The organism is Lentimicrobiaceae bacterium, assembly GCA_028697555.1.
GTDB lineage: Bacteria > Bacteroidota > Bacteroidia > Bacteroidales > UBA4417 > UBA4417.
Genome location: JAQVEX010000006.1, coordinates 1 through 57,671, shown reverse-complemented (window position 1 = coordinate 57,671; position 57,671 = coordinate 1). Strand labels below are relative to the sequence as shown.

Below are 57,671 nucleotides of genomic sequence, written 5' to 3'. Positions count from 1 at the left end.
ATTAACGTATAATTGTCAACCACCGAATAAACAATTACATAAATGTTTTTTCCTTCCTTATTTCCTTTTGCAACAATAAACGAATGGTTGTTTTTCCAAATAGGAAAATTCAATCCAATTCCAAATTTTTCATTATTTAACCCATCGTTTCCATATAATCCTGAACGGTAGTACCTGTCTGTCCATGTATGCGGTCTGTCGGATACACCTAACTCTTCATTAGCTACAGCTATTAAGATTTTATAACCCGCTTTTGAAAGAGCTGATTTGTAATTGTGTAAAACAAATTCTGCATTATTCTCACTTGAAGTAGAATACTGAATGCGGGTAACCTTTCCTTCCAAATTCATGGGGTTTTCCCAATCAATAGCTCCTTTGTCGTTTACAGGCAATTTATAAGTTCCCCATTTTGTTTCTTTGTAAAACTCGATTATAGCACCATCAAAACGACTAACTAATGGATGGTCTTTACCATTTTCAATATCAGTTGTCCGTTGAGCAAATAAATTTATCGAAAACAATGTTGTGATAAGAATAAGTGCGATTAAAATTTTTGGTTTTGTTTTCATGACTTTTAAATTTTAAAGGTTTATACTCATTTAGTTTTTATAGTTTTTTTAAATTATTGCCAACTTGTTGTTTTCGAGACAAATATAAAACATTTTTTTAATATACAAGTCATTATATCCAAAAAATTTGCATATAAAATACATTATTTTATAAGTTTGCATAAAATTCTGCCTTCAGCAACTCAAAAAAATAAAAGCCATGATTTACGCCTACAATTCCGATATAATATGCGCCGTAGCAACGGCTCACGGCAAAGCAGCCCTTTCTGTGATACGGATTTCGGGCAAAGGTTCAATACTTCTTATTGATAAAATTTTTGCATCTACAAATGTCAACAAAAAACTTGTTGAACAAAAATCTCATACTCTGCATTTTGGAACTCTCCGCCATGGCGATGAGATTATAGATGAAGTTTTAGTTTCGATATTTAAAAGTCCGAATAGCTACACAGGCGAAGACCTTGCCGAGATTAGTTGCCATGGTTCTTCCTACATACAGCAACGAATTTTGGAAGCTTTATTGCAAGAAGGAGCTCGTTTGGCTATGCCTGGAGAGTTTACTTTCAGAGCTTTTCAGAATGGAAAAATGGATTTGTCGCAAGCCGAAGCTGTCGCAGATATAATTGATGCCGACAACAAGCATTCTCATCTGAATGCCATACGACAAATGAGAGGTGGGTTTTCTACAACCATAAATAATTTGAGATTAGAACTTATTAATCTTGTTTCGCTGATTGAATTAGAATTGGATTTTTCGGAAGAAGACGTAACTTTTGCCGACAGAAATCAAATTAAATCGCTTATAAATAAGATAATTGATGAAATTTCGGACTTGGCAAATTCTTTTCAAATGGGCAATGTGCTTAAAAACGGTGTGCCTGTTGCTATTGTGGGAAAACCTAATGTTGGCAAATCGACTTTGCTCAATGCTTTGCTAAAAGAAGAAAGAGCCATTGTTAGCGATATTCCAGGAACAACCCGCGATGTTATTCAAGATGTAATGCACATTAAAGGAATTGCTTTCCGATTTTTCGATACGGCAGGATTAAGAGACGAAACAGATGATGTTGTTGAAAATTTAGGCATTGAGAAAACCTTAGTTACGCTCAATGAAGCAAATATTATTCTTTATGTTTTTGATGCAACAACGATAACGCAAAATGAGTTGTCACAAATTTTGGAAGAGCTTAAGCCTTATTTAGATGAAAATAAACAGCTAATAATGATAGGCAATAAAATTGATGAAATGACAACAGTTCCGAATCCGTTTATCAACCTTAGCGATTTGGAAACAATTTATATTTCGGCAAAAAGAAACGAAAATATTGACCAAATAACCGAACGCTTGGTAAGTTACGTTGATAAGTACAATTTAAGCTCATCGTTTTTAGTTAGCAATGCACGACACTATAATTCTATAATAAAAGCAAACAAGTCTTTGTCCACTGCATTAAAAGAATTTGATGAAAACGTTACCACCGATTTGGTTTCGGTACACTTAAAAGCAGCTTTGCACTATTTAGCCGAAATAACAGGACAAATAAGCTCCGAAGATATTTTAAATTCTATTTTCAGCAATTTTTGTATTGGGAAGTAGGATTTTGCTTATTAAAATAACGTGTCGAAAAAATTGAGTTTTCTCGACATGAAAAAATAACGTGTCGAAAAAAACGACTTTTCTCGACATGAAAAAATAATATGTTAAAATAAAAAGATTTTTTTAACATGACAATTGTAACGTGTTAAGGAAATTGGTTTTTCTTAACGTAAAGAATTTGATATGTACACAAAATCGCTTTTTTTGGACATGATAAATCTGATATGTACACAAAATCGCTTTTTTTGGACATGACGAGTGTGGTATGTACACAAAATCTCTTTTTTTGGACATGATAAAAATTATATGAGTAAAAATTCGGCTTTTTTGCTCATATAATTTGTTGAAACAGCTGCTATATATATGCAAAAATATTTCTCTACCATTTAATCAGCATAGAAATCAGGCATATAAAATGTATTTTTTATAATTTTGCCGAAAAGTTTTAAGGTCATCAAACACAAAACATGAACAAAAACACTTACTTAGCAACACATTCGCCGTTTAGGAATTTTACTCGCAAGGAATGGAGTAGGTTAGAGGAGCATCCGAAATATCCAATTAGCGATATTAATCTTTCGCAGCTCAGAGGTTTAAATGAACTGCTTGACAAGAGAGTTTCGTACAGTGCTATAGGTCGCATACTTGGCGTACATAGGCTCACAGTTAGTAGTTTTGTTAAAGAAAGAATGAATTAAAAATTAATATTTCAAAACAGCGAAAGCTGTGTTTTATCTTCCTTTGGAGGATAAAAAACGCCAATTATAATGAAAGGGTTTCGTGCTCTAAAATGATTGGTTTTAGTAGTGCCAAGGAAGAAATATAAATCACATTTATTTACCATATAGTCAAAATATTTCTCTTTTACTTTTTGACATGCTAATTCTTCATTACCATTGGTTTGTTTTAAGCAATTCCAAAATAAAGCACCCAACTCCCAGTCTTCAATCATTAGACTGCGCTTTTTATTGTCTTCGGTAGTAAAAACGTAAGAAAACTTGTAAGGTAGTTTCTTAGCTACTTTGAATATTCTTTTGGTCTCCTCACTGTAGAATAAACTTCCTTGGGCTTGTTTAGCAACGACAGTGTCAAGTTTTTTCTTATCCCATTCCCTTTCACATGGTTTCCACACAAAGTCTGTTACCTGTTTCGGTTTGAGTACGGCTAAGGAAGTTCCAATTTTTTTGTCTTTTGCCTCTTCAATCAAAGCCGACATATCGGTGTAAACATTTTTAAGAACAATTTCCTTTCTATACATCCAGTTATTGGTGGTAGGAACAGTTCCACCAATAATAATATCTTTATCTAAATCGGCAGGACGATAACTTTCTTTTCTAAAATCTTTTGTGTTGCGAACAATATCCATTTCAATCCATTGCCACTTCTTGTATTGTTCTGTATAGTTTAATTGTCTGAATGGAATAGGGTAGATACGAACCCAAGAACCGTCTTCTTTAAAACCTGCTGTGCAAACCAACTCATCGTAATGAGTAGATAGGGTTGGATATGTTTTTACAGCTATAAGTATGCGAGTTTGAGCCATTAATCTACAAGTGTTTTAATTTGTAGTCAATTTTAGGTAATTGCATCAGTGCATTCGCTACACATATACGGTGGCACTGCTTTGGGTCTTTTTCAAAACAAGTAAGAGCCACTCGTTTACCTTTATCTAAAAAAATGCGAATAGCTAGAAGCGAAGCCTTATTTTCCACCAAAGTAGTCTTTTCATATTCTCGAAATAGAGCGTCATAATCTGCTTGTGTTCGTAATTCTTGCCTTTTGTCGGAAACAATGCCTAAATCAGGAATGTGAACATATTCAATATCAGTGCCTTTGCAAGCTAATTCAAGAGTTTTTTTAGAAAAGCCGTATTTTTGACTAAAAGCATTTTTCCTAACATCGCAAAGCACATTAACTCCATTAATTATCAACTTGTTTATGTACGTTTCAAGAGTAATTCCTTCGTAACCTATAGTAAAAAGTTGTTTTTCGGCAAAATGCCGCTTTTGTTGTTCAATCGTGTCCAATTCTTTACTGCTTAGTAATTCTTTTGCAATAATACTTTTTGTAGCGTAATATGGATATTTACGGTAGGTATAAACAATCAGGTCATTTTGCATGAGATTACCGAATTCTGCTTTTACATCAAAAAGACTTTTTCTATCTTCAGGTTTAATCGCGTCAATAAATCCTTCATCATTTGTTAGTTCATAAAACCTGCCATCTTCTGTTTCTGTTATTTTACAATAACCATATTTTGTGAGCGTTACTAAGTCTTGATTGGCTTGAAAAGAAAAACAGCCATAGCGATACGGTACAAAATCAAAAGATCTTGTTTCCTGTTTGCGAGTGAACAAAAATAAATATTTTTGAAACTGTTTGGCAGTTAGTTTTCCGCCAAACTCACTCAACATAGCTAATATAATTTTTCTTCTGTAATACATACTTTATCACAAAAATACAAAAATATTTATAATACATTAATTATAATTTTATTATCACATTTAACCATACTTTTTCCACTATTATAGCTATTGTTAGTTTTTCATAGTTATCTGTTTTTATATAAAACACATCTCTCTACCATTTAATCAGCATAGAAATCAGGCATATAAAATGTATTTTTTATAATTTTGCCGAAAAGTTTTAAGGTTATCAAACACAAAACATGAATAAAAACACTTACTTAGCTACACATTCGCCGTTTAGGAATTTCACTCGTAAGGAATGGAGTAGGTTAGAGGAGCATCCGAAATATCCGATAAGCGATATCAATCTTTCGCAGCTTAGAGGTTTAAACGAACCGCTTGACATAAAAGAGATTGAAGAAGTTTACATTCCTTTGGTCAGTTTTTTGGAAATTCAAATTACGCATTACCGACAACTTCACGAAGAGCAAGATGAGTTTTTTGGAAATAAGAGTAAAAAAGTGCCTTATATAATCGGTATTGCCGGTAGTGTTGCCGTTGGTAAAAGCACGATTGCACGTGTTTTGCAAAAATTACTTTCGCTAACACCATGTAAACCCAAGGTGGAACTTGTTACTACAGACGGATTTTTATATAGCAACCAGGAGCTTGAAACAAGAGGTATTCTTAATAGAAAAGGTTTTCCCGAAAGTTATGATACTAAAAAACTAATTTCTTTTCTTTCGGATGCCAAATCTTGCCATGATAAATTGGAGGTTCCCGCGTATTCTCATCTTTATTACGATATTATTCCCAACGAAAAAACGATAATTGACAATCCGGATATATTGATAGTTGAAGGAATAAACGTTTTGCAAGTCTCGCCAAATAGTAAAAAAAGAAGGATATTCGTTTCCGATTTTTTCGATTTCTCAATTTACGTGGATGCCAACGAAAAAGATATACGTCAGTGGTTTTTAGATCGCTTTTTTACACTTCAAAAGACAGCCTTTACCAATCCCGATTCGTATTTTCATCAGTATTGCGATTGGAATAAAGATGACCTGCTAGAATTTGCGACTCAGGTGTGGGAAGAAATTAACCTGCCCAACTTAGTCGATAATATTCTTCCAACAAGACTAAGAGCTGACCTGATAATTGAAAAAAGCTCGAAACACTTTACTAGGAGCATTAAGGTAAGGAAGAATTAGTTTCGAGTTCTGAGTTCTGAGTTCTGAGTTCTGAGTCTCTCCTAACTCCTAACTCCTAACTCCTAACTCTATACTTCTGCCTTTCTCTTAATATCCAACGCTACCAAAATAGATATCAACGACCAGAACGGTACGCTTAATTTGTCGGTATCTAAAAAGTTATTTAAAAATCCGTGTACAAAGTACGTAATTAGCCCTAATGATATTCCTAACGCAATAACCTTATCGGATTGGTTTTCAGATTTTTTATATACTCTAAAGCCTGTTATCAGCGAAAAAATGGCAAGTAGCGTAAAACTTACAAGACCCAATAATCCCTGTTCGGACAATGGACCAAGATATTCGCTATGGGCATTTCCCATGTTTCCAAAGTTGGTGCTGATTATGGTTTTGTCCATACTTCTTTGGTACGGTGCGTATTCAAACTGATAGGTTCCGGGTCCGAAACCAAACAAAGGCTTCTCTTTAAACATGCTTATTGCTGCCTGCCATCTGTTTATACGTTCTAGATTGGAGGCATCTGACGATATATTTGAAATAGAGCGAACGTGTTCGGTAAAATTATCAGAAGAATCATATTTGTTTTTCTGCATTTTATCGAGTATCTGAAACTGATAAACATAAAATAGTGCCGCCAATGAAACAAAGATAACAAGCACCCAACGGAATTTTATTCTGAAAATAACTATCGCAAATACGCCAATAGCGGCAATAAGACTTACCCATGCAGCTCGACTATACGATAAATAAAATGCTACAACCAAAATAGAACCTGCAACTAATGCAAAAAACTTTTCGAGTTTAGAGCTGTTTTTGTCGAAAAGGAAAGCAAAAACAACGGGTATGAACAGTGCCAAAATCGCCCCGTATGCCGTATGGTCGTTGTAAAATGGCGACATAGCCCAATGCCCGACTTCCTTGCTAAAACCATGCGAGCCGTGAACATACAGGGTATAAAACACTACAATTATCAATGCAATTGTATGAGCCCACAGGAAGTAGCGAATATTGTTTTTCTTCTGAAAGTAAAACAAGCCGCCAAAATACAAGGGAATAACAAACCACAAAGTTGATGCAAGAGCCTTAAACGAAACCAAAGGCAATTGCGAGGTACAAGCAGTAATAAAAATCCAACCCAAATAAAAATAAATCACCTTACTTACATTGTGGTTTGCAATTTGCGGTACGTTTTCTTCTTTGCTCAGAATAGCATGAAAAATAACAAAGGCTGTTGCACCAATAAGAAGTAGTTCGCTTGGTAGCGACAAATTATTACCGGTACTAGCACTCAGTAAATTTATGGAAAGAGGTGTAGCAAACGCAATAAGCAGATAAATAATATCGAATTTGAAGAAGAAGAAATACAAGACAACAAGTCCTACAGGCAACAAAATACCGTAGTACATGTTTTTATACACTAAATACAAGTTTAGTAAGATAAACAAAAATGTAACAGTGTAGAATATTGTATTTTTTAAATTGGGTTTCAATACTAATTATCGTTTTCTTTTACAGCGTTAATGAATTTTTGTCTATACTCCCAAGCCAAAATCACGCACATAGCAAGGGCAAATGAGGCAACAAAGAAGTAAAACATTATGAAAACCGTTTTAGGAAAATACCTTTTGTCGGCAATTTGAGGATCTGAAATTATATTGCTAAACGAGAAAGGACGTTTGAAGTCAACTCTGGCTTGGTCGTATTTTTGAATAAGTTCGCTAAGTTCCAAATCCAAGTTTTCAAAACGGTAGTACAAATAAGCAACATCGCTACTTTTTTCTTCAACACCTTTCTTCATTTTGTTAAAGTTTTCGGTGTTGTTTGAACCCCTAAGCAAGCCACGAGTAAATTCTCTGCCCTGACTTTCCAAATTGAAAAGGTAGTATTCTTTTGAAATCTCGCCAAATTCATCTTTAACTTTTTGAATTTCTTCTTTTTTTTCTGCAATGGCTTCTTCGTAGGCGTCGGATACTTCTTTAAACTTAATAGCCTGCGCATTAAGAATAACTCTGTTTGAGTGTTCAATTATCTTGTTAACGATATTGTACGCCATAACCGGGTCTTTGTCGGTAACCGAAATTTCAACACTTTCAAACATTGTTTTCCCAATTTTAACATTTTTGTTGTACAAATAATCAACTGTCGATTGGTAGTATTTGTAGTCTTTCGAAATTCCGTAATGATTGCCAAGGTCAAGGTCTTTAATTACGCCTTCCTGGACGAGTCCGGCTTTCATCCACTGAACTAACTGTTCGGTCTCGCTCTCATCGGAGTATGGCTGCACGTTTGAAGGATAAACCAAACAAGTAGATTTGAATTTAGGTTTGATAATAAAGTTTGCGGCTATAGCTCCAGCAAGCAAAGCAACAACGCTTACAATAATTAATTGCCACTTCCATTTTATAAGAATTTTCAAAAAACTTATATTGTCGAAGGTCTGATTTTTTTGAGTTGAGGTCATATTGGAATTATTTATGTGTCAATTTAAAGTGTTAGGGTTTGGTGTTTGGTTATGTTTTGTCGACGAATATTTTTCTATAAAAAGTATTACCACTACGGCAAAAAACATAACGAAAAAGGTAATCACACACAGATTTAGCCATGTGTTGGGATATGCTTTCTTTTCGGCTTTGTATGCTTTTTCAACTATAAAAGTTTGCGAAATTGCCTGATTTGCGTCAACTTTGGCATCTTCGTAGCGCTTTTTTAACAAGCTAAGTTGTTCTTGTTTGTATTCCAATGCATCGCGTAGCGAAACATAAGCACCGCCGTACTTTGCAATGGTGTCTAATTGCTTTTTCAAAGCTCTTACAGCATTTTGGTTATTGTTAGCAATGGCTTTTGCCATTTCCTGATTAACCATTTCCGACTGAGTTTCGTAGTCGTTAACGCCCTTTGAGCGTATAAACGACAAGGAATCGTTCATTTGGTTAACTTCGGCAACCAACGAATTATAAGATTGTTCGACAATATTCAAGCCCTGAACGGCACGCTTTTGTTGCATTTCAAAGTAAACGGTATCGACGAGTTCGGCAATATTGTTGGCAATATCGGCAGCCATTTGCGGGTCTCTGTCGGTAACTCTTATTTCAATAGCCGAGTACCTTGTTCGTCTTACCTTTACATTCGACTTAAATTTGTTATACAGCTTGGTGTAAAAATACTTTGAGTTTTCGCGGATTTTATAATGCTCAACAAGATTAAAATTGTTTATTACCTTTTCTCTAATTGTGTTCGATTGCAAAACCTGCATCATTTGTTCGGTTTGCTCATCTTGTCCGAAGGTCAAAACGTCTTGCTTAGTAAGATTTGCTTCGTTGAGCAACACTTTTGAAATGGAATTTGTTGCCGAAGGATAAAGCACAACCGACGATTCGTAGAGTGGAGTAGTGATAATAGGCGAACTAACAAACAATACCAACAAAACGGTAGAAATAAAAATAATTAAAAGCGGTTTCAACCATTTTTTAATAATCTTGAAAAAAGCTTTCTCGGTTTGTCTCATTTATAAAGCTATTTGTTAATTTGTTGCAAAAGTATATAAAATATACTTAATCATTAATTTTAATTTAATCTTACTTAATAACGAAAATATTATCTGATAATTGTACCAACTAAAAAATTATTCGAGCATGTCGGGTCTGTTGGCTTCGGTGTTTTTAATTGCCTGTTCCAATTTCCATTCGTTTATAAGTTTTTCGTTTCCCGAAACTAAAACTTCAGGCACTTTCCAGCCGTTATAATCGGCGGGGCGAGTATAAACCGGATGCGATAAAAGTCCGTTTTGAAACGAATCGCTGAGAGCCGAAGTCTCGTCGGATAAAACGCCCGGGATAAGTCTTATAACGGCATCGGTAACTACAGCAGCGGCAATTTCACCGCCTGTTAGCACGTAGTTTCCAACCGATATTTCTCTTGTAATCAGATGTTCTCTTACTCTGTTATCAACGCCTTTGTAATGACCGCAAAGCAGAATAAGATTTTGCTTACACGAGAGTTCATTTGCGGTTTTTTGTTCAAAAAGTTCGCCGTCGGGAGTTAAAAAAATAATTTCGTCGTAAACTCTATCTTTAGTTAAGGAATTTATGCAATCGGCTATGGGCTGAATCATCATAACCATACCGGCTTCGCCACCAAAAGCGTAATCGTCAACTTTGCGATGTTTATTTTTGGAGTAGTCGCGCAGATTATGAACGTAAATTTCGGCTATACCTTTGTCTATGCTTCTCTTTATAATAGATTGCTCCAAAAAACCGACAAACATTTCGGGAAATATGCTTATAATATCAATACGCATGTTTAAAACAATATTGTTGTAAATATTGTTAGCAAAATTAATAAAATATTACACTTGGGTTTATTTGAAAAATAATTGTTTGGGGAGGTGGTTGTATTTGGGTATTTTGTATATTTGTTGGACAAATTCTTTTTTATGAGATATAAAACTCATTAAAAGACTACAGAATAAACAAACCAATAAAAACACTACATTATGAAAAAATTAGCTTTAATCACTCTTTTTGTTTTTTCCCTTATTCTAGCAAATGCTCAGAATTATATTCCATTTCCAACAGAAAATACGACTTGGAGAACAGAAAGAGAGTACTGGAGTGGTGGGTTTGACCCCCAGATTACCTACTACGAATTTGCTAAAACAGACGGCGATACTATAATAAACGGAAAGCAGTACACCGTCATTACCAGACTCAATTACCCAACTTGCTTTATTCGTCAGGACAACGGACTTGTTTACTGCAAGTATTCAAGCAGTTCGCCGTACGATACAACCGAATTTTTGCTCTACAATTTTAATCTTCAAGTTGGCGATGATATGCAAATTGTTGTAGCATTCGATGGTCAGATGTACTACGAGACAATACGCGTTGAAAGTGTTGACTTAGTGCTTGTAGGGGATAAATATCATAAAAAAATCGTCTTTTCAGGCTGGAATGAAATCACTTTCGTTGAAGGTATTGGGTCTATGCAAGGTTTATTGTATCAGGAGCTACCTTCTACAGAATGGGCTTCATTTTTAACTTGCTTTTCTACAAACGATACAATATTTTCTTTAAGCGGAGATGGAGCAACTAGCTCAGGCAATTGTTGGAAATTTTTAGATACTAAGGAGCCTGAAAGCATCGCTATAACTGTATCTCCTAATCCAACCAACAATTTTATCAGAATAGATGCTCCGCAAATTTTAAAAGCCGAATTATTTACGTTAAACGGTCAGAAAGTGCTTGAAACTGAATCGCAAAATATTAATTTGATGGGATATGAAAGTGGAATTTATGTGCTGAAAGTGTATTCTACTGACAAGTCGGTTAAATTTTTTAAAATAGTAAAGCAATAATAACACAACGGTAACGCCAAAAAGAGCTTGATTAAGAAATAAACTTTTTAGAATACGTTTTGTATTTAGGGATTTTATATATTTGTTGGACAAATACTTTTTTATGAGATATAAAACTCACTAAAAGACAAGAGAATAAACAAACCAATTAAAAACACTACATTATGAAAAAATTAGCTTTAATTACGTTTTTTGTTTTTTCCCTTATTCTGACAAATGCTCAGAATCCTATTCCGTTTCCAACGGAGAATACGACTTGGGAAGTAGTATCAAAAAATATGGATTTTTCCACTCCGACTTATTTCTTCGAGTTTGCTAAAACCGATGGCGATACTACAATTAATGGACAACAATATACTATCATTACCAGATACGAAAAAGCCACATGCTTTATTCGCGAAGACAACGGACTTGTTTACTGCAAGTATTCAAGCGATTCGCCGTACGACACAACCGAATTTTTGCTTTACAATTACAATCTCGAACCCGGCGACACTATGCTAATGACAAATACTTATTTCAGTAATAATTTCCGATATATAACAGCCCAAGTTGTACAAGCTGAATACATACTTATTGGTGACACATATCGTAAGAAGATTAGACTCTTTGGCAATAACTATTTCGATTTCGTCGAAGGTGTTGGGTCATTGCAAGGATTGCTATATACGGAAATCCCTATAGGTGGTTTTAAGTATAAATTAACTTGCTTTTCTGTGAACGATACAATATTTTCGCTATACGGAGATGGTTACACTAACCCCGGCACTTGTTGGGAAATTACAGATATTAAAGAACCTGAAAGCAGCACTATAACCGTATCGCCTAATCCAACTAACAATTTTATCAGAATAAATGCTCCGCAAATTTCCAAAGCAGAACTGTTTACAATAAACGGACAGAAAATACTTGAAACGACATCGCAAAATATTAATCTGATGGATTATGAAAGAGGGATTTACGTACTTAAAGTATATTCTGCTAATAAGTCGGTTAAGATTTTTAAAGTGGTAAAGCAGTAGGTAGTGATAATGAGAGTTTAATTAATCAAGAAATAATTATTTCTTAATACGTTTTATATCCACGAATGTTTTACATTTGTTGTGAAAAATATATCATCGGAAATTATAAATCACACATAAAATGAAAAACTCAATTTACTTACTATTATTCTTGTTATTATCGTCTTGTTGTGGGTCGCTAATTGCAGTAATACCGCTTACTGAAGACGAATTAGCCGTTGACCCTTACAGTGGACACGAAACTTTAACTTTTATCGACAATAATGGATATCCAATCATTTATGATAATGGTAACAGAAAGATTAACACCCAAGTGATAGAAGAATGTGATGGTGGCTTTTGTTGCGATTATTACAAGATAGAACACAGCTACACATATTTTGAAAGTTGGTATAAGCAGTCTGATTTACAAGTCATTATTTCTAATCATTTTGATTTAAGTACCGAAAAAAAAGAAACTCCTGAGATTCATTTTACATGGAATTATTATGAAGATCGGTTCACCGCCACAAGTTTCATGCGTTTACCCGTTAATGCAATGGAAGAAAAGGCAATTGAAAATGGTGTTTTCTTAGATTCTTTAAAACTCAGACAAAAAACATTTTATAATGTGTTTACGCTCCCTGGTCATTGTTATAATCCCGAAAGATTGCATGCCGATACTTTGTATTATACAAAATCGCAAGGCATAATCGGACTAAAGTTATCAAACGGAAATCTGTGGGTTATAAAATAACGACTACTTTCAAAAATTACATTTTACGGTAGCTCAAAAGTTACGCCACATCTGTTTCCTATATCTATCAAAAAAATAATTTTTACCAAGTGTATCTTACATTAGTAAATAATGTACTTTTGTTAAGTAACAAAAAAGAATACCAGCCGCAGTTAAATAGATGATTATGAGAAAAATAGTATTAGGGATTTTACTTTTAATTTCGATTACAGGATTTAGTCAAAGAAATAAAATCCAAGTATTAACCAATGAGAAAATAATGGGAAAAAGCCTTGTCGATGGCTCTGCCATTAAAGGAATTGAATATGTGTTTCCTAATAGGATTCATGAAACATTTTTTGATACAACAACGGGATTTTTGACGGCTCAATTAAGAGGGTTAAGCAAAAATGGGAAATGGCTCGATAACAAAGGAAACATCGTCCAGTACGACATTAAAAATCAAAAGGTGTTATGGAGCAAAAGGATTGCTTACCAATTAAGCAGTTTACAGCAGTTCAGCAAAACAATGATTTATACTTCAGGCAATAAGAGTTTTTGTCTTGATATCAACACTGGAAAAGAAATTTGGGAAGTTAAAAACCAAATATACTTTGTTGACCCAATTGATAATATCGGCTTCGGATATAAATTCAAAAGCTCATTCAAAAACTCGACCGGATTTACAAATGAATTGGAAGGGATTGACTTAAAAAACGGTAACGTACTTTGGAATAGATATTTAAATAGAGATTATGGTTGGAACGATTTTTTTTATATAAACGATTCAACTTTTATTGTTGTCGCTGCCGGATTACATTCAATTAATATAAAAACGGGAAAGGGCTGGGATTACAATACGATTACCGGAAAAAAAGATTACACAGGAACGATTGCCAAAAATGTGGCTGGAGTTGGCTTAGGCTTGCTCACAGGCACATTTGTTACGTCCACCGGATACGATTTAGTCAGAGATTTGGTGTCTAATGCTGTAATTGACAGCTCAAGTATATATTTGGCTTCAAAAGAACAACTTGCAAAAATCGACAAACAATCAGGCGAAACTATTTGGATGACTCCATTTTCAGATGACTTAGCAAGTAAATCTACTATCTTCATGAATGATAGCGTAATATTTATGATTAATAGAGGAATGGCATTTATGGGTTACAGACAATTAAATTTTGGCAAACCTTTCTTAGCAGCATTTGATAGGCAGTCTGGAGAACAGAAATTCTTTTCATTGATAGATGTGAAAAACGACCCTATTCTAAGTTATAATATACGAAACGATGAAATCTTTTTAGTGTTTGAAAACAGAATTTCAAAGTATTCAATGGAAACAGGGGATTTGATTATTGAAAAAGATTTCCCGAAAGACAGTGTTGGAGAACTAAAATATTTTGTAGGCAATCAAGTGTTCATCACAAATCAAAATGGAGATTTAATTAGTCTTCCACAATCCGATTCCACCAAAATATTTGTTCACACCAGTTTGGGTAAAACACTAACCATCGACAGCGAATTAAATATTTCAAAAACAATAGAGTACACCGATTTAAGTATTTATTACCTGTGGATAAAGGATTTTAAGTTTATTGCAAAAGACAATAAAACATTGGTTATAAATAATACAGGACAAAGGATTGCTGAAATTGATGTAACTTCAAATGCTTTTATGATTGGAAACACATTGTACGACACTCAAGATAAGAGTTTTATAGCGGTAGATTTGAGTAATTTGATTAATAGCGAATAAATTATGTGCTAAAACAAGCGATATAAAAAATGAGTACTTTTTCAGAGTTTTGTACTCATAGGGTAAAACCTAAGGTAACACTAAAACCCTCACAATATCAACAAAATGCCATAATGGAAAACAAAAAAATACTCGGATTACAGAGGAATGTCTTTTTTACCGGATTAACCAGTTTTTTTACCGATACATCTACAAAAATGATATATAGCGTGATGCCGCTGTTCCTACTGTCTATTGGTGCATCAAAGACTTCAATTTCGTTAATCGAAGGGATTGCAGAAAGTACTGCAGCTTTAGTCAAAGCTTTTTCGGGATATTGGAGTGATAGGATTAAAAAAAACAAACCGTTTATGCTTATTGGCTACGGACTTACCGCTATAATAACTCCTATTTATGCTTTAGTCAGATTTCCAATTCAAGTCTTGTTTTTACGTTTTTTCGAAAGAATAGGTAAGGGCTTCAGAGCTGCACCACGCGACAGTCTTATCAGCGGCTCGGTTGCTAAAAACGAAGCAGGTAAAAACTTCGGGTTTCATAAAGCAATGGATAATAGCGGAGCAATTCTTGGACCTTTAACAGCTTTTTTGTTATTATACTTTTTCCCGCTCAACTATACCAATATATTCCTTATTGCTACTATTCCGGCAATATTGGGCGTTATTACCATTGCTGTTTTCATTAAAGATGTAAAAACGGATAAAAAAGAAACAAATAACAAATTCCGTTTAAATCAGTTGCCTAAAAAGTTTTATTTCTTCTTGCTAATTGTGTTCGTTTTTAGTCTTGGCAATTCCGCCGATGCGTTATTACTTGTAAAAACTGCCGAAACCGGAATAAATAAGTCGTACGTACCTTTTGTTTACATGATTTTTAATGTTGTTTCCGTATTATTGGCAATACCTATAGGTAAAATATCCGACAAAAAAGGTCGCGAAGTGATGATTATTCTCGGATTTCTTGTTTATTCAATTGTGTATTACTTTTTCGGCAGATTTAACAGTTTGAATGTTTTTATAATTCTATTCGTTTTTTACGGCTTGTACAGTGCCTTGGTCGATGGAAGCCAAAAAGCTCTAATTTCGGATATAGTAAGTAAAGACTTAAAAGGCACAGGTTACGGCTTATATCACGCTGTACTCGGAATTACGCTTCTTCCGGCAAGTTTAATAGCAGGCTTGTTATACGACAACGTCAATTCCAATGCACCGTTTTATTTTGGCTCTATCATGGCTTTTATAGCTACAATTCTGATGATAATTTTTGTGGTGGTAAATAAGAAAAAACAAAGAAAAAGCAACGCTGACCAACAAACTGTTTAACAACTTAAAGCAATAAAAAAGATAGTTATTTTAGAAAATATTTTACATTTGTTTCGTAAATCAAACGTAAGTCATAGTTGTAATAAGCTGATAAACAATGTTTTACATAATATTTAGTTTTATAATCGGAATATTAATGATAGGTTTAGGATTTCTAATTAAATCCATGCCTAATTTAATTGCCGGATATAACACCATGCCGAAAGAAAAGAAGGAAAATGTTGATATTGACGGCTTATCGACATTTATGCGCAATGGATTTATCGTTATAGGTCTATCAATCATAATCGGATATTTTATTTTTAAGCTGATTGGTTTAGAAATTATTGCCAATTCAATAGTATTGATAGCAATTTTAGTTGGAGTATCAATTATGATTATTAAAGCTCAGAAATTCGACCACAACAAGAGTAAGAATACCATGTCGGTATATTTTATTGTCGTTATTAATGTATTGGTGCTTTCATTCGCAATTGGACTATTAGTTTACGGATGTAGCACTTCAAAGCTGATATACAATAATGATACAATCAGATTTTCGGGAATGTACGGATTTGAAATAAATATTGGCGAGATTGAAAACATCGAACTTTCCGACCAATTACCGAAAATTAAAGTACGTAGTAATGGATTTAGTTATGGTAGTGCAAAAAAGGGAATATTCACCCTTGATAAATTCGGCAAAAGCAGACTGTTAGTCCATTCCGATTTACCGCCATATCTGATAATAACCAAAAATAACGATGATAAAATCATCATCAATTTCAAAGATAAAACCGAAACGGAAATTACCTACAACAAGATCAAAACAATGATTGATAAATAAAAGTGCACAATACGTGGTAAAATGGTTGTGGTAAAAAAATAATTGTCCGAGAAAATGTTTTGCATTTACGAATATTGTACATTTGTTGAGTAAAAATGCGTCTGTGTCAAGCGATGAAAAGCCAATAACAACTACAAAAAAATGTAACAAACAATAAGATGATTATGAATATAAAAACAAAATCAACATTTATTCTATTAGCATTGCTAATGGTAACAAAACTTGCATTTTCGCAGGATTTAAAAATTCCGGAACCAAATTTCCCTTCGGAATTTAATACATCAATCAGGCTCTTTTTAGAAGAAATTCCTAGTGAAATTTTAAGCAATTATGGAATTAACAACCAAGCTGAAATAAATAAAGCAACTATTGGTAAACCTATTGCTGTTTACACCATTAAAAACGGCAGTTTATCATTTACAAATACGTGGCGTGTTCCGTTAGTCATTGATAATGAGTATAGAGCTCTGTTTACCATACATAAAAATAGCGACGATGAATACAAGATTGTCGATTTTGGAGCTGTGTTATTGGCTGAAGAGTTTTTTAAGTTTAAAAAAGAAAACGATTTTTCGGCAATGCTTAGGGTATATGAGCTACGAACAGACTACTTTATGTGCGAAGATAGCGTCGGAGAATGGAAATTCCAGCCAATTTCAAATCAAGAAAAAAGCCAATATAGCTTAAACGAATTAATCAATATAATAAAATAAAAAATTATGAAAAAGGTAATATTATGTGTGTTGATTTTGATAGCTTCTATCAATTTAAAATCGCAGGTTTTGGATGTTACTCAGGTAATTCAAGAGCAAAGTCAGTGGTGTTGGACAGGTGTTACTGCATGTGTTCTAGACTATTATTGTGTGTCTGTGTCGCAGTGCGAGATTGCAGAGTACACGCGAACTGTCGCTACATGGCATAATTTTGGCAACACAAATTGCTGTGTCAATCCTTTGGCAGGGTGTAATTATTGGAACTACAATTGGGGAGAGCCCGGAAGCATTCAAGACATATTAGTTCACTTTGGAAATATTTCAAATTCAGGAACTTTAGTACTTACTCAAGACCAAGTAATTTCTAATATTCAAAACAACAGATTATTTATTATTCGTTGGGGATGGACTTCGGGAGGCGGACATTTTGTTGTCGGACACGGTTTGGTAGGAAATAATTTGTATTACATGGATCCATGGTTTGGTGAAGGTCTGAAAATTGCCGACTATAATTGGGTGGTCTCAGGTGCTGACCACACTTGGACACACACAAATTACTTACTCAATACTCCTGCCGGAAATCCGCCTTCAGCCGCCGGAATAATTACAGGTGAGTCAACAGTCTGCCAAGGGCAAGGTTCTGTAACTTACCAAGTGCCCGAAATAGCAAATGCAACTTCGTACGTATGGACACTTCCAAGCGGAGCAACTGGAACAAGCACGACAAACAGCATTGAAGTTGATTTTGGCACTAATGCAATTTCAGGCAATATAAAAGTAAGAGGAAAAAATAAATGCGGCGAGGGTGAAGCTGCAACAAAGGCAATTACCGTAAACAAAAAACCGAATACTCCAATCATTACATTAAACGGTTCGGTTTTGCATTCCAGCGCTCCGTCAGGTAATCAATGGTATTACCAAGACAGCTTAATAACCAGTGCTACAAGTCAGAATTATACTGCAACTGTAAATGGCAACTATTATGTAATTGTTACTTTGGCAGGTTGTAGCTCCGACCCGTCAAATACAATAAATGTATTTTTATCAGATAAAGAAATTGTTGAATCGGATAAAGGTGTTAAAATATATCCAAATCCTGTTTCAAATGAACTGATTATTGAAATAAAGGGTAATTCCGAAATCGTAAATTTTGAAATTTTAAATTCTGTAGGACAAGTCATTACCAAAGGTAATTTTGTTAAAAAAACTGCCGTTCACACAAGCAATTTCGCACCCGGTATATACTTCATTAAACTTGATAATGGCAAAACTTTTGAGTTTAGGAAGATAGTAAAGGAGTAGTGATTGCGTGCGGGAGGGCTTATTGTTTTAAAAGGATAAAGTAAATGCTAATAAGGTTAAGGTGAAAATTAATTGTTTCTGAAAATGTTTTATTTTTGTTGTGAAAATTATGCGTTACTAGAAATTTGAGAGCAAATACGATTATGAGATTTTCACAAAGAATAGGAAAAAAAGATATACGACAAACCTTACAAACGGGCAGTATCGATCAGGTCTTAGAAAATCGTTTGTGGAACAATATATTAAATGATTTCATTAATAAAACAGCCGACTATTCTTCATCATCTTATGGGGAATCAAGGCGAGTTAAAATTTTAAGATATATTTGGGAAAACTTTTTTGAACTTAAAGCAGATGAAATTCCAACTACTAGTCTTGGAGGTGTTTATTCGGATGGTGTTATTAAATTTATAAAAAACTGGTATTTGAAAGCAGAATGGTTTGAAAAGTATGATTTGATAGAGTTTTTATCAAGCATTAGTGATACATTAAATTTAGACTATACAGCTAAAGTAAATCATACTTTAAAAAGAGAACTTGCAGGTTATACTATAATTCAAAATAAAATTGTTCAAATAACTTCAGACCAAGAAGTTAAAGCTATTGAGGAAGCTCTCAGTAATACATCAAAATATAAGTCTGTTGAAACACATTTATGCCAAGCACTGGATTTACTATCAAACAGACAAAACCCAGACTATAGAAATTCTATTAAAGAAGCTATTTCTGCGGTAGAGGCTTATTGTTGTATTCTAACAGGAGACCCAAAAGCAACATTGGGTAAAGCACTTACCCAAATTGAAAAGACAAACCGAATCCATAAAGCAATGAAATCATCTTTTTCTGCATTATACGGTTATACAAGTGATTCAGGAGGCATTAGACATTCCTTGTTAGAGGACGATATTAATGTAACTATAGAGGATGCCAAATTCATGTTAATTTCTTGCTCAGCATTTATAAACTATTTAAAGGCAAAAGAATAAAACTGATAGTAACAAGCATTTGGTACAATGGTGGATAGCATAATCAATTTAATATTCTTCTAGTTATCAACTTTTGTTGTGTAATGACAGTTTTGTGCATCTAAATCAGTTCATATTCTGAGAAGTCAGCAGTAGCTCTAAAAAAGCATTTTTAATTAATTTAAAAGATATGATGCTATTAGTTTTCTACAAGCATCAAAAAATAATTATTTCTGAATACATTTTATATTTGTGAATTTTGTATTTTTGTTTAGTATATTTAATGTCAGGCAAACGTATTCATTAACAACATAATCTCTTAAATTATGAAAAAATATTTTACATTACTTTTATTTTTATCATTCGCGATGTTGTCATTCGGACAAAGTAATTATCAAGATGTAGTTTATCTAAAAAATGGAAGCATTATTCGTGGAATAATTATTGAACAAATTCCAAACAAATCTATTAAAATTGAGACTGCTGATAGAAATGTTTTCGTTTGTCAAATTGATGATATTGAGAGGTTTACTAAAGAGCAATTAAGGGACAAAAATGGTAATCCTTTAAATAATATTGGGTTACAACCCGGATTACAACCTGGATATAAAGGAATTGTAGAACTGGGTCATCAAATAGGGGTAGGCGACTATCGTCAGAATAGATTTAAGTTTAATTTTATTTTTGGGCACCAGATAAATCCCTACATCTCAATGGGTGTTGGAACAGGATTACATTATTACTCTGGTGCCGATGCAGTATTAATTCCCTTTTTTTTGGATTTTCGGACAAATTTTATCAATAGAAAAGTATCTCCATATCTGTCATTAGGAATAGGATATTCATTTTCATATAATGTAGCAAATAGATACATAGGGGAAGGGATTTTACTTACTCCCACTTTTGGGGTTAGTTTTAAAATCTCAGACAAATCTGCAATGTTTTTTGGATTTGGTTATGAAATGCAAAGGATGAATAATACTGTTTCGTACTGGGGCGGTTACCGTGAAGATACAGAAAACTTTGGTGCAATAAGTATAAAATTCGGTATATCATTCTAATCAACAAATAAAATCATTTAATGTTACATAAATATAGTTAATGGTGCAGTTAATGATAATTTGAAGATTACTTTTCAAGTGGGGTTAAGTAATGTTGTGTAATTACGAACATGCAACTCGCCACGCACGTGGTGTATAAGGGTGACATTAATAATCCAATTTTTTATAATACACACCAAACCTCAAAACCATAAAAAAATACTCTCTCTCCAATTAAACCAAATACATTATCTTTGCATACTGTAAAAAAGTGTAATCTTGAAGTTATCGGTTGTTATAGTCAGTTATAATGTTTCAACATTTTTGGAGCAGTGCCTGCATTCGGTTATGGCATCAAAAGTTGATTTCGATATGGAAGTGTTTGTTGTTGATAATGCTTCCGTAGATAACTCAGTGTCAATGGTTAGGAATAAATTTCCTAATGTTAATTGCATTGCCAATAAAGATAATGTTGGTTTTTCTAAGGCAAACAATCAGGCAATAAGAATAGCCAAAGGCGAATACGTTTTGTTGCTCAATCCCGACACGGTTATTGAAACCGACACTTTGGCTAAGGTGGTTAATTTTATGGACGAAACTCCTGATGCAGGCGGCTTGGGTGTTAAGATGGTTGACGGAAAAGGAAACTTTTTACCCGAATCAAAACGCGGACTACCAACACCAAAGGTTTCGTTTTTTAAGATGTCGGGACTGTCGAAAATTTTTCCTAAATCAAAGACATTCAACAAGTACCATTTGGGATATTTGGATAAAGAACAAATACATTCTGTCGAAATTTTGTCGGGTGCGTTTATGCTTTTGCGTAAGAGCGTTTTAGACAAAATCGGTCTTTTAGACGAAGATTTCTTTATGTATGGCGAAGATATCGACTTATCGTACCGAATTTTACAAGCAGGGTACAAAAATTATTATTATCCCAAAACTCGTATCATTCACTACAAAGGCGAAAGCACCAAGAAAGGCAGTTTGAATTACGTTTACGTGTTTTACAACGCAATGATAATTTTTACCAAAAAGCATTTCACCAAGCGGTATTACGGTGCTTTTACGTTGCTGATAAAGTTTGCAATATGGTTAAAAGCCGGTTTGGCTATGCTAAAACGCATTTTAAACTGGATTTTACTGCCATTATCCGATGCTTTGTTGCTTTCTGCAGGTTACTACGCTATAAGCAAACTTTGGGAAAACAAGTTGTATCCCGAAGGCGGCTCTTATCCTGTTGAGCTATACTACTACGTACTACCGGCAATGGTCTTGATTATGCTTTTATGCTTGTTTTTCAATTCGGGTTACAGCAAGCCGTACAAAATTAAAAAAGCCCTGAAAGGCAGTGTAGTAGGTGGGGTAGTTTTATTGGCAATATATTCCATGTTGCCCGAAATTCTAAGGTTTTCTCGTGGAATAGTCTTGTTTGGAGCATTGTTTTCGCCTATGGCAATATTATTTGTCCGACTTTTCTATATTTTGGTAGGATATATCAAAATACCTGCAAACAAGCGTATAGCAATTGTCGGCTCGGCACAAGAAGTCGAACGTGTTAGACAAATGATTACGAATTTTAATTTGAAAAATGAAGTCTGTTTTAATATCAGCACAAGCAATGATGCAGGTTCAAACGATATGTTTGTCGGAAATATCGACAAATTGGAAGATATTGTCAGAGTAAATAAAATAAACGAAATCGTGTTTTGTGCCGGCGATTTAAAATCGGAGCAAATTATCGACCAAATGTCAATGCTGCAGCATCTGAACATCGAATACAAGATAGCTCCGCCCAAAAGCTTATCAATTATCGGCAGCAGTTCCATAAATACCGTCGGCGAGCTCTTAGAACTTGAAAACAATTCAGTATCAAAAACCAATAATAAAATTCTAAAAAGAACCTTCGATTTTATTGTTTCTTTGTTTATGATATTGACTTTGCCCTTGCACCTTATCTTTATTCCCGAAAGAAAGAATTTTATAGGCAATATTTTTAAGGTTTTCGTTTCAAAATATACTTTGGTGGGCTACAATACTGAAATTAGTTGCAAAACCTTGCCTAATTTAAAAAAATCAATATTGTTTCCTACAGATAATTTCAACAAACAGATTGACAACTACGAACTTATATACAAGCTCAATGCTGTTTACGCCAAAGATTATAAACTTCTGAACGACGTTTTAATTTTGATAAAAGGTTACAAAAAATTGGGAAGAAAAGTAAAATAAATAAAGATGACGCACACGCTACAATTAAACAAACCTTTAGTGGTATTTGATATAGAAAGTACCGGATTAAGAATTGCTTCCGATAGAATTATTGAAATTGCAATGATTAAGGTTTTAACCGACGGAACCGAGCAATTTCGCAGATATTTAATAAATCCGCAGATGCCTATTCCTGCCGAATCTACTAAATTTCACGGCATTACCGACGATATGGTTGCAGATAAACCTACGTTTAAAGAGCTGTCAGGCGAAATAAATGCTTTTATAGGCAACAGCGATTTGGCGGGATTTAATTCAAACAAGTTTGATATTCCTTTGTTAGTCGAAGAGTTTTTGCGTGTAGGCGTTCAGTTTGATTTCAGAAACAGGCGTTTCGTCGATGTTCAAAATATTTTCCATAAAATGGAACCCAGAAATCTCCGTGCAGCTTACAAATTCTACTGCGATGAAGAATTAGAGAACGCTCACTCCGCCGAGTACGACACCAAAGCCACTTATCAAATTTTGCTCAAGCAAATTGAAAGGTACAAAGATGTTGAATACGTTGATGCCGACGGCAATGTTTTTTATCCAATTACCAATAAAATCGACGATTTAAGCGAATTTTCAAACGTACACGACACAGTCGATTTGGTTGGACATATTGTTTACAACAATAAGAATCAACCTGTTTTCAATTTTGGAAAATACAAAGGAAAAGTCGTTGAAGACGTTTTTAACACCGACACTTCTTACTACGATTGGATGATGAAAGGCGACTTTCCGCAAACGACTAAAAGTGTAATTACGGCGATTAAGTTAAAGGTGTGGAAGTAGGTTCGTGGTGCGGGTTACGAGTTGCGTGTTACGGGTTGCGGGTTGCGTGGCAATTATCAATGAACAATTAACAATGAGCAATTATTGACTGTTAGCTCCGAAGTTTCGGGAGAGTATCAGCGATTTTGTTAATGTGATATGCAATTAAATAGGCTTTACTCTTTTCGTATAGATAACTTGTTGCCAAAACAATAGCAATAGCCAATAATTTAGCTTTAAAAAGGACGGCATACATTTCTTCTGAATGGAGTTCGAAATAAATCCTTAGTGAGAACGGGAAGTTCCGAGCTTGCTCGGAAATCACCCGCACGAACTTAGGATTTATGAGAACGTAATTCAGAAAAGAAATGTCAGCCTTGACTTTTTGGTTCTTTTGTGTCAAGACAAAAGAACATATAAAAAGAATAGAACCTTTAAAGCGAAATTTTGCTACAATCTCGAAACTTAAGGGTGCAATGTGCCTCGAAGTTTCGGGGTTCATTACTAATTGCTAATTTGCTAATTGCCAACAGCCAACAGCCAAAAGCTATTCACTTCAAAAAGACGTAACACTAAAAACCGATATAATTATCAAAAACAGAGTGTATATCACTAGCACTGCGACAATTAGTAGTCCAAAGTATTTAAAAAACTGAGCTATTCGTTTAAATGCAGTGCCGAAACATGCAGTTGTGTTGTTTTTTATACCTTTATTTATTCTAATAGAAAATGAATTTAATATCCAAAACGCAGGAAAAAGGACGGCAAAACCGACTATCATTAATATTCCGCCAATTCTGTCTATTTGGTTTAATCTTACAAATCTATCCTGAAAATTATTGCAACTAAACGACGAAAACAGAATGATTATCCCTAATATCAGCATAAAAAATATTACTATAAAGCCGGTAATAGAAATAAATTTCGCCCACTTCGATGCAATTTCCAAATTCTGTATATCAGTTTCGCTCAAAGCGGTTTCGTCATTTGTTTTTATATCATTGTTGCTTTTAGTCTCATCAATTTGAGTCGGACTCTCAACAACTTCTTTATCAATTTCGTTATTTTCCATACAATTATCTTTGTAAAATTATATATCGCCTTGGTAGCAGGCATTTATAAGTTCTTCAACGGTAGCAGTCGCAAGACCAATGCTGGTATCGGCAGCACCGTAATAAACCTTGACTTCGCTATTGTTTTTCGCAAAACCGTTTTCGTCAAATTCTTCAACAATAATCCCCGAAGGGAAAACCACATTAGGCACTTGACCGACTAATTCGTACATTTCGCGTGGTTCCAAAATATTATCTCCACTACGAGCAATAACCACGCTTGGGTCGTTTAAATCGTGCAGAGTAACACCGGCTTGATAAATATTTGAAGAACCAAAATGTGTAGCAACGCCGTGATATATGTGCAACCAGCCTTTTTGAGTCTTGATAGGAGTAGGACCCGAGCCAATAAGCTCGTCCCAATAGTGAAAACGTCCGCTCATTACAGGCGAAACCAAATTCCATGTAATCAAATCATCAGATTCTGACAACCAAATTTTGTCGCCGGTCATAGTGCCGTTTTCGAGTTTAACTTGGTTTGGTCTCTCAAAACGTACAAATTTACCACCTATTTTTTCTGGAAATATAACACCATTTCTGGAGTCAATCTCGTCGGCTGCAATAAAGTAAAAAGACTTAAAATCATCGGTTTTTACCAAGCCTAAATGGCAACCATCTTCGGTATCCATAGCAAATTGAATGTAGTATCCATCGTTGATATGCGTAATGCGTGCATCGTATAAATGAAATATTTTTTTGCCGTAATTCTCAATACCTTTAAAATTAATAGGCTCGTTGTTGATACTGAAGTTAATACCGTTTGAGCTTTCAGCTAATAAAAAATAAGTTTTTCTGGCTCTGGTTTGCACGCGAAGTATTAAATAGTAGGTATTTCCAACTTTAATAGCACCCGGATTGAAAACACTGCTCGGGTCAATTATCAGGTTGCCCACATTTGGTATGTCTTTGCGTGTTATTATCGGATTTAAATCGTAACGTTTAAGCATAGTAGTTAATTATTAGAATTATTATTCATTTTTTGAGATAAAACCGTCGTCGGAATCGTCGCGTAAATTGCTTCGCAGTTTTGTTATCATTTCCTTCAGATTTTTAACACCTCCAATTGTAAACCATATTGTTACAAAAACCGATGCACTTAAGAAAACGTAAGTGTATATTTTCCAAAACATCATCCATTGGTCGTTTGTAAGCGGTTTTACAATAAAGTAAAATAAAGTTCCTACAATAAAAACTAACACCCACATGGCAGTCCAGCTTGTAGTCGCCCAATATACAACTTTATCCCAAAATGTAAACTCCTTTGTCGGCAGCATTGTTTTCCAACCTTTAATCGGTTCTTCCTGAGCATCAGTGCTATTTTCGTGTTTTTTTACATTTGCTACAATTCGGTTAAAACTATCTTTTTTATCTGGGAAAAGATATGAAAACATTATATACACAAAAATCGCAGAAACCATAGCAATAAACCATCCCCACTGACCATTTATAGGGAAATTCTCAAAAATATTATTTAAAACAATGTTTACGGTTGCTGCAATAGAACCGGTAATCATGGCAGCCCATGCAGCGATGGTAGAACCTCTTTTCCAATAAAGTCCGCCAATTATCACAGCACCCGAACCTCCAGCATAAATAGCTCCGCTTATATTTAAGAAAAGGAAAATCTTTTCGGTTTGTTGAAAAACAATGCTCAAAATAAAAATTGTAACAGCTACGCCGGCAACCGACATTTTTAGGTATTTGATATGGTCTTTTGGTCTGAAAGGCTTATTGCGTATAGGAAGCACAACATCTTGTATAAAAATACTTCCCCACGAGTGCATGTAAGTGTTGTGGCAAGTAATAGCAGCAGCCAGCATAATAGCAGCAAATGCTCCTTTAACACCAACAGGTAGGAGTTGGTTCAATATCATTGGAACTCTAAGCTGACTTTGGTCTGCGACTGTAAAAGACGACAAAAACACATTAACACTATCAGCAATAACCTTATAGTTCTCGTGATGTGCCACAGTAAACGCAATAATAGGAACTATCACCAAGAAAAGTCCCCACTGCGGGACTAATCGCCAATTGGTTAAAATATCAGCCATTTTAGCTTCGTGAGCACTTTTGGCTGCAACATTAAATGAAGCATTACCTTGCCACGAAAGTTTTGTGTATATGAGTCCGAACATGCTTATAAAAAAGAACCAAGGATTGAAGTCCTGCACCTCAAAAGCATCGAAAGGATTTATAAGCGAATGTCCGGGTGGTACTTTTGTAATAACTTGACTAATGTCCGTCCAGCCGACTTTTACAAGTAGCAGTATGACAATCAAAACAAACACAATATTTACAAACGTGCCTTGAACAAAGTCGGTAAACATAATAGCAATATGCCCTCCCGAGAAAATAAAAAACAGTGGCACTAAAACCATTATTGCGGTTACCAAAATGTAGGTTACGGAAAAGCCTGCCAAAGGTCCTATTTCTGGAATACCGCAGAAATAAATAAAAAACTTGGCACTAACGGCAGGGAAGATAATCATATTGACAATTCCGGAGAGAAACGCAAGCATACCGGCAAAAATTCTGAAAGCTTTGTTATATCGCATCTGAAAAAATTCTGCCATGGTCAAAGCTCTTGTTTGTCTGAAACGATAAACAACCCAGCCGGCAACGCTCATACCGACTAATATAACGGCAGTAGGCATTTCCCACCATCTTGAATTAAAGCCTGCATAATAGTTTTGTTCCAATGCTCCGACTATTGTTATGGCTCCCAAGGCTGCCGTACCCTGAAACATAGATATTATATATCTGCCGCCGGTTCTACCGGTTGCTATAAAATCGCTGACGCTCTTTAGTAGTGTTTTGCTCAGCAAAGCTAAGCCCAACATCAATGCAAAAAGCATGACAACAATACTCCAATCAATCCAATTTAAATTCATTAAAAATGGGTTTAATAATTAAACTCCACAAAGGTAATTTATTTTTATTACTGTCCGATAAAACCATGAAAAAGAAAGTTGTTCCTATGGCTTGTGTTAAATGCCCTTAGCTTATAGCCATTGGCTTTTAGCTTTTGGCTTTTGGCTCTTAGCTCTTAGCTTTTGGCTTTTGGCAATTATCAATTATCAATTGGTAATTATGCTAATTGCTCATTGCTACGCAACTCGAACCACGCAACACGCAACCCAATAGCTAAAGATGTTTATCGAACAACAATAATTTGTTTTACTGATTTTGAGTAAATAATATTAATTACAAACCTTAATTTTATTCGTCAATAGTGTATCTTTGCCCTTTTTACTAATACTATGCATATTTATTCTATTATAGGAGATGTTTGGGGAATGGACGGTGGCGTGGCTTACGGCGTTATTCCCAAAACGATATGGAACAAACTTACTGTTGCCAACGAACGTAATTTTATACGCATGATTACTCGCTGTATGCTTGTTGTTTACGACGACAAGAAAATTCTTATAGAAGTGGGTATGGGAAATAAGCAGCGTAGCAGATATTATGAAGTCAGAGAGCGAAACGACGATTACAATGTTGTAAAATCGTTGGGAGAAGTCGGTTACAAACCCGAAGATATCACCGATGTGATATTTACCCACCTTCACGACGATCATGTTGGTGCTGCAACTTATTACGATAATGAAGAAATAAAACACACTTATCCAAATGCAAATTATTGGGTAAGCAAAGATCAGTGGGACTGGGCTTTGGCAAGGAATAAAAGAGAATATGCAGCCTTTTTGCCCGAAAATCTCACTCCATTATTGCAAAGCGGAAGATTAAATTTAGTTGAAAAAGGTCAGCAACCATTCAAAAACATTGAATTACGACTGTTTTACGGACACACAATAGGTTTAATAGTTCCAATTATTCACTATAAAGACAAATTCATAGTTTACGGTTCCGATTTTCTTCCCTCGGCGTATCATTTGCCGTTTCCGTACATTGCTGCTGCCGATATTCAACCTCTTGTAACCCTCGAAGAAAAAGAAAAATTTTTACCCGAAGCCTTTAATAATAATTATTTCATGTTTTATTGCCACGATACCGACAACGAGGTATCTACCATACAACAGAATGAAAAAGGATATGTTATGGGCGGTAGTTATAAACTAGAGGAAATATTATAAAATTTCGCATTTTGTTTTTTATATAGATTTGATGATGTTGCGTGGTTCGTGGTTAGGGTTAGTTCTGAGTTCTGAGTTCTGAGTTCTGAGTTCTGAGTTCTGAGTCTCCAAACTCTAAACTCCAAACTCGGAACTAATTAATCACTCATCACTCATCACTAATCACTAATCACCACTCACCCGCCACCATTCACCAACATCCAATCTATGAGCTAATAACAAAAAAGGTGTCAGATTATCTAACACCTTTTTTATTTATAGCGATAAAATCGTTTAAACTATTTTTTGCGTTTATCAGCTTTAGCGGCTTTGGCGGTTCTTTTTCTTTCCATACGTTTATTGTTAAGAAGAATTGTATCGTATGAAATAGGAATAGCTGTAAATAGTGTAGAGTAGGTACCTACAATAACACCTATAAGCATTGCAAATACAAATCCTCTAATAACATCGCCGCCAAATAAGAATATAGCCAATAGCGTAACGGCAGTAGAACCGGCTGTGTTTACTGTTCTGCCTAAAGTTGAGTTAAGAGCTCCATTCATATTTTCGTACAAAGGCATTTTGGGGAATAATTTTCGCCACTCCCTTATTCGGTCGTACACAACCACAGCGTCGTTAAGCGAGTACCCTATAACAGTCAGAATGGCAGCTATAAACGATTGGTCGGCTTCTAAGTTGAATGGTAAAATGCCGTAGAATATTGAATATAATGCCAACATTAATATAGCATCGTGGAATAGTGATGCGACACTACCCAAAGCGAAGTGCCAGGTTTTAAATCGTGCGGCAATATACAAGAAAATTGCTATCATTGACAGAAGAACGGCATATATAGCATTTTGCCTTAAATCGTCGGAGATAGCAGGGTCAACTTTTTGCGAACTCAAAATACCTATTTGTTGGTTTTTGGTACTAAAGTCGTTTGCAGCTATGTTTTCATCAAACATATCTTTCAAACTCTCGTATAGTTTAGCTTCAACAATTGAGTCAGCTTGCTGCGATTTATCATCAACTAAATATTTTGTGGTAATTTTAACCTGGTTGGCTGAACCGAATGTTTTTACTTCGGGTGCATCTTCCAAAATATTATAAATTGATTCGCGAACCTCGTTTGGATTGACATCCTTGTCGAAACGAACTATATACGAACGTCCACCTGTAAAGTCAACACCATAACTCAATCCTCTCGTAAATAATGAAACTATACCTATAAGTATTAGAACACCTGATATTATATACGTAACCTTGCGGAGTTTAATGAAGTCAATTTTAGTATTAGTAAATGCATTGATTGTATATTTATTTCCGAAAGTAATGTCTTTATTTTTATCAAGAAGTCTTTCAAATCGTAAACGAGAAATAAATATAGAAGTAAACAACGAAGTTATAATACCTATTACAAGCGTTGTGGCGAAACCTTGTATAGGACCTGAACCGAAGAAGTAAAGGATTATACCGGTTATCAATTGTGTTACGTTACCGTCGATAATAGCCGAGTATGCGTTTTTGTAACCGTCTTGTATAGCTAGTCGCAGACCTTTACCGGCTCTGACTTCTTCTCTAACCCTCTCGTAAATAATAACGTTAGCGTCGATAGCCATACCCAGTGTTAGGATAATACCCGCAATACCGGGTAAGGTTAGTACAGCTCCTAAACTTGCTAAGAAACCTAATAAGAAAAATACGTTAGTAAACAATGCAATGTTGGCAACTCTACCTGCAGTGCCATAATACATAGCCATGTAGGCTAATATAAATATAAATGCGATAGCAAACGAGAGTAGACCTTTGTTGATAGATTCTTGTCCTAATGATGGACCAACAATTTCTTCCTGAACAATACGAGCAGGAGCGGGTAGTTTACCGGCTTTCAATATGTTAGCCAAGTCTTTTGCTTCTTCAACGGTGAAGTTACCCGAAATGGAAGAGCGACCGTTAGGAATTTCGGTATTTACGTTTGGAGCCGAATAAACAAAGTCGTCGAGAACAATTGCTATTTGATTTCCAACGTTGTCGCGAGTTAAGTTGCGCCATTCTTTTGCACCTACAGCGTTCATAGTCATTGATACTTCAACTCTACCGTTTTGGTCGTAGTCCTGACGTGCATCAACAATTACATCGCCGAGCATGGCAGCAGTATATTCTCTGTTGTTCGATTTTAAAGCAAAAAGCTCTAAAACATCAGGAGAGTGGCGTTCGGGTTTTACAGCCCAAGCTAATTTAAGGTTTTTAGGGAAAATATCTTTTACTTTATTTAGCATGCTATTAACTATAGCCGTATCTTTTAGTTGAGCGTAGCCAACTGTAGCTCTGTCGCTTGCGTAATACTGACCATTTTGGAAGAAATATGCAGGTTGCAAATAAGCAAATAATGGATTTTTTTTGCGGTATTCTTCTAATTGTGCAGCATTGTCAACTTTCAAACTATCGGCTTCAAGTAAGTCGGATAGGGCAGAAGTTGATTTTTTTGCCGTATCTTCTTCAATAGCTGCGGTTGTTTCATTTTCTACAGTATCTATTGCCTCTTGCTGAACATCTTTTCCTGTAGTTTGTTCCAAAGTGTCTCCTAAGTGTTCTATATCTTCGGAGCTAAGGCTCATAGCTAGTAATTCGTTAGCTTCGCTAAAGTAGTTTTGGATTTCATTAAAATGAAATGTTTCCCAAAACTCAAGGTTAGCAGAACCTTGTAACAGTTTTCTAACTCTTTCGGGGTCTTTAATACCCGGCAATTCAATTAATATACGGTCGCTGGTAACCAACTTTTGGATTGTAGGTTGAGAAACACCAAAGCGGTCGATACGGTTACGCATAATGTTAAAAGTTCTGTCGAAAGCAGAGTTAGCTTCTTCTCTCAATACTGATAGTACTTCCGCATTTGTAGAACTGGGTTGAATTTTTTCGCGTAAGTCCATACGACTGAATATTGCCGAAAGTTGAGCATTTGGGTCAACTTCGGTAAACGATTCGCCGAATAGGGTTACAAAATCTTTTTGTGAGTTTTTCTGTTTTTCAGTTGCTCTACGCATAGCTTCAACATAAGTTGGGTCGTCGCTATGTCCCGACATACCGTCAATTACGTCTGCTAAAGATACTTCCAACATCACGTTCATACCGCCTTTAAGGTCAAGACCTAAGTTGATTTCACGGTCTTTACACTCTTTGTAAGTGTATTTTCTTATTAGTATGTTTAAGGCTGTTTTGTTTGAGATAGAGTCTAAATACTGATTCTTTTTGCTTTCTCTAATTGAATCAATTACAACTAATTCGCGTGCAGCATGATTGTTAGACAGCTCTTTTACATCTTTGTAAAAAATTTCGTTATTTGCATATCTTGTAGCCTTGCCTTCTTTTATCTTTGTTGCTACTGTAAACGATAGCTGATAAACACAAACTATGGCAAACGCTATTGCAAAAAATCTTATCGCACCTTTGTTTCGCATCTGGATTTTATTTATGATTAAAAATTAATTTTTCAAGTTTGCAAATATAAGCATATCTTGTAAACTAACAAGATTAACCGATTTTTATTTTTTTGTTTGATATTTAAAATTAGAAGTTGCAAGTAGATAGCTATTGGCTTTTAGCTGTTAGCTGTTAGCCATTGGCATTTTGAAATTAGAAATTAGAAATCAGAAGTTAGAAATTGGAATTTTATATTGCTTGTTTTTGAAAAGTAGTTTTAATGTAATGGTGCCACGCACCTAATTGGCGCTTATTTCATATTGTTACAAATGGGACGCCGTTATACGGTTCTCGTTAAATGCTTTTTGGATACGGGTGTTATAGAATAAACCGATAGTTTTCGTTCTTCATCAACTTAGCTACTTATGTTTTAACTAATTGATATGTGAAGTTCAAACAGGTGCGTTAGCACCGTGCAATTTGTGGCATAAATTGTATTTGTTGTGTTAAAGGTGCGTTGCACCGAACCATTATATTTATTAGTGTTCAAACAATTTTGTTAAACTAATTTGCAATAAACGAACTTCACATTTTATGTAATTAATAATTTTATATGATAAGAAATAGCAACAAGTAAAATTAAATTAACATTGTACAATTCTTCAATTTGTCTATTGTTTTATCTTTGTAATCAATAATCATTTATTTCAAATCGAAAATGAAACTTAAAACACTATCAATTCTACTATTACTCACTTGTTTAGGATTTTCTCAACTATTTTCTCAAAACATCGCTTACAATTTCCCCCAAAACGGATTTGTAAAAGCTAATGATATTGTGGTTTACGACCAAAATGACAAAATATTGAAACATGCTTTTGTCGGAGGTATAAATTCGGCTCAGTACAATGCAATTGATATTAATCTTGACGGAACTTTGGATTTGCTCATTTTCGACAGATTAAGTTCAAGGTTACTGCCTTTTATTAATATTAACGGCGAGTACGTTTATTCTCCAAAGTATACAAATTCTTTTCCCAAAATCAGAAATTGGATGCGTTGCGTTGATTACAACAACGACGGCAAAGTTGATATTTTTACTTACGTTACCGGCGGAATAAAGGTTTACAAAAACGTTTCGACAAGCGAGTTGGCTTTTGTTGATGCTACATTACCAAATCCGTATTTGGTATCACAGTACGGAGAAATAGCGACGAATATTTTGGTTACAAGCGTTGATTATCCCGCTATTGTTGATATTGACGGCGACGGCGATTACGATATTTTGACTTTTTGGGGTTTAGGTTCGTTTATAGAGATGCACAAAAATATGTCGATGGAGTACTACAACCACACCGATTCGCTGGTTTTTGTTAAGACTCAGCATTGCTGGGGTAATTTTGCCGAAGGAGCCGAAGATAATACAATAATCTTGGATACTTGCGTAAATTTTACCAAGAGTGTTGGCAATGTCAGATCAGACGAAAAACATACAGGCTCAACTTTATTAGTTTACGACACCAATGGTGATGGAAATATGGATTTAGTCCTTGGCGATGTCGATTATTCCGATATAATTTTGCTTATAAACGGCGGTACAAGCGTTGATGCCAACATGATAGAATATACTTACAATTTCCCAAATGCTGAAGAAAAATTGTATTTAAGCACTTTTCCGGCAGTCGAGCGCATAGACCTTAACAACGATGGCATTTTGGATTTAATTTGCACTTCTTTTTCACCTGCCAAATTTAAAAACGAAGATAAGCATTCAAATTGGCTGTATATAAACAAAGGCGATAATTTTAATCAGGTTTACGAGCTCAAAACAAAAGCCTTTTTGCAAGAAGAAATGATTGATTTCGGAACTTGTTCATATCCAACCTTTGTTGATTTAGACAACAACGGTCTAAACGACTTATTGGTAGGTAACTACGGCTACTTCGATTCGGCTTACTTTAAAAGCAATTATTTTTTAGAAACCAAGAGCCATGCTCAGTTGGCTTATATTAAAAATGTTGGCACTTTTGGAAGACCTGAATACAAAATAGTTGACACCAATTTTTTACGATTAGATACTTTGGATATTTTGGCTGTGCGTCCTGCCTGTGCCGATATCGACGGCGACGGCGACAACGATATTGTTTTAGGCTGTAGCGACGGCACTTTCTGGTATTTTGAAAACAGATTAATCCCCGATGGAGTATTATCTTTTGCAAACGGCGTTAAAAACTGGCAAAACCTTGATGCAGGCGAGTTTTCAACACCCTTTTTAATCGATATAAACGACGACGGACTTATTGATATGGTTAGCGGCAATAAAGAAGGAGTTTTGTATTTATTTTTAAACTTAGGCAGTAAAACCGAACCTGCTTTCGAGTTGGTTGATAAAAAATTTGGTGGAGTAGATGTTACCGATAATATGCTTTCGTATGAAGGATACAGTGTACCAACTTTTATAGTCGATAATAAAACACAAAAGCTAAGATTATTCTGTGGTGCCGAATTTGGCGAAATTTACGTTTACGATAGCATAAGCGGAAACCTTATCGGCGATTTCAATCTATTAGGAAATCTATCGCAAATAAACGACGGAACTCACTCGGCTGTAGCTTTCGATTATTTGAATTCCGATACTATCGTCGATATGATTGTCGGTAATTACAGCGGTGGCTTGAGTTTGTTTTACGGCATAACCGAAAATCCTTTTGGTAAGGAGATTTTCAAAACAGAAAAATCAGTATTGAAAATATATCCTAATCCGACTTCAGACAATATTAAAATACAAATTGGGGAAAACGCTAATATTGAGAGCTTTAACCTAAGGATTTACAATTCTTCGGGATTGCTTGTAAGTCAAATCGACAATGTAAAACAAGGACAAAACATCAGCACTAATAAATTACCTTCGGGTATTTATTACGTAGTGGTTGTAAGTAAAACTAATACTTACAAGGGAAGTTTTGTTAAAAGCTAAACCGTTTTATTTCGAGAAATCAACAACTGGTGCAACTTCCGCTCCTTCTGTCGATTCGAAATAAGGCATTATTTTAAACTTAAATATTGCAGCAATAATATTGCTCGGAAATCTGCGAACTTTGGTGTTGTAAACTTTAGCCGTTTCGTTAAACTCGTTTCTTCTTGCGTTTATTTCATTTTCGGTAGTTTCCAACTGATTTTGAAGCTGCAAAAAGTTCTCGTTTGCCTTTAAATCCGGATAGCGTTCAACCGCAACAAGTAACCTTGATAGAACCGAATTCATATCGGCAGTTAGATTGTTAATTTCGGCAAGAGTTTCCGGAGTGATTTTGTCGGCACCAACGTTTATACTTGTTTTTGTGGCTTGTGCTCTGGCTTCAATAACTCCAATCATGGTGCTTTGTTCGTGGTCGGCGTAACCTTTAACGGTATTTACCAAATTGGGAATAAGGTCGAAACGTTTTTGATAAGCATTTTGTACATTTCCCCAAGATGTTTTAACAGCTTCCTGTTTTACAATAAAATCGTTGTAAATGCCGATACCTCTACCAATTAGTAGTATTAATAGTAATATTACTATTCCTAAAATCAATACAGTTCTTTTCATAAGTGTAATGTTTTTGGTTTATAATTAATTATCAGCGTACAAAAGTAAATAATTTCTACATAATAAAGAAATTATGAGAAATTATTTCGTAAACTTAAGTAAAAATACTTTTTTAAATTATTTCTATACTTCTGTTCAAAAACGCAGTCAGATTTTCGCCTTTGAGCAAGTTTTGCGACAACAGAGCCAAATCAATTAGTTGCAATACTTTTTGAGTTTGAGTTTCGGTGTTCTTGTCGGCTAATATTTTTGAAATAATATTATGATTGGCGTTAACCACAATATTGTACATATCAGGCATATTACCCATAAAGCCGTAGCCACCGCCACCAACTTCCGCCATGTCTTTCATTCTACGCATAAACTCCGATTGTGTAATTGTAACCGGAAAATCGGTTTCGCTCATGTCTTCAACTTGAACGTTGTATTGTTCTTTGTTTACGTGCTTTTCAAACAGTTCCGACAACTTTTTCTTTTCATCATCGCTTAATTTCGAAGGAGCTTTTTCGTCTTTATCTATCAGTTTGTCGGTAATTTCCGAATCGACTCTAACAAAATTGACTTTTTCAAGTTTTTGCTCCAAAGTGTTAATAAAGTGGCTGTCTAAAAGACCGTCCATAATAACAATATCGTAACCTCTTTCTTTGGCAGCATTTATGTAACTGTGTTGCTCTTCAACGTTGGAAGCGTATATTATAACCGTGTTGTCGTTTTTGTCTTTTTGAGTGTCTTTTACCTTATCTTTGTACTGGTCGAATGTGAAATACTTGCCCTCTGTGTTTTTAAGAAGTGCAAATTTTTCGGCACGCTCAAAGAATTTTTCTTCACTAATCATTCCGTATGTAATGAACAGCTTAATATCGTCCCATTTCTTCTCAAAATCCTCTCTTTCGCTTTTATAAAGCTCTTCCAATTTATCGGCTACCTTTTTCATAATATGCCCCGATATTTTTTTAACGTTAGCATCGCTTTGTAGGTAGCTTCTGGAAACGTTTAAAGGGATATCCGGCGAGTCGATAACGCCATGCAATAGAGTTAAGAAGTCGGGGACAATACCTTCAACCGAATCGGTTACAAACACCTGATTACAGAATAGTTGAATTTTATTGCGTTGTAAATCTATGTTTCTGTTTACCTTAGGGAAATACAAGATTCCGGTAAGGTCAAAAGGATAATCGACGTTCAGATGTATGTAAAACAGTGGTTCGTCGAAAGTCATAGGGTACAACTGACGATAAAACTTGATGTAATCTTCGTGTTTCAACGTGCTAGGCGTTTGAATCCAAAGCGGATTTGTATCGTTAATAATGCGTGGTCTCTCGACTTCTACAGTCTTAGGATTTCCTTTTTCGTCTTTTTCGGTCTCAGATTCTTCCCACACTTTTTCATTACCAAACCTTATAGGTATAGGCAAAAACTTACAATATTTGTTCAGAAGGGTTAAAATTCTGTTTTCTTCAAGATATTCTTCCGAATCTTTACTAATGTGCAGAATAATATCCGTGCCTCTTTCTTTTTTGTCATGTTCTTCCATTGTATAATTCGGCGAGCTGTCGCATGACCAACGAACGGCTTTTGAACCTGCACCTTTTTTGTAAGTTTTCGATATAATTTCCACCTTATCGGAAACCATAAACGAAGAGTAAAATCCCAATCCGAAATGCCCAATCAAGCCTGCCTGTTCGGCTTCGGTTTTATTCTTATATTTTTTAACAAATTCTTCGGCTCCCGAAAATGCAATCTCATTGATGTATTTATCAACTTCTTCCGAAGTCATTCCTATGCCTTTGTCGCTAACGGTAATAGTTTTGTTTTCTTTATCAATTTTAACCTCAATTGTAAGGTCGCCAAGCTCTTCCTTATATTTGCCCATAGATGCCAATGCTTTTAGCTTTGTAGTAGCATCAACGGCATTTGAAATAAGTTCACGTAAAAAAATCTCCTCGTCGGAGTATAAAAACTTTTTAATAATAGGAAAGATGTTTTCGGTTTGTACGTTAATTTGTCCTTGTATCATAATAATTAATATTGTTTTTAATTTTCAAATTCGGTCTATACTGTTCAAAACCTATGCCAGCGGGAAAAGTATGACAATATGGCGGGGTTGCGTGTTACGTGTTACGTGTTACGTGGTGCGGGGAGCTAGAGTTAAGAGTCTCTAAACTCAATACTCCCGACTCAGAACTCAGAACTTCTAAGTGCCTTTATGGCACACAAAACAACAATCTAAACTTTCTTTTCTATAAAGTTTTTGTATTCAAAAGGACGATAGTTAAATATTTTCTCAAAATTATATAAAAACTTTTCCTTAAGCGTCATATTGGAGAGTTTTGGATTGTAATTGAATTCCCAATCTTGGTTTTTAATTACTTCCTCCATATATATTGGATGCTTTCCTTTGAACGGTTCGAGTTTATCAACAATATTATAGTCGAATTCTTCGGTTTTTGAGTGTGCTTTTATCCACTCGTCGTTATGCCAAAAAGTATTAAAATAGTTCGATTTTTTGGTCATAAGTTTTGGATTTCTTGTGTAGGAGTAGTGGTAGAATATAGCTTTTGATTTAATGACAATAATTTTTTCACCTTTTGTCGAATAATCTTTGGTTTCGTATTTTCTGAAACTGTGCGAATCGCCGAACGACATTACATTGCGGTTACTCTTAAAAGCTCTTACTTCGTATCTGTCGGCACGGCGTGTGTTTTGCACGTGGTTGTAATCGCCCCAAAAGTTCAGACGCGGAAATATAACACCGTCAACGTCATCATGCTTGTCTGCTAATTCAAAAGTCTTTATAATTTCGTCTTTTGCAAACTCGTCTAAAACTTCGTCGGCTTGTATATGCAAGCACCAATCGCCTTTGGTTTGTTCAAGACCGATGTTGGCTTGTTGCCTGAATATTGCTCCGTCGGTTCTTATTGAATCGTCCCAAACAGTGTCGATAATAACAATTTTATCGCTTCCAATATCAACCACGGCTTCTCTTGTTCCGTCGTCGGAATTGCCAACAACAACGTAAATTTTATCAACAACAGGCAAAGCCGATTTTATTGATGCAACAAAAGGATATCCCATCCTTAAACCGTTTCGTACGTAAGTAAAACTTTCTATCTTCATAAATAGTATTTTATTTTTGCAGTTACAAAGATAGTTTTTTGCCGAAATATATTTTCAAATTATATTGTCTGATTTCAACAAATCGGCATATTACAAGTGAAATACCGACTTTTATGTTAAAATAATTGTAAAAAATATGATAAAATATTACGTTATCCGATTAAATTTTATAACTTCGCAGAAAATTTAGTTTAAATAAAATTATTATAAATCAATATTAAAAATTACAATTATGACAGCTAATTTAGATTGGAGTAAATTACCTTTCGGTTACGTAAAAACCGATTTCAACGTAAGATCTTATTACCGCAACGGAGCGTGGGGACCTATTGAAGTTACCGACGACGAGTTTGTAAGCATGCATATGGCAGCAACTGTTTTGCACTACGGTCAGGGTGGATTTGAAGGAATGAAAGCCTACACCGGCAAAGACGGTAAAATCAGACTTTTTAGATGGGAAGAAAATGCAAAGAGATTACAGCTTTCGGCTGACGGCATTATGATGGCTGAACCGCCACTTGATTTATTTTTTGAAGCAGTAAAAACAGCAGTTTTGAAAAACAAAAGATTTGTTCCGCCTTACGGTACCGGAGCATCATTGTACATCAGACCATTGTTGATAGGAACAGGTCCAAGAGTTGGTGTTAATCCGGCTGACGAATATTTATTTATGGTTTTTGTTACACCGGTTGGTCCGTACTTTAAAGAAGGTTTTAATCCTGTTACGGCTATGATTACACGCGATTACGACCGCGCTGCACCATTGGGAACAGGTAGATTTAAAATTGGCGGTAACTACGCTGCAAGTTTAAAATCGGGACAAATAGCTAAAGAAAAAGGATTCTCAACAGTATTGTTCCTAGATGCAAAAGAGAAAAAATACATAGACGAAGCAGGTCCTGCAAACTTCTTTGGTATAAAAGGGAATACCTACGTAACTCCTAAATCGGAATCAATTTTAGCTTCAATTACAAACAAGAGCTTAATTACTATTGCCGAAGATATGGGAATGAAAGTTGAAAGACGTCCTGTTTTGGTTGAAGAACTTGCCGAATTTGACGAAGTAGGAGCATGCGGTACAGCTGCTGTTATTTCGCCTATACGTCAAATTGTTGACCCATCAGAAGGCAAAACATACAACTACTGCCCCGATGGTAAAGCAGGAGCTAAGTCAACCGAGCTTTACAAGAGAATTATTGGAATACAGTACGCCGAAATTGAAGATAAATTTGGTTGGACAACTGTATTAGAGTAGTTTAGGAACTTTTTGATTGTTAATATTAAGGCTGTTGTAGTGATATGACAGCCTTTTTTTGTTGAAAACATATTATTGTCCATTAATCGCAACGAACGATAAGCCCTTAGCTTTTAGCTCTTAGCTCTTAGCTCTTAGCCATTGGCTGTACTTAGCCAACAACTAACGGCTAAAATCTTAATGTTTCTTAATGCCTTAATGGTTTAAATAATACGAATAAAAAGGCTTCGATTTTGTTTCATTTTTATAACCTTAATTATAAAGAATTTCGAATAAATTTTAGCGATAAAATACGCTAAATAATTTTATGTTCTTTCAAAGTGGTTTCCATCTCCGATTGCATTTTCTTTGCTTCGGCTGCAGCTTTCTGTGCAAAATCGTCGAAGTTTGATGCAAAAATAATGCTCCTTGATGCGTTTACTAACAAGCCGCAATAAGAGTTTAGTCCGTTGCGAGCAACTTCTGTCAAACTACCGCCTTGTGCGCCAACACCGGGGACAAGCAAAAAGTGGTCGGGGACAATTTTTCTGATTTCTTTCAAAAACTCAGCTTTGGTAGCACCGACAACAAACATCATATTGTTGCTGTTACCCCAATTTTTGGCTCTATCAATCACCAATTTGTAAAAAGGTTCTTGCTCCTGAGTATTTACAAGCTGAAAATCGGCTGAGCCGGCATTTGAAGTCAGAGCCAATACAATAACCCACTTATCTTTAAACGATAAAAACGGCGAAACCGAATCTTCGCCCATGTACGGAGCAACCGTAACAGCATCAAAGTTAAAACCCGAACTTTCTTCATCAAATACGGAAATTGCGTACTGTTTTGAAGTATTTCCAATGTCGCCGCGTTTGGCATCGGCAATGGTAAAGACTTCATTTTTAAACGAGTTCAAGTATTTTATCGTTTTTTCTAAACTTTGCAATCCTTTTATTCCCCTGCTTTCGTAAAAAGCCAAATTGGGCTTGTATGCAACCGCATAAGGTAATGTAGCATCTATAATTTGTTTGTTAAATTCAAATACAGGATCATCGTACCGTAACATGCAGGAAGGCATTTTGGAAATATCGCTATCTAAGCCCACACACAAGTACGACCTCTTTGATTTTATCAGTGAAAATAATTCTTCTCTATTCATCTTTTTTGTTTTCAAAATTAAAAAAAATACGATGTCAGCTCAAAGATTGCGAATATTTATTGTAATTTTATAAATTTGCACACCCAAATAGCAATAATCTTTGAAAGAACAAATTGTTGACATATTAGATTTAACAGATAGCGATTTGCACGAAGTGCTGCACGCTATTTCGGAAGTTGCAGAGATGCAAAACACCGATGCATACGTTATTGGCGGTTTTGTTAGAGATATTTTTCTTAACAGAAAAAGTAAGGATATCGATTTTGTAACAACCGGCGATGGTATTTTGCTTGCCGAATCTGTTGCCAAACAGTTGAAAGTTAGTGAAGTACATATCTTCAAAAACTACGGCACGGCTATGTTTAAGTACAATGGCTATCAATGCGAGTTTGTGGGAGCTAGAAAAGAGTCGTATAGGAAACATACACGAAATCCGAAGGTTGAAAAAGGAACGCTAAGAGACGACCAATTGCGTAGAGATTTTACAATCAACGCCATGGCTATCAGTATTAAAAAAAGTAGCTTTGGCAGTTTTGTCGATCCGTTTGGCGGCATAGCCGATTTGGCTAAAAAACTAATAGTTACGCCTACAAATCCTGATATTACTTTTTCCGATGACCCATTGCGTATGCTAAGAGCAATAAGGTTTTCGTGCACTCTCGATTTTTCAATCGAAGAAAACACTTTTAATGCAATTAAAAGAAACGCCGATAGAGTTAAAATTTTGTCGAAAGAGAGAATTACCGAAGAGTTGAACAAAATCATAATGTCGGAAGTGCCATCGAAAGGCTTTTTAAAACTTGATGAAACAGGAATATTGGAGATTATCTTTCCCGAATTTGTCAACTTAAAAGGTGTTGAGTATGTCGGTAGCATGGGACATAAAGATAATTTTCTGCATACTTTGGAAGTTTTGGACAATATTTCGCTAAACACTGATAACCTATGGTTGCGTTGGGCTGCCATTCTTCACGATATTGCCAAACCTGTTACGAAAAAATACGATAAAAATTTAGGTTGGACATTTCACGGACACGAGTTCAAAGGCATGAAAATGGTTCCTAAAATATTTTCGAACCTAAAGCTACCCATGAACGAAAAAATGAAATACGTTCAAAAAATGGTGTTGCTTCACCTACGACCAATAATTTTAGCCGACGATTGCGTAACCGATTCGGCAGTCAGGCGTTTACTTTTTGATGCCGGCGATGATATCGACGACCTTATGCTACTGTGCCAAGCCGACGTTACATCAAAAAATCCGGCAAAGGTTAAGCGTTATTTGAACAATTTTGAGATAGTCAAGCAAAAACTAATAGAAATTGAAGAAAAAGATAAGCTTAGGAATTGGCAACCGCCTATTTCTGGAGATGTTATCATGAAAGTGTTTCAGCTACCACCTTGTAAAAAAGTAGGCGATATTAAAACTGAAATCAGAGAAGCAATATTAGAAGGCGAAATTGGCAATAATTACGAAGAGGCTTATCATAAAATGATTGAAATAGCTGAGAAAATGGGACTGAAAGAAGTTGATTTGTCGTGCAGACCTGGGGTGGTGAATGGTGAGTGGTGAGTGGTGAGTGGTGAGTGGTGAGTGGTGAGTGGTGAGTGGTGAGTGGTGAGTGGTGAGTGGTTTCTAAAATAAGAAGTCAGAAATTAGAATTAGCCCAGCTTCCACGCAACCCGAAACACGCGACCCGTAACCCCAAAATACAATTTTTGCATTAAAATGTTATTTTTTTAATTCACAATCATATTTTTTTTGTACTTTTACCAAATATAATTTAAAACAGTATGAATACATTTATTTTTGAAGTAAGCATTCCTGACGATGATGATTTTATCAGGGTTATTGAAATCGATGATGAAAGCAATTTTTTAGATTTATATAACTTCTTGATTAAAACAGTCGATTTCAATGAGTATGAGTTAGCTTCTTTTTATGTTTGTGATAAAAAATGGAGAAAGTTGGAAGAAATAACTCTGATTGACATGGGTTTAACCGACGAAGAAAATGAAATTTTCGAGTTTGAAGATGAAGATTCAGACGACGATGACGACATTATTGGCAAAGACAAGAAAATTCCGGTTAGCAACATGGAAGATGTTTTGATTAAAGATAAAATCGATAAAAAGGAACTGAATCTTATTCTTGAATACGATTTCATTTCTCCCATAATGCTTTATCTTAGACTTACCGATATTGCTACAAAAAAGGATAAGGTCAAATATCCAAAACTCATTAAAAGCGTAGGCGAAATTGAGAGCGACAGTATTGGTGATATGTTTTCCGACCTTATGAGTGGCGACGATTATAGCGATAGTGATTATATTTCAGATGAAGATTTTATGGACGAAGACCTATCCGAATTTGGCGAAGAATTTGACGACGAAGAGCAATGGTAACACGGTAATTGTTTATTATGATGAATAATAAATTATTAGTTGTTGTTACCGGTCCAACTGCCGTTGGCAAAACTTCTTTATCTATTGAATTAGCAAAGCATTTTAATACGGTTATTATTTCAGCCGACTCCCGACAGTTTTACAAACAGCTTAATATTGCCGTAGCCAAACCCGACCAAAACCAACTCAAAGAAGTAGAACACCATTTTATTAATGTTCTTGATATTGCAGACTATTACAACGTCGCGCAGTTTGAAACAGATGTATTGCAAAAGTTAGATGAAATTTTTGCCGAAAAAGATATTGCATTTTTGGTAGGTGGTTCGGGTTTGTACATAGATGCGGTTTGTTATGGTATAGACTATTTTCCCGACGTTCCCGACGATTTAAGAAATTCCTTGAATAATATTTTCGAACAAAAAGGCATAGAAGAACTTAGGAGAATTTTAAAAGAAAAAGACCCCGAATATTATAATGTTGTCGATAAAGACAATCCGCAGCGACTACTCAGAGCTATTGAAGTCTGCCTTATTACCGGAAAACCTTTTTCGGAGCAGCGTTTAAACGAACCAAAAAAACGCAACTTCAACATAATTAAGATTGCCTTAAATATGGATAGGGCAGTGCTTAACGAAAGAATTTCCGTACGAGTTGATGAGATGCTTGATGCAGGCTTAATTGACGAAGCAAAAGAACTGTATAAATATAAGGAGTTAAACTCGCTGAAAACCGTAGGTTACAGAGAGTTTTTTGACTATTTTGAAAGCAAATACACAATTGAAGAAGCAGTTGAGAAAATTAAAACCAATACCCGCCGCTACGCCAAAAGACAAGTTACATGGTTGAAAAAAGATGAGTCGTACAAGTGGTTTTCACCGGAACAGAAAGAGGTGATTATTGATCACATTAAGAGTAATATGTAGCTTTATTGAATTAATTGCTGTAAATTTGCAGTTGTAACACTATAGAAATCAACACTTAAAATATAATCATAATGAAACAAATAGCGGTTTTAATTATTGGCATATTTATGTGTATTGCGTACAACTTAACTTCCCAAAATATTGATTATGAAAAAACTCCTACCGGAATTGTTGTTGAAGTATTTAACGATAATAGCAGTTTGACACGCTACAACGATGATAACACCGTGTATAAAAGCGGCAAAAAATTCAGAATAGAATACTCTTATATAAATCTTGAAGGTGAAGAATTTCTTTTTGCCGTTTCGCCTAATAAAAAATGGAAATTTGTTCCTAAAAATTCTATTACCGATTCCACAATAACGCATTTGATAATGGAAGTTATGCCTGATTTATCAGAATTTATAAAATATGATAGTTCATATAATCAGACAATTATCAAATACTATTACTATAACAGCGGAAACAAAATGCCATTTAGATCTAGCACAGGAGTTATAGAAAATGTATACAACATATGGATGCATCCGCCACGTGACCATATGTTTAAAATTCTTGAAATTAACCCTTTTCCGTACATAAAACATGAAAAATCCAATTTAACCAAATGGAAATGGTCGTTGACAGTCGGAGATTATTGGTCGGTGGAAGAATGTAAGACATGGAAAGGTGATGTTAAATTGAAATACAAATATAAGATTTTAAAAGATAAAGAATACATAAACATAGGAGATGCCAAGCACAAATGCAACATAGTTAAAGCTGAACAAAGGTCAAGGTTAGGGAAGTCGTATTTAAAATCGTACTATAACCAAGAATACGGATTTTTGCGTTTGGAATATACCAATGTTGATAAAACAAAAATCAATCTCGATTTTATTCCTATGAACTAAGTTAATGCTTTCAGAAACAATTACCACACGATGCAATCGTGCGGTAGCGGGGGGAGTCACTGAGTGCCGAAGGCGTATCGAAGTGCCGAAAATGTTACCACTTCCGGCTTCCGTCTCCCAACCCCCAACTCCTGACTCGAAATACCATTCACTCATCACTCATCACTCATCACCAACAGCCAACGGCTAATAGCCAACAGCCAAGAGCTAACGGCTAACAGCTAATAGCCAACAGCTAAAATTTTAATGGTTCAAATAATATTAAATAACGCAGAAAAACACCTACAAAATCAACAACCAGCAATCGGGGAATTGCGCTTTATAATCGCTTAGAGCTTTACGAGCATCGCTTTCGTTGTTAAAAGAGTCTATAATAATTCTGTGTAACGATTTATTATCAATGACTTTAGCATTTTTATAACCCTGTTTTTTGTATTTATCAACCGTTTCTTGTGCTATTTCTCTCGATTTCAGACTTGAAACAACAATATGGTATTTGCTGCTCGACAATTCGCCAATGTTGGTGGTATTATCTTCTATATTTTTGGTGGTAGTACTTTCTATACTTGTAGGTTTAGTTTGTTGTTGTACAACGGGACTTGTCTCCAATCTGTTGCCAAACCATATAATAGCGTAATTGTCGTCCATTGCCACACCCATAACTTTCCAATCGAACGATGACCACTTACCCGTGCACAAAATCATATCTTTCGATGCTTGATTTTCTGTCCACATTTCTACAGCTTCGTTAGCGTTAACTCTTTGGTTATCCCAATAAATAAGCTCAAAGCCTAAGCCCTCGTAACCGGTTATTTCATTGGGTTTTACTTTCATGCAGTTAATCCCTTCCATGTTTTTCGCATTACAGCACGCCGACCAATTCCCTTTATCGCTCCAACTGTGCAGGCTGCAACCCGTCTCCGATTTGTAGTTGTCTTTCAAGTCTGTTATATGAAGTTGTGCTACATAACTCAACTTGTCGGAAAGTACCAATTGAGACTTCTGTTCACTTTTTCTTAACAAATTAATCTGATTAAATATTTCTCTTTCGCCGGCAGTATAACTAGTTTTGCTGGATTGAGCTACTAATTCGCTGAAAGAAAAAACAATTATTAATATTAAAATAAATGGAAGACTTATTTTTTTCATAGTTGTGTGATATTGTTAATTCAAGTACTTGCCAAAGGTAATATTTTTTTACTATTCTACAATAAAAAAAGCTTTGCATTATAAAAAAATAACGCAAAGCCTTAGTATTATAGTATTGATGTCTTAAAAAAATTATCCGATTTTAGTTATTAAAAATATTAATAAGCTTACTAACCGATTCTTTGGCGTCGCCTAACAGAAGAGTAACATTTTCTTTGTTATCGTACAGCGGATTATCAACGCCGGAGTATCCTGGTTTGGTGTCGAAGTTGCAAATTATTATGTTTTTGCTGTGATCGACATTAAGCACAGGCATTCCATAAATAGGTGTACCTTCAGCATCTCTGGCAGCCGGATTTAAAACGTCGTTTGCGCCAACAACAATAACCAAGTCGGTATTTTTGAAGTCGTCGTTAATTTTCTGCATTTCATACAACTTGTTGAAAGGTACGTCAGCTTCGGCAAGCAACACACTCATATGTCCGGGCATACGTCCTGCCACAGGGTGAATAGCAAATTTAACATCAGCACCGTTGGCTGTTAATTTATCGGCAAGTTGTTTTACATGCGACTGAGCTTGAGCTAGAGCCATACCATATCCTGGTACAAAAATCACCGATTTCGCAGATTTTAATTTGTCATCAAGATTGTCTTCTTTTTTAGTCTCGCTTTTTTCATCAGACTTAGCCGAAATAATATTAATAAGTTTATTAACCGATTCTTTGGCATCGCCAAGCAAAAGAATAACATTTTCTTTGTTGTCGTACAATGGGTTATCAACGCCGGAGTATCCGGGCTTTGTGTCGAAGTTGCAAATTATTATGTTTTTGCTGTGGTCGACGTTGAGCACGGGCATTCCGTATATTGGTGTGCCTTCTGCATCTCTGGCAGCGGGGTTCAAAACGTCGTTTGCACCAACAACGATAACCAAGTCGGTATTTTTAAAATCGTCGTTAATTTTCTGCATTTCAAACAATTTGTTGAAAGGCACGTCGGCTTCGGCAAGCAACACACTCATATGTCCGGGCATACGTCCTGCCACAGGGTGAATAGCAAATTTAACGTCTGCTCCGTTTATTATAAACTTGTCGGCAAGTTGTTTTACGTGCGACTGTGCTTGAGCAAGAGCCATACCATATCCGGGAACAAAAATAACCGATTTCGCCGATTTTAGTTTCTCGTTAAGTTTATCTTCTTCGTTGTCAACTTTAGTCTCTGCTTTTTCATCAACTTTGCCAATAATAATATTGATAAGTTTATTAACCGATTCTTTGGCATCGCCTAAGAAAAGAGTAACATTTTCTTTGTTGTCGTACAATGGGTTATCAACGCCAGAATACCCCGGTTTTGTGTCGAAGTTGCAAATAATTATGTTTTTAGCATGGTCGACGTTAAGTACAGGCATTCCATAGATAGGTGTGCCTTCGGCATCTCTAGCTGCAGGATTCAAAACGTCGTTTGCACCAATCACGATAACCAAGTCGGTATTTTTGAAATCGTCATTAATTTTTTGCATTTCAAACAATTTGTTGAAAGGCACGTCAGCTTCGGCAAGCAGTACACTCATATGTCCGGGCATACGTCCAGCCACGGGGTGAATTGCAAATTTAACGTCTGCTCCGTTTATTATAAATCTATCTGCAAGCTGTTTTACATGCGATTGTGCTTGAGCTAGAGCCATACCGTATCCTGGAACAAAAATCACCGATTTAGCCGATTTGATAATATCTTCTATAGATTTACCTTCATCAGCTTTTGCAGTTTCAGTCTTTTTGACTTCGGGGTCTTTTTTAGGTGTTTTTCCTTTGTCTGACGAGCTAACGGAAGTTCTACCCATTAAGATATCCATAAGATGTCTGTTCATTGCTCTACACATAATTTGTGTTAGTAACAATCCTGATGCTCCAACAATACCTCCAACTGCAACCAATAAAATATCGCCAATAGCCATACCTGCAATAGCACCTGCTACACCGCTCAATGAGTTGAGCAAAGAAATTGTAATGGGCATATCGGCTCCGCCAACTCTTATAGAGAATGACAAACCAAACAACGATGCTGCCAAAACACTTATTACAACTATAAAGGTGGGTGTAAATACAACTGAACCATCTCTACTTAAAAATACAGAGAATACAACCATCAACAAAGAAATTGCTATAGCAACAAAATTGATAAGTTGATGATTTTTCCAAACTACAGGTCTTTGAGCAAGAATTTTATGCAGTTTGCCGGCAGCAACCAAACTTCCAACAAGAGTGATAAAACCCACAACTATAGCTAAAGTAGCTGTAACGTTTGAAAAAGTAACATATTCGGTTGGACTGTTTGGATTAATACCTATACCTTCAAGAGATAAAATACCGACCAAGCCGGAAGCGAAACCGCCCAAACCGTTGAAAATAGCAACCATTTGTGGCATTTCTATCATTTTTACCCTTACTGCGAGTATATATCCTAATATTAATCCTATTGCAAGAAAAATGTATATGGTCGTTACATTAAAAATATTGTAATATATTAATGTGATAACTATTCCTGTAAATAAGCTAAATGCACTTAACAAGTTTCCTAAAACGGCGGTTTTTACCTTGCTCATAAAGGAAATTCCAACCAAAACAAGTATTGATAATACCGAGCATATTATAATGTATGTAATTGCACTCATAACTATTTCTTTTCTTTTTTGTTAAACATTTTAAGCATGCGATGGGTAACTCCAAACCCACCCATAACGTTGATGGCAGCGCATATTATAGCAATACCGCCAACTATTTGTCCAACTAGTACAAATGGACTAAATGAAAATCCGACAGCTACAAGAGCTCCAAGCACGGAAATTCCCGACAATGCATTCATTCCCGACATTAAAGGCGTGTGCAACAACGCCGGCACGTTTTTTATTATTAGATATCCAACAATTGTGGAAACTAAAAAAATTAAAATTAAGTAAATAGGGTTCATATTAGTATTGTTTTAAAAATAATAAAGACTGTTATATGAAACCATATAACAGCCTTTAAAAAATTTGTGTTTTATAAATTCATGGCTTCTAATGTCCCTTCGTGAACAATTTTACCATCGTAAGTTACAAGAATTGATTTAATTATTTCATCATTTGTATCGAGAGTAAGTTCGCCGTCTTTTGAAATAATCTCTACAAGATGGAATAAGTTTTTCGAAAACATTTGTGTCGAGCTTTTTGGAAGCATTCCAGGTATGTTTTTAATGCCAATCACGGTAACACCGTCAATTACTTCTGTAGTTCCCGGAGGGGTTACTTCGCAGTTTCCTCCTTGGTCAACCGAAATATCAACAATAACCGAACCGTGTTTCATGCTCTTAACCATGTCTTTAGTTACAAGAATAGGAGCAACTTTGCCTGGGATTAATGCGCTTAAGAAAACGATGTCCATTTTTGGTAGATATTCGCTTAATTTTTGTTGCTCTTTAATAATCCATTCTTGTGGTAATTTCTTTGCATAACCGCCTTCAGCTATTGCTAATTCTTGCGGAACACCTAAGTCTATAACTTCTGCACCTAAACTGGTAGCTTGCTCAACAGCAGCAGGTCTGATATCAGCGGCATAGGTAACCGCACCTAATCTTTTAGCAGTAGCAAGTGCTTGTAAACCGGCTACGCCAACGCCAACTACTAAAACATTTGCAGGAGCTTCAAAACCTACAGCCGAAAACATATTAGGAACAAATTCGGGTAAAGCATTTGCTGCTAATAAAATACCTTTGTAACCGGCACAAGTACTCATAGATGTTAGCGCATCCATTGTTTGAGCTCTCGAAATACGTGGAATACCGTCTAAGGTTAGACCTATTACTCCGTTTTCAGCCAATTTGGAAATCATTTTGTGGTTTGGTGGAGATGCAGGGTGCAAGAATGTAATTAAATACTGCCCCTTACGCATTAAGTCAACTTCGTGAGTATTGTACTCTTCGTTGAATTGGGGCTCTTTTACTTTTAAAATAATCTGAGCTTTTTCAAAAATTTCTTTTGCCGAGTCAATAATTTCGGCTCCGGCTTTTACATATTCTTCGTCGAGAAAAAAAGCTTTTAAACCGGCGTTTTTTTCTACCATAACTTTAAAACCGTTGTTTACGAACATTCCTACGGTTTCGGGAGTAGCCGATACTCTCGACTCTCCTTTCATAATTTCTTTTGGAATACCTATTATCATTGTGTTTTATTTAAATATTAAATTGTTTGTGTTTTTATTTTCATACCCTAAAACCAATATTTGTATCAATTTTAAGATAATGAATTTCGGTTTCAAAGATATAGATTTTATAAAAATACAGGCAATATATTTCATCTAAAATAATTTTAATAAAATTTAGATAATTACCTTTTATCAGTAAAAACGCTTTATACCTAATAATTTGTTAAAAATTTGTATATAAATAGATATTCATTTTAAATCTAATGTTCGGATATATTTAGAAAAAAGAGTAAATTTGCAACCGAAAATAAAAATAGAATAAATAATAACAATTTTAAAAATAAATTAACTTATGACGAAAAAACAACCAAACACGAAACATGTGTACACTTTTGGCAATAAAGAAGCCGAAGGTAATGCCGAGATGAGAAACTTGCTTGGCGGTAAAGGTGCCAACTTAGCCGAAATGAATTTAATAGGTGTGCCTGTACCTCCTGGTTTTACAATAACTACCGAAGTTTGTACAATGTATACCCAACAAGGTCGTGAATTTGCACTTAAAACGATTAAAAAAGAAGTTGAAGAAGGAATTAAATACGTTGAAAAACTTATGGGTTCAAAATTCAACGACAATAAAAACCCGCTATTGTTGTCGGTTCGTTCAGGTTCTAGAGCTTCTATGCCCGGAATGATGGACACCATATTAAATTTGGGTTTGAACGATAAAGCTGTTGAAGGTATAGCTAAAAAATCAGGAAAAGAACGTTTTGCATGGGACTCATACCGTCGTTTTGTTCAAATGTACGGCGATGTTGTTTTAGGAATGAAACCTGCTGATAAAAACGCTCAAGATCCTTTTGAAGTTATTATTGAAGAATTAAAGAAAGAAAAAGGCGTTAAAAGAGATAACGAACTTACAACTAACGACTTAAAAGAATTAGTAAAACGCTTTAAAAAAGCTGTTTTCAAACAAACCAAAAAAGAATTTCCGGAAGATGCATACGAACAACTAAACGGAGCAATCTGCGCAGTTTTCGATAGCTGGTCGAATGAAAGAGCTGTTTTATACCGCGAACTTAACCATATTCCTGATGAGTGGGGTACTGCTGTTAACGTTCAGGCTATGGTTTTTGGTAACTTAGACGACAATTCGGCTACCGGTGTTGCATTTACACGTAACTCAGCTAACGGTTTGCCACACTTCAACGGCGAATATTTAATCAACGCACAAGGCGAAGACGTTGTTGCAGGTATCAGAACTCCGCTTCAAATTACCGAAATGCACTCAAAAGAGTGGGCTAAGCAAGCAGGAGTTAGCGAAAAAGAAAGAAAGGCAAAATTCGCTTCTCTGGAAGAAGCTATGCCGAAACAATATAATGAACTTTTCAAAATTCAAAAGAAATTAGAAAAGCACTACAAAGACATGCAAGACCTTGAATTTACCATTCAAGACGGTAAATTATGGATACTCCAAACTCGTGGCGGAAAACGTACAGGTCAGGCTATGGTTAAAATAGCTATGGATATGCTTAGCGAAAAACTAATAGACGAAAAAACAGCTCTATTACGTATCGAGCCTAACAAATTAGATGAACTTCTTCACCCTGTATTTACTCCTGAGGCTATTAAAAAAGCAAAAGTTCTTACCAAAGGATTACCTGCTTCGCCGGGAGCTGCTTACGGTCAGATAGTATTTTCAGCTGACGACGCAGCAGCTATGTTCGAAAAAAAGAAAAAAGCAATTCTTGTTCGTATCGAAACATCGCCAGAAGACCTTAAAGGTATGACAGTTTCTGAAGGAATTTTGACTTCACACGGAGGTATGACTTCGCACGCTGCTGTTGTTGCCAGAGGTATGGGTAAATGTTGCGTTTCGGGTGCCGATAAAATTGTTATCAACTACGAAAAACGCACCCTTACAATTGATGGACGAGTGTTTAAAGAAGGAGATTTCATCTCTCTTAACGGTTCTACCGGTGAAGTTTATGAAGGCGAACTTGCAACTAAAGACCCTGAACTAAGCGAAGACTTCAAAAAAGTTATGAAACTTGCTGATAAATACTCTCGCATGTTGGTTCGTACCAATGCCGATACTCCACATGATGCAAAAACCGCAAGAGGTTTTGGAGCTACAGGTATAGGTCTTTGCCGTACCGAACATATGTTCTTTGAAGGAGAAAAAATTATCGCAATGCGTGAAATGATTCTTTCAGACGACGAAGCCGGAAGAAGAAAAGCTCTCAGCAAATTATTGCCAATACAACGTAAAGACTTTGAAGGAATTTTTGAAGCAATGCAAGGTCTCCCTGTTACTGTTCGTTTGCTTGACCCACCTTTACATGAGTTTGTACCAAAAACAAATGAAACTCAGAAAGAAATGGCAAAAGAAATGGGACTTTCTTTACAAGAAGTTAAAGATAAAGTGGAAGCGCTTGAAGAAACTAACCCAATGCTTGGTCACAGAGGTTGTCGTCTTGGTAATACTTATCCCGAAATTTCGGAAATGCAAACCAGAGCTATTATCGAAGCTGCTCTTAACTTGAAAAAGAAAGGTATTGAAACATTCCCGGAAATTATGATACCGCTTACAGGTACATACGAAGAAATGAAGATGCAGGAAGATGTGGTTAGAAACACTACCGAAGCTATCTTTAAAGAAAGAAAAGATAGAATTGATTATTTGGTAGGTACTATGATTGAAATACCAAGAGCTTGTATAATTGCTGATAAAATTGCCGAATCGGCTGAGTTCTTCTCGTTTGGAACTAACGACCTTACTCAAATGACTTTCGGTTACTCACGCGATGATGCTGGTAAATTCTTACCAATTTACTTGAAAAAAGGTATTTTAGAGCATGATCCATTCCAAGTTGTTGATAGAGTAGGAGTAGGAGAAATGATGAAAATGGCTGTCGAAAGAGGAAAGAGAACACGTCCTAATATTAAGTTAGGTATTTGTGGTGAGCACGGCGGCGAGCCTTCATCGGTTGAATTCTGCCACCAAATTGGTTTGAATTATGTTAGCTGTTCGCCTTTCCGCGTTCCTATAGCTCGTGTTGCTGCTGCTCAAGCTGCAGTTAAAGAGAGCATAGAAAACAAAAAGGCAAGAGACTGCAAATCAAATAAGGTTACCAAAACGGCTCCTAAAAAAACTGCAACGAAAAAGTAAAACATTTTCATAGCTAAATACTTGAAGAGGCTGTCTTTAATATAAGGACAGCCTTTTCTCTTATTGTTTCACAAGATACACAAAAAATTAAATTTTTAATTATTGGTTAATATTCAATTAATATAGCCTACCTTTGTAGAAAAATCAGAAACAATAATTTATTAAACATATTATTATGATTGAAGCTATAAACAAGAAAGGATTTTATGTGGATGTTGAACAGTATGGCATCAAAGGAACAAAAGAGCTATACTACAATCCCGATTATGACATTTTGTTCGAACACGAAATGGACAGCAGTTTAACAGGTTTTGAAAAAGGTCGTTTAACCAATTTCGGAGCTGTAAGTGTTGATACGGGAGTTTTTACAGGTCGTTCGCCAAAGGACAAATATATTGTTGTCGATGAAGTTTCAAAAGACACAGTTTGGTGGTCAACACAAGGTACTAACGACAACCATCCTATGAGTTATGAAGTTTGGAGCGACTTGAAAGAAATTTCGCAGAAACAACTTTCAAACAAAAAGTTGTACGTTATGGATGCGTATTGCGGTGCTAACAAGGACACCAGATTGTGCGTAAGGTTTGTTATGGAAGTGGCTTGGCAAGCACATTTTGTTAAAAATATGTTTATTCGTCCAACTGATGAAGAATTAAAAACATATAAGCCCGATTTTGTTGTCCTGATGGCTTCAAAAACAACCAATAAAGATTGGGAAAAACATAAATTAAATTCCGAAAACTTTGTTGCGTTTAATTTGAAAGAACGTATGCAACTTGTTGGAGGAACGTGGTATGGCGGCGAAATGAAAAAAGGTATTTTCTCAATGATGAATTACTATTTACCATTAAAAGGTATAGCCGCTATGCACTGTTCGGCAAATAGAGGAAAAGACGGCGATGTTGCTATTTTCTTCGGATTATCAGGTACCGGAAAAACCACTTTATCAACCGACCCAAAAAGAGCCTTGATAGGAGACGACGAACACGGTTGGGACGACGATGGAATTTTCAACTTTGAAGGAGGTTGCTACGCTAAATGTATCAACTTGAGCGAAGAAAACGAGCCGGATATCTACCATGCCATCAAACGTGATGCTTTACTAGAAAACGTTGTCGTTACCGAAACAAATGACGTCGATTTTTCAGATGCATCAAAAACCGAAAATACCAGAGTTTCGTATCCTATTTATCATATCAATAATATAGTAAAACCTATTTCAAAAGCAGGTCATGCAACAAAGGTTATTTTCTTGACAGCCGATGCATTCGGAGTATTTCCGCCGGTTAGCAAATTAACACCCGAACAAACCGAATACCATTTCCTTTCGGGATTTACTTCAAAATTAGCCGGAACCGAAAGAGGTATTACCACACCACAGCCGACTTTTTCGGCTTGTTTCGGAAATGCTTTCCTAACGCTTCACCCAACAAAATACGCATTAGAGCTTGTTAAACGAATGGAAGCATCGGGAGCAAAAGCATACTTAGTTAATACAGGCTGGAACGGTACAGGTAAACGTATTTCTATTAAAGAAACAAGAGCTATAATTGATGCTATCTTAAACGGCGATATTGAAAAATCGAGTACCGAAACAATTCCGTATTTCAACTTGGAAATCCCAAAAGAACTGAAGGGAGTTACTACCGAAATACTAAATCCTAAGAACACTTACGCTAACGAAAGCGAATGGCATACCAAAGCAAAAGATTTGGCTCAAAGGTTTATCAATAACTTTGAAAAATACACCGATAGAGAAGAAGGAAAGAGACTTGTTAAGGCAGGTCCATTGTTGTAACGGTGAATGGTGGTCGGTGGTCGGTGAATGGTGCTTTACAATTAGCAATTTGCAATGTGCAATGAGCAATTATGAGGTTCCCTAAATTTCGGGAATGGTGGAATTTTGCACTCACACTCACCACCTATAGCTAACGGCTAACAGCCAACAGCCTACATCTCAATTATCAATCCATCGTAAGCTAAAAAAACATTTTCCGGTAGTTCCGACTGTGTTTGAGCGTGTAATCCCATACCATGACTGATATGCGTCAGATAAGCAACTCTTGGTTTTACTTGCTCAATAATTTGCAATGATTCGTCAAGCGAAAAATGTGAACGATGCTTGTATCGTGCTAACGAATTTAATATCAAAACATCGCTGTTTTTAGCTTTTTGCAACTCGGTTTCCGAGATGTAATTAGCATCGGTTATGTAGGTAAGTCCGGCAATTCGGTATCCGAAAACCGTTTCGTTGGCATGCAATACGTTGATTGGCTTGATGTTGATGCCTTTGTATTCAAATTCTTTATTTTCTATTTTAATAATGTTTAGGCAAGGTGCATCTTTGTATATTTTATCAAAAATGTATTTATTGCCAGCCCTTATTTCTTTTATTGTTTCGCTATTTGCGACAACATCAACGGCTTTGTTGAGCATAAAGTTAAAAGGTCTTATGTCGTCTATTCCTGCCGTATGATCGCGGTGCTTGTGTGTGAAGAAAACAGCATCTATGTCGTTTATGTTGTTATTAAGCATTTGCAATCGGAAGTCTGGACCGCAATCGATAACAATTTTAGCATTTTCGTGTTCAATAAAGAGTGAAGTTCTGAATCTAAAATCTCGCTTATCGTTGCTTTTGCATACTTCGCAATTGCAAGCTATTACTGGCGTTCCTACCGATGTCCCTGTGCCTAAGAATATTATCTTCATATACTGTTAATTCAAAAATCAATTTTATTAATAAAATTATGAAAATCGTTGCAATTTTCCGAAACAGTTTCAAGCAAAGCAATGTTAGCCACGCGATTGTCGAGCAATAAGTTTTCGGGTGTGTTTTTAGTAAATATTAGATTAGTGTTATCCTTGGGATTAATGATTAAAAGTCCTTTACTACAATCATCTCCGCAATTAATATAAACACGAAAAACACCTTTTTGAGGCATAACTTTGTCGTCGGCAACAGAAATTGAAAACTTAATATGTTTTTCATCAACGGTTTCCAAGAAATTCAACTTTTCAAAAACAAAAAAATCGTATCCCAATAACTCATTAGCTTTTTTTATTTCGGAACCCATAATTGCATCGCGTATAGCTGTGGAGCTTACAGAGTGATTTTTAACCTTAATATCTGAAATCTGTTTCACTCTGAAATTATATTTCTCTCCCAAATCGGATAAAAGTTCGTTGTTGCCTTCTCTGTTCTTACCAAAATGATGGTCAAAGCCTAAAACAATAGCCGAAATGTTTAATTTATTTACCAAATAATTCACAACAAAATCCTGATAATTCGTTTTGGCAAAATTCAGGTCAAAGTTAATGATGATAAGGTTTTTAAGAGATGTTTGTTTTAGTAGTTCAATTTTTTCGTTTTGTGTAAGAATGTACTTGAAGTCGCTTATAGGTTGTAAAACTTGTCTTGGGTGA

At 35.5% G+C, this 57,671-nt stretch carries 44 protein-coding genes and 1 pseudogene (1 of these 45 running past the window's edge); 24 read left to right on the top strand and 21 right to left on the bottom strand.

Features of this window, described 5'->3' with window-relative positions; genetic code table 11:
- Nucleotides 1-569, bottom strand: the 5' portion of a protein-coding gene (locus PHP31_01780) for an OmpA family protein (protein ID MDD3738010.1). The gene continues 421 nt to the left of window position 1, outside the view; the window shows 569 of its 990 coding nt (coding positions 1-569); the start codon lies at nt 567-569; the stop codon falls past the left edge of the window.
- Nucleotides 570-768: 199 nt separating this feature from the next.
- Between PHP31_01780 and mnmE the strand changes: the two genes are divergently transcribed.
- Together mnmE and PHP31_01770 are read left to right on the top strand one after the other, a co-directional pair.
- The gene (mnmE, locus tag PHP31_01775) at nt 769-2,166 is read left to right on the top strand and encodes a tRNA uridine-5-carboxymethylaminomethyl(34) synthesis GTPase MnmE (GenBank protein MDD3738009.1); all 1,398 of its coding nucleotides are present in this window, start codon (nt 769-771) and stop codon (nt 2,164-2,166) included.
- 467 nt (nt 2,167-2,633) lie between these two features.
- Nucleotides 2,634-2,864 carry a hypothetical protein gene (locus PHP31_01770; GenBank protein ID MDD3738008.1) on the top strand — a complete coding sequence of 77 codons (231 nt, stop codon included), beginning with the start codon at nt 2,634-2,636 and terminating at the stop codon, nt 2,862-2,864.
- An 11-nt stretch (nt 2,865-2,875) separates the two neighbouring features.
- Here PHP31_01770 and PHP31_01765 read toward each other — a convergent pair whose 3' ends face one another.
- Nucleotides 2,876-3,709, bottom strand: a complete 834-nt coding sequence (locus PHP31_01765; protein MDD3738007.1) for a hypothetical protein — start codon at nt 3,707-3,709, stop codon at nt 2,876-2,878.
- A gap of 4 nt (nt 3,710-3,713) precedes the next feature.
- On the bottom strand, nt 3,714-4,610 hold the full coding sequence (locus PHP31_01760; protein ID MDD3738006.1) for a DUF488 family protein: 897 nt from the start codon (nt 4,608-4,610) through the stop codon (nt 3,714-3,716).
- 224 nt (nt 4,611-4,834) lie between these two features.
- Here PHP31_01760 and coaA point away from each other — a divergent pair, with 224 nt between their 5' ends.
- Nucleotides 4,835-5,785, top strand: coding sequence for a type I pantothenate kinase (gene coaA / locus PHP31_01755; GenBank protein ID MDD3738005.1), 951 nt, complete (start codon nt 4,835-4,837; stop codon nt 5,783-5,785).
- A gap of 68 nt (nt 5,786-5,853) precedes the next feature.
- Here coaA and PHP31_01750 read toward each other — a convergent pair whose 3' ends face one another.
- The 4 genes from PHP31_01750 to trmD all read right to left on the bottom strand — a co-directional run bounded on the left by PHP31_01750 (nt 5,854) and on the right by trmD (nt 10,082).
- Complete coding sequence (locus PHP31_01750; protein MDD3738004.1) at nt 5,854-7,275, bottom strand: O-antigen ligase family protein; 1,422 nt, start codon at nt 7,273-7,275, stop codon at nt 5,854-5,856.
- A gap of 2 nt (nt 7,276-7,277) precedes the next feature.
- Nucleotides 7,278-8,246 carry a Wzz/FepE/Etk N-terminal domain-containing protein gene (locus tag PHP31_01745; GenBank protein MDD3738003.1) on the bottom strand — a complete coding sequence of 323 codons (969 nt, stop codon included), beginning with the start codon at nt 8,244-8,246 and terminating at the stop codon, nt 7,278-7,280.
- 18 nt (nt 8,247-8,264) lie between these two features.
- Nucleotides 8,265-9,290 carry a Wzz/FepE/Etk N-terminal domain-containing protein gene (locus tag PHP31_01740; GenBank protein MDD3738002.1) on the bottom strand — a complete coding sequence of 342 codons (1,026 nt, stop codon included), beginning with the start codon at nt 9,288-9,290 and terminating at the stop codon, nt 8,265-8,267.
- A gap of 117 nt (nt 9,291-9,407) precedes the next feature.
- Complete coding sequence (gene trmD / locus PHP31_01735; protein ID MDD3738001.1) at nt 9,408-10,082, bottom strand: tRNA (guanosine(37)-N1)-methyltransferase TrmD; 675 nt, start codon at nt 10,080-10,082, stop codon at nt 9,408-9,410.
- Between the two features lie 195 nt (nt 10,083-10,277).
- Here trmD and PHP31_01730 point away from each other — a divergent pair, with 195 nt between their 5' ends.
- From PHP31_01730 to PHP31_01675, 12 genes are all read left to right on the top strand, one after another.
- Nucleotides 10,278-11,138: a T9SS type A sorting domain-containing protein gene (locus PHP31_01730; GenBank protein MDD3738000.1), complete on the top strand. Its 861-nt coding sequence runs from the start codon at nt 10,278-10,280 to the stop codon at nt 11,136-11,138.
- A 164-nt stretch (nt 11,139-11,302) separates the two neighbouring features.
- On the top strand, nt 11,303-12,160 hold the full coding sequence (locus tag PHP31_01725; GenBank protein ID MDD3737999.1) for a T9SS type A sorting domain-containing protein: 858 nt from the start codon (nt 11,303-11,305) through the stop codon (nt 12,158-12,160).
- Between the two features lie 121 nt (nt 12,161-12,281).
- Nucleotides 12,282-12,896, top strand: a complete 615-nt coding sequence (locus PHP31_01720) for a hypothetical protein (GenBank protein MDD3737998.1) — start codon at nt 12,282-12,284, stop codon at nt 12,894-12,896.
- A 166-nt stretch (nt 12,897-13,062) separates the two neighbouring features.
- Nucleotides 13,063-14,634: a PQQ-binding-like beta-propeller repeat protein gene (locus tag PHP31_01715; protein MDD3737997.1), complete on the top strand. Its 1,572-nt coding sequence runs from the start codon at nt 13,063-13,065 to the stop codon at nt 14,632-14,634.
- A 29-nt stretch (nt 14,635-14,663) separates the two neighbouring features.
- Entirely contained in the window at nt 14,664-15,953 is a 1,290-nt protein-coding gene (locus PHP31_01710; protein MDD3737996.1) for an MFS transporter, read from the top strand.
- Between the two features lie 97 nt (nt 15,954-16,050).
- Nucleotides 16,051-16,779, top strand: a complete 729-nt coding sequence (locus PHP31_01705) for a DUF3784 domain-containing protein (GenBank protein MDD3737995.1) — start codon at nt 16,051-16,053, stop codon at nt 16,777-16,779.
- A 164-nt stretch (nt 16,780-16,943) separates the two neighbouring features.
- The gene (locus PHP31_01700) at nt 16,944-17,492 is read left to right on the top strand and encodes a hypothetical protein (GenBank protein ID MDD3737994.1); all 549 of its coding nucleotides are present in this window, start codon (nt 16,944-16,946) and stop codon (nt 17,490-17,492) included.
- A 6-nt stretch (nt 17,493-17,498) separates the two neighbouring features.
- Complete coding sequence (locus PHP31_01695; GenBank protein MDD3737993.1) at nt 17,499-18,794, top strand: T9SS type A sorting domain-containing protein; 1,296 nt, start codon at nt 17,499-17,501, stop codon at nt 18,792-18,794.
- A gap of 143 nt (nt 18,795-18,937) precedes the next feature.
- The gene (locus PHP31_01690) at nt 18,938-19,780 is read left to right on the top strand and encodes a hypothetical protein (GenBank protein ID MDD3737992.1); all 843 of its coding nucleotides are present in this window, start codon (nt 18,938-18,940) and stop codon (nt 19,778-19,780) included.
- Between the two features lie 305 nt (nt 19,781-20,085).
- Nucleotides 20,086-20,820, top strand: coding sequence for a hypothetical protein (locus PHP31_01685; protein MDD3737991.1), 735 nt, complete (start codon nt 20,086-20,088; stop codon nt 20,818-20,820).
- A 258-nt stretch (nt 20,821-21,078) separates the two neighbouring features.
- Complete coding sequence (locus PHP31_01680) at nt 21,079-23,031, top strand: glycosyltransferase (GenBank protein MDD3737990.1); 1,953 nt, start codon at nt 21,079-21,081, stop codon at nt 23,029-23,031.
- Nucleotides 23,032-23,037: 6 nt separating this feature from the next.
- Nucleotides 23,038-23,847, top strand: coding sequence for a 3'-5' exonuclease (locus PHP31_01675; protein ID MDD3737989.1), 810 nt, complete (start codon nt 23,038-23,040; stop codon nt 23,845-23,847).
- A 535-nt stretch (nt 23,848-24,382) separates the two neighbouring features.
- On the opposite strand, the gene PHP31_01670 is transcribed toward PHP31_01675, so the two are convergent.
- The 3 genes from PHP31_01670 to PHP31_01660 are packed head-to-tail and all read right to left on the bottom strand — an operon-like array spanning nt 24,383 to nt 27,829.
- Nucleotides 24,383-24,898, bottom strand: a complete 516-nt coding sequence (locus PHP31_01670; GenBank protein MDD3737988.1) for a hypothetical protein — start codon at nt 24,896-24,898, stop codon at nt 24,383-24,385.
- A gap of 18 nt (nt 24,899-24,916) precedes the next feature.
- Nucleotides 24,917-25,885 (bottom strand): glycoside hydrolase family 130 protein, encoded by a 969-nt coding sequence (locus PHP31_01665; GenBank protein ID MDD3737987.1) that lies wholly within the window; start codon nt 25,883-25,885, stop codon nt 24,917-24,919.
- Nucleotides 25,886-25,906: 21 nt separating this feature from the next.
- A complete protein-coding gene (locus PHP31_01660; GenBank protein MDD3737986.1) occupies nt 25,907-27,829 on the bottom strand; it encodes a hypothetical protein in 1,923 nt (640 codons plus the stop codon).
- Nucleotides 27,830-28,198: 369 nt separating this feature from the next.
- On the opposite strand from PHP31_01660, the gene PHP31_01655 reads away from it, so the two are divergent.
- Nucleotides 28,199-29,035 (top strand): MBL fold metallo-hydrolase, encoded by an 837-nt coding sequence (locus PHP31_01655; GenBank protein MDD3737985.1) that lies wholly within the window; start codon nt 28,199-28,201, stop codon nt 29,033-29,035.
- A gap of 278 nt (nt 29,036-29,313) precedes the next feature.
- Here PHP31_01655 and secDF read toward each other — a convergent pair whose 3' ends face one another.
- Nucleotides 29,314-32,475, bottom strand: a complete 3,162-nt coding sequence (secDF, locus tag PHP31_01650) for a protein translocase subunit SecDF (protein MDD3737984.1) — start codon at nt 32,473-32,475, stop codon at nt 29,314-29,316.
- 680 nt (nt 32,476-33,155) lie between these two features.
- On the opposite strand from secDF, the gene PHP31_01645 reads away from it, so the two are divergent.
- A complete protein-coding gene (locus PHP31_01645; protein MDD3737983.1) occupies nt 33,156-35,414 on the top strand; it encodes a T9SS type A sorting domain-containing protein in 2,259 nt (752 codons plus the stop codon).
- 6 nt (nt 35,415-35,420) lie between these two features.
- Here the strand turns inward: PHP31_01645 and PHP31_01640 are convergent, their stop codons facing one another.
- The 3 genes from PHP31_01640 to PHP31_01630 all read right to left on the bottom strand — a co-directional run bounded on the left by PHP31_01640 (nt 35,421) and on the right by PHP31_01630 (nt 39,140).
- On the bottom strand, nt 35,421-36,023 hold the full coding sequence (locus PHP31_01640; protein ID MDD3737982.1) for a LemA family protein: 603 nt from the start codon (nt 36,021-36,023) through the stop codon (nt 35,421-35,423).
- 112 nt (nt 36,024-36,135) lie between these two features.
- Nucleotides 36,136-38,040, bottom strand: coding sequence for a molecular chaperone HtpG (gene htpG / locus PHP31_01635; protein ID MDD3737981.1), 1,905 nt, complete (start codon nt 38,038-38,040; stop codon nt 36,136-36,138).
- Nucleotides 38,041-38,249: 209 nt separating this feature from the next.
- Nucleotides 38,250-39,140 carry a hypothetical protein gene (locus PHP31_01630; protein ID MDD3737980.1) on the bottom strand — a complete coding sequence of 297 codons (891 nt, stop codon included), beginning with the start codon at nt 39,138-39,140 and terminating at the stop codon, nt 38,250-38,252.
- Between the two features lie 232 nt (nt 39,141-39,372).
- Between PHP31_01630 and PHP31_01625 the strand changes: the two genes are divergently transcribed.
- Nucleotides 39,373-40,395: a branched-chain amino acid aminotransferase gene (locus PHP31_01625; protein ID MDD3737979.1), complete on the top strand. Its 1,023-nt coding sequence runs from the start codon at nt 39,373-39,375 to the stop codon at nt 40,393-40,395.
- Nucleotides 40,396-40,690: 295 nt separating this feature from the next.
- Here the strand turns inward: PHP31_01625 and pyrF are convergent, their stop codons facing one another.
- Nucleotides 40,691-41,533, bottom strand: coding sequence for an orotidine-5'-phosphate decarboxylase (gene pyrF, locus PHP31_01620; protein MDD3737978.1), 843 nt, complete (start codon nt 41,531-41,533; stop codon nt 40,691-40,693).
- 112 nt (nt 41,534-41,645) lie between these two features.
- Between pyrF and PHP31_01615 the strand changes: the two genes are divergently transcribed.
- From PHP31_01615 to PHP31_01600, 4 genes are all read left to right on the top strand, one after another.
- Complete coding sequence (locus PHP31_01615; protein ID MDD3737977.1) at nt 41,646-43,106, top strand: HD domain-containing protein; 1,461 nt, start codon at nt 41,646-41,648, stop codon at nt 43,104-43,106.
- Nucleotides 43,107-43,327: 221 nt separating this feature from the next.
- Nucleotides 43,328-43,939: a hypothetical protein gene (locus PHP31_01610; GenBank protein MDD3737976.1), complete on the top strand. Its 612-nt coding sequence runs from the start codon at nt 43,328-43,330 to the stop codon at nt 43,937-43,939.
- Nucleotides 43,940-43,956: 17 nt separating this feature from the next.
- Nucleotides 43,957-44,862, top strand: a complete 906-nt coding sequence (gene miaA, locus PHP31_01605; protein MDD3737975.1) for a tRNA (adenosine(37)-N6)-dimethylallyltransferase MiaA — start codon at nt 43,957-43,959, stop codon at nt 44,860-44,862.
- Nucleotides 44,863-44,933: 71 nt separating this feature from the next.
- Nucleotides 44,934-45,755, top strand: coding sequence for a hypothetical protein (locus PHP31_01600; protein MDD3737974.1), 822 nt, complete (start codon nt 44,934-44,936; stop codon nt 45,753-45,755).
- Between the two features lie 282 nt (nt 45,756-46,037).
- Here the strand turns inward: PHP31_01600 and PHP31_01595 are convergent, their stop codons facing one another.
- The 4 genes from PHP31_01595 to PHP31_01580 form a co-directional block, all read right to left on the bottom strand.
- Nucleotides 46,038-46,904, bottom strand: coding sequence for an SPOR domain-containing protein (locus tag PHP31_01595; protein MDD3737973.1), 867 nt, complete (start codon nt 46,902-46,904; stop codon nt 46,038-46,040).
- A 142-nt stretch (nt 46,905-47,046) separates the two neighbouring features.
- Nucleotides 47,047-49,572 (bottom strand): NAD(P)(+) transhydrogenase (Re/Si-specific) subunit beta, encoded by a 2,526-nt coding sequence (locus tag PHP31_01590; GenBank protein ID MDD3737972.1) that lies wholly within the window; start codon nt 49,570-49,572, stop codon nt 47,047-47,049.
- Between the two features lie 2 nt (nt 49,573-49,574).
- A complete protein-coding gene (locus tag PHP31_01585) occupies nt 49,575-49,868 on the bottom strand; it encodes an NAD(P) transhydrogenase subunit alpha (protein ID MDD3737971.1) in 294 nt (97 codons plus the stop codon).
- Between the two features lie 71 nt (nt 49,869-49,939).
- A complete protein-coding gene (locus tag PHP31_01580) occupies nt 49,940-51,097 on the bottom strand; it encodes an NAD(P) transhydrogenase subunit alpha (protein MDD3737970.1) in 1,158 nt (385 codons plus the stop codon).
- A gap of 334 nt (nt 51,098-51,431) precedes the next feature.
- On the opposite strand from PHP31_01580, the pseudogene ppdK reads away from it, so the two are divergent.
- A pseudogene (gene ppdK / locus PHP31_01575) lies at nt 51,432-54,161 on the top strand (pyruvate, phosphate dikinase).
- Between the two features lie 262 nt (nt 54,162-54,423).
- Entirely contained in the window at nt 54,424-56,046 is a 1,623-nt protein-coding gene (gene pckA, locus PHP31_01570) for a phosphoenolpyruvate carboxykinase (ATP) (GenBank protein ID MDD3737969.1), read from the top strand.
- 152 nt (nt 56,047-56,198) lie between these two features.
- Here the strand turns inward: pckA and PHP31_01565 are convergent, their stop codons facing one another.
- Together PHP31_01565 and PHP31_01560 are read right to left on the bottom strand one after the other, a co-directional pair.
- Complete coding sequence (locus tag PHP31_01565; GenBank protein MDD3737968.1) at nt 56,199-56,957, bottom strand: MBL fold metallo-hydrolase; 759 nt, start codon at nt 56,955-56,957, stop codon at nt 56,199-56,201.
- Nucleotides 56,958-56,968: 11 nt separating this feature from the next.
- Nucleotides 56,969-57,671, bottom strand: a 703-nt coding sequence (locus tag PHP31_01560) for an FAD synthetase family protein (protein MDD3737967.1), incomplete at its 5' end; no start/stop codon positions are given.

Bases quoted from the DNA above. Each gene is read 5' to 3' on its own strand.
- mnmE (MDD3738009.1), top strand. From the start codon at position 769: ATGATTTACGCCTACAATTCCGATATAATATGCGCCGTAGCAACGGCT.
- PHP31_01770 (MDD3738008.1), top strand. From the start codon at position 2,634: ATGAACAAAAACACTTACTTAGCAACACATTCGCCGTTTAGGAATTTT.
- PHP31_01765 (MDD3738007.1), bottom strand. From the start codon at position 3,709: ATGGCTCAAACTCGCATACTTATAGCTGTAAAAACATATCCAACCCTA.
- PHP31_01760 (MDD3738006.1), bottom strand. From the start codon at position 4,610: ATGTATTACAGAAGAAAAATTATATTAGCTATGTTGAGTGAGTTTGGC.
- coaA (MDD3738005.1), top strand. From the start codon at position 4,835: ATGAATAAAAACACTTACTTAGCTACACATTCGCCGTTTAGGAATTTC.
- PHP31_01745 (MDD3738003.1), bottom strand. From the start codon at position 8,246: ATGACCTCAACTCAAAAAAATCAGACCTTCGACAATATAAGTTTTTTG.
- PHP31_01740 (MDD3738002.1), bottom strand. From the start codon at position 9,290: ATGAGACAAACCGAGAAAGCTTTTTTCAAGATTATTAAAAAATGGTTG.
- trmD (MDD3738001.1), bottom strand. From the start codon at position 10,082: ATGCGTATTGATATTATAAGCATATTTCCCGAAATGTTTGTCGGTTTT.
- PHP31_01730 (MDD3738000.1), top strand. From the start codon at position 10,278: ATGAAAAAATTAGCTTTAATCACTCTTTTTGTTTTTTCCCTTATTCTA.
- PHP31_01725 (MDD3737999.1), top strand. From the start codon at position 11,303: ATGAAAAAATTAGCTTTAATTACGTTTTTTGTTTTTTCCCTTATTCTG.
- PHP31_01720 (MDD3737998.1), top strand. From the start codon at position 12,282: ATGAAAAACTCAATTTACTTACTATTATTCTTGTTATTATCGTCTTGT.
- PHP31_01715 (MDD3737997.1), top strand. From the start codon at position 13,063: ATGAGAAAAATAGTATTAGGGATTTTACTTTTAATTTCGATTACAGGA.
- PHP31_01710 (MDD3737996.1), top strand. From the start codon at position 14,664: ATGAGTACTTTTTCAGAGTTTTGTACTCATAGGGTAAAACCTAAGGTA.
- PHP31_01705 (MDD3737995.1), top strand. From the start codon at position 16,051: ATGTTTTACATAATATTTAGTTTTATAATCGGAATATTAATGATAGGT.
- PHP31_01700 (MDD3737994.1), top strand. From the start codon at position 16,944: ATGAATATAAAAACAAAATCAACATTTATTCTATTAGCATTGCTAATG.
- PHP31_01695 (MDD3737993.1), top strand. From the start codon at position 17,499: ATGAAAAAGGTAATATTATGTGTGTTGATTTTGATAGCTTCTATCAAT.
- PHP31_01690 (MDD3737992.1), top strand. From the start codon at position 18,938: ATGAGATTTTCACAAAGAATAGGAAAAAAAGATATACGACAAACCTTA.
- PHP31_01685 (MDD3737991.1), top strand. From the start codon at position 20,086: ATGAAAAAATATTTTACATTACTTTTATTTTTATCATTCGCGATGTTG.
- PHP31_01675 (MDD3737989.1), top strand. From the start codon at position 23,038: ATGACGCACACGCTACAATTAAACAAACCTTTAGTGGTATTTGATATA.
- PHP31_01670 (MDD3737988.1), bottom strand. From the start codon at position 24,898: ATGGAAAATAACGAAATTGATAAAGAAGTTGTTGAGAGTCCGACTCAA.
- PHP31_01665 (MDD3737987.1), bottom strand. From the start codon at position 25,885: ATGCTTAAACGTTACGATTTAAATCCGATAATAACACGCAAAGACATA.
- PHP31_01660 (MDD3737986.1), bottom strand. From the start codon at position 27,829: ATGAATTTAAATTGGATTGATTGGAGTATTGTTGTCATGCTTTTTGCA.
- PHP31_01655 (MDD3737985.1), top strand. From the start codon at position 28,199: ATGCATATTTATTCTATTATAGGAGATGTTTGGGGAATGGACGGTGGC.
- secDF (MDD3737984.1), bottom strand. From the start codon at position 32,475: ATGCGAAACAAAGGTGCGATAAGATTTTTTGCAATAGCGTTTGCCATA.
- PHP31_01645 (MDD3737983.1), top strand. From the start codon at position 33,156: ATGAAACTTAAAACACTATCAATTCTACTATTACTCACTTGTTTAGGA.
- PHP31_01640 (MDD3737982.1), bottom strand. From the start codon at position 36,023: ATGAAAAGAACTGTATTGATTTTAGGAATAGTAATATTACTATTAATA.
- htpG (MDD3737981.1), bottom strand. From the start codon at position 38,040: ATGATACAAGGACAAATTAACGTACAAACCGAAAACATCTTTCCTATT.
- PHP31_01630 (MDD3737980.1), bottom strand. From the start codon at position 39,140: ATGAAGATAGAAAGTTTTACTTACGTACGAAACGGTTTAAGGATGGGA.
- PHP31_01625 (MDD3737979.1), top strand. From the start codon at position 39,373: ATGACAGCTAATTTAGATTGGAGTAAATTACCTTTCGGTTACGTAAAA.
- pyrF (MDD3737978.1), bottom strand. From the start codon at position 41,533: ATGAATAGAGAAGAATTATTTTCACTGATAAAATCAAAGAGGTCGTAC.
- PHP31_01610 (MDD3737976.1), top strand. From the start codon at position 43,328: ATGAATACATTTATTTTTGAAGTAAGCATTCCTGACGATGATGATTTT.
- miaA (MDD3737975.1), top strand. From the start codon at position 43,957: ATGATGAATAATAAATTATTAGTTGTTGTTACCGGTCCAACTGCCGTT.
- PHP31_01600 (MDD3737974.1), top strand. From the start codon at position 44,934: ATGAAACAAATAGCGGTTTTAATTATTGGCATATTTATGTGTATTGCG.
- PHP31_01595 (MDD3737973.1), bottom strand. From the start codon at position 46,904: ATGAAAAAAATAAGTCTTCCATTTATTTTAATATTAATAATTGTTTTT.
- PHP31_01590 (MDD3737972.1), bottom strand. From the start codon at position 49,572: ATGAGTGCAATTACATACATTATAATATGCTCGGTATTATCAATACTT.
- PHP31_01585 (MDD3737971.1), bottom strand. From the start codon at position 49,868: ATGAACCCTATTTACTTAATTTTAATTTTTTTAGTTTCCACAATTGTT.
- PHP31_01580 (MDD3737970.1), bottom strand. From the start codon at position 51,097: ATGATAATAGGTATTCCAAAAGAAATTATGAAAGGAGAGTCGAGAGTA.
- pckA (MDD3737969.1), top strand. From the start codon at position 54,424: ATGATTGAAGCTATAAACAAGAAAGGATTTTATGTGGATGTTGAACAG.
- PHP31_01565 (MDD3737968.1), bottom strand. From the start codon at position 56,957: ATGAAGATAATATTCTTAGGCACAGGGACATCGGTAGGAACGCCAGTA.